This is a genomic window from Massilia sp. Soil_C_3 (genome assembly GCF_057657035.1).
This window is the reverse complement of record NZ_JBDGJG010000001.1, coordinates 572603-629496: the sequence shown is the minus strand read 5'-3', so window position 1 is coordinate 629496 and position 56894 is coordinate 572603. Positions and strand designations below refer to the sequence as shown.

Below are 56894 nucleotides of genomic sequence, written 5' to 3'. Positions count from 1 at the left end.
ACGCTGGCGCAGCTGTATCCCGCCGCGCCGGCCCTGGCCCAGAATGCCCTCGTCTCGCACGCCGAACAGCCGCCGCGCCTGATCCGCAAGACCACCGTCTACCAGGCGCCGGCCGGCGTGCGCCTGCAGCCCGGCGACATCGTCGAATCGAACGCCGGCACGGTCCAGATCGAATGGTCCAACGGCGCCCGCTTCGCGCTCGGCCCGGCCAGCAGCGTGCTCGTGCTTGACGCCGGCGCGGCGCCCGCGGCCAGCCTGCTGCGCGGCTGGGGCAAGTTCGCCGGCGGCGCCCCGCCGGGCGGACGCCTGGCGCTCGATGCCGGCCTGCTCTCGCTGCCGGCCACCGGCGCCAGCGGCATCCTGCGCCTGGCGCCCGAGGGGACGGAACTGTTCGTCGAGAGCGGCGCTGTGGCCGTCACCGATAATGGCGCCGGCGGTCCCGTCGGCGCGCGCGCTGTCGCGGTCGGCCGCGAGCAGTATGCGGCGCGACTGTCCACGCGACCGCTCGCGATCGCCCCGCGCGCGCCGCGCCTGTTCGTGCAGCAGCTGCCGCGCGCCTTCCTCGACCCGCTGGTCGGGGTCGCGGCGCGCGTACGCGCCGCCGAACCGAAGGCGCAGCGCGAGATCGCCGCCTTTGATATCGCCGCCTGGCGCGACGCCGGCCAGCCAATGCGCCGCCGCCTGGCTGCGCAGTTCGCCCCGCGTCTCGAGGACGCCGTGTTCCGCAACGAAGTCGAAGACCTGCTTGCCGACCAGCCGGAGTGGCGCGACGCGCTGCGCCGCCAGCGCGCGGTTGGCATCCGTGCCAACAATCGTGCCAATACCCCGCAAAACCACCTGTTCTGACCATGAAGATCCGTTCGCTCGCCGCCAAGTTCAACCTGGTCTTCCTGGCCGTGTCCGTGTTCGGCTTCTGCGCCGCCGGCGTCGTCACCGATGCGATGCTGGCCGAGAATGCCCGCGAAGAGACGCTGCAGCACGCGCGCCTGCTGATGCAGGCCTCGGACGCGGCCACCAAATACACCAGCGCCCACGTCACGCCGCTGCTGGAAAACCGCCTCAAGTTCGAGTTCCTGCCCGAGGCGGTGCCGACCTTCGCCGCCATCGAGCACCTGAACCAGCTGCTCAAGGCCTATCCCAACTACGGCTACAAGCAGGCCACGCTCAACCCGACCAATCCGCGCAACCGCGCCGACGAATTCGAAAAGCCGCTGGTCGAGCGCCTGCTCGCCGAGCCGCAGACCGCCGAACTGGTGGGCCAGCACGTCGCCGCCGCCGGGCCGGCGCTGTATGTCGCGCGGCCGATCCGCATCCGCGACGCGGCCTGCCTGGCCTGCCACGGCAAGCCCGAAGACGCGCCGTCCACCATGCGCGACATCTATGGCAGCGAGCGCGGCTTCGGCTGGAAGCTGGGCGAAACCGTCGGCGCCCACGTGGTGTCGGTGCCGATGGAGGTGCCGCTGGCGCGGGCGCGCACGCTGCTGCAGACCTATATGCTGTCGCTGCTCGGGATCTTCGGCTTCCTGTTCGTCGCGCTCAACGTGATGGTGCACCTGTTCGTCACGCGCCGTATCGGCCAGCTGTCGCGCGTCGCCGACGACGTCAGCCTGGGGCGCGCCGACGCCGCCGCCATCGATACCCGGGGCGGGGACGAGCTGGCCGGCCTGGCGCGCTCCTTCGACCGCATGCGCACCAGCTTGAACAGCGCGATGAAAATGCTCGATGAGTGAAGTCCATGAGTTCCCGCGCCAGATCGGCAAGTACCGCCTCGACGCCGTCCTCGGCCGCGGCGCGATGGGCGTGGTCTACCGCGCCTTCGATCCGCTGATCGAACGCACGCTCGCGCTCAAGACCGTCCAGCACCGCCTGGGTGACGCCGACGGGGCGGAGGAACTGCTGCGGCGCTTTCGCACCGAAGCCCAGGCCGCCGGCCGCCTGATGCATCCGAACATCGTGGCCGTGCACGAATACGGCGAAGCGAACGACCTGGCCTGGATCGCGATGGAATTCGTCGACGGCCGCCCGCTGTCGGAAATATGCGGCGTGGACGCGTGCGCCCTGCCCCAGGTCCTGGCCTGGATGCGCGACCTGCTGGCGGCGCTCGCCTATTCGCACGCCCACGGCGTGGTCCATCGCGACATCAAGCCCGCCAACCTGCTGGTCACGCGCGACGGCCGCATCAAGGTCGGCGACTTCGGCATCGCCCGCATCGAGTCGTCCACGCTGACCCAGACCGGCGCCATGCTCGGCACGCCCAGCTATATGTCGCCCGAGCAGTTCCGCGGCGAAGCCATCGACAGCCGCAGCGACCTGTTCTCGGCCGGCGTGGTGGTGTACCAGCTGCTGACCGGCCAGCGCCCGTTTTCCGGGTCCACCGCGGCCGTGATGCAGCAGGTGCTGACCCACAGCCCGGCGCCGCCTTCGCGCCTCAATCCCCTGCTGCCGGCCGCGCTCGATGCCGTGGTCATGCGCGCGCTAGCCAAGACGGCACAGGCTCGCTTCGCCGATGCCGCCGCCTTCCTGCAGGCGCTGGAGACGGCCGGCGCGGCAGCCGCGCCGGATGCCGATGCCACCGTGCTGCTGTCCGCGCCCCCGGTGCTACCCGCGACCGCGAACGCCGCCGAGCCGTCACGGCATGGCCTGACGGCCGACCTCACGGCCTGGAAACTGGCCGTACTGCCGCAACTGGAAGCCTTGCTGACGGCGCAGATCGGTCCCGTCGCGCGGCTCCTGCTGCGCCGGATCGCGGCCGACGCGCCGGATTTTTCCACCCTGGGCGAGCGGCTGCTGGAGCAGATCCCCTCGCCCGCCGCGCGCGCCGATTTCGCCACCAGCCTGGCGGCGCTCGAGCGGGAGCTGGAGAACACGCCGGAGTCCGGTGCGGACGGTCCGGTACAGACGCCTGCGGAAACGGGGAATGTGACGCCTCCCACGCTGGATCCCGCGTTCGGCAGCGCGCTGGCGCACCTGCTGGCGCTGGAAATCGGTCCGATCGCCGCCATCGTCGTCAAGCGCGCGCTGCCCCGGGCCGCCGATCGCACGGCGCTGGTCGACCTGGTGGCCGGGCAGATCGAGGCGCCCGCCGCGCGCGCACGTTTCGTCGATGCGGCGCGCGCGCTGGCCGACGCGCCCTGAGTCAGTCGCACGCCTACGCGAGCATCGCGCCCAGGGTCGCCGCATCAGGCAAGGCCTGGTGCAGCATCAGCAGCGGCTCCATCCCAGGCTCGCCCTCGGTCCAGAACACGGCCCGGCACGCACGGGCTTCGGGAAACGCCGATGCCGCCCCGGACGTCTGGCGTGGCGGTCCACCCAGGCGCGCCAGGGCCGGCTCGAGTTCTTCCAGCGCCAGGTCGCCCCACATCGCGCACACGGCCAGGTCGGCCAGCCGGTCGAACCAATCCATGCCTGTCGTTGCCAGGTCGAGCAGGCAGGCCGCCGCGTGGCCGTGCGGCGCCGCCAGGGTCAGCGGAAAATGGCGCCCGACCCGGTCGAGGCTCGGCAGCAGCACGCCGGCCATCGCGGCTTGCCCGCACACGCCGGGGGCCAGCACGAAGCGCCACTGCGGCGCGTGCAGGTAACGCTCGGGCCAGGCCGCGCCGAGGCGCAGGCGGCCTTCGCGTATCCCCTGCTGCAGCCAGGTATCCCAGGCGGCGACGAAGTCCGGCGGCAGGCGGCGCTGGACGAAGTCGCCATGGCTGGCCAGCTTGCCGAACAGGCCTGGCGCGGCCAGCTCGTGGATCACAGCGCAGCCGGGCAGGCGAAGCCGGTGACCTCGCGCCGGAACGGGTTGATCACGCTGCCCGCGGTCAGCTCCCAGCTCGCCTTGCGGCCGTCCAGGCTCAGGCCGAGGCGGTAGCGCTCAGGCTGCAGTGGCTCGAGCACGCCGCGGTCGACCGTGCGCAGCCAGGCCCAGGGACCGTCGCTGCGCAGGTCGGCCTGGGTTCCCGGCGCCGACAGCCGCACCTGACCATTGCCTTTGCCGCTGGGGAGCAGCAGGGATGCCGCCTGGCCGCCGGCGGCCACTTCCTGGCCGTCGATCTCGAGCCTGGCGCCAGCCAGGCCGGCGTCGGCCCCCAGTGGACGCAGCGTAAAGCGCAAGGTGGGCTGGCGCGCCCCGCCGGCGAAGAACATGTCGCGCAGGCGCGCGCCGCGCTGGAAGGCGTCGAGCGCTCCCTGCGAGGCGCCGGCCAGGCCACCGGCCGCGCGCCAGCGCCAGCGTGCGCCACCCATGTCGACGAAGGTGGCCAGGTGGCGCGTGAAAAAATCGTCCATCAGGCCACCGGGCGCGAAGAACTTGCCGAAATCGTCGGCGGTGGCGTCGCGTGCGCTGGCGCGGTCGAGCGGATAGCGCCCGGCGATGGCGTCGCGGCAGAACTGCGCCAGTCCGGCATTCCACAGCGCGTTCAGGCGCGCGCGCTCGCCGCCCTGGGCCAGGCCGGCGCCGGCGTCGTGGATGCCCTTGAACATGGCCGGCAGCGGCGCCGACTGCCCTTCCCCGGCGCGCTTGAGGCGCACCAGGGCGTCCTGCGCCGGCGCCGGCGCGCCGCTGCGGCGCGCGCCCTCGGCGGCATCGAAGTACAGCGCGGCGTCCCTGACCAGGGCCAGCATCTGCTCGAGCTGGGTCGGCGCCGGGCCCTTGACCAACCGGTGCAGCGGCGCGAAGTGGCTGTCGACCGGATGCTGTTGCTGCTGCGGCGGCGTCGCCGCCGGCTGGGCGCCGAACACCGCCTCCAGCTGGCGCCGCGCGCGGCCGAATTTGTCCTGCACCAGCTTGCCGACGCCGGGCGGCAAGCCGTCGGCCTTGACCGCGGCCAGCGCCGTCTCGCGCGCGGCGCCGGCCAACAGCACGCGCAAGGCCGAATCGGCGCCACCCAGCGCATTGCTGACCCGCGCCGCGTCGTCGAGACTGGCCAGCGGCGCCAGCCGCAGGTCGCCCAGGAAGGCATCCCAGGCGCGGATGTAGTCGGCGAAGTACAGCTGCAGCACCGTCTCGCGCGCCGCCGCCACGTCGAGTGGGGCGCCATTGGCTTCGCGCCGCGCCAGCACCCAGTCGTCGCGCGCGATGTCGGCCACCGCCAGCCAGCTCAGTTGGGCGAAGCGGCGGTAGCCGGCCACGCTGTACAAACCGTTCACGCCGCGTCCCAGCGGCTCGCCGCTGGCGCGCGCCAGCACGCCCGAGGCGTCGCGCCCGAGCGCGCGGCTGACGCTGAACTCGGGCAGCGCCTCCTGCGCCAACTGGCGCTGCGTCACGCCATAAATGCGCTCGGACAGCGACATGCCGGCCAGCGCCTGGCGCGCCTGCGCCACCAGCGCCGCGTCCAGCTGCACCGGTTCGGGCGTGTCGCCCTGTTCGAGCAGCGCCTCCAGGTGCGCCGCCAGTTGCGCGCGCTCGGCTGCGCCGGCCCCGGCCAGGCTGCGCTCCCAGTCGAATTCGACCCAGGCCTGGACCGCGGCGGGATCGAAGTGCTGGCGCTGGCCCAGCATCAGGTAGACCCGCAGGGTTTCGTACAGCAGGTCCTGGCCGCCGGCGTCGCCCCGGCGCAGCACGTTTTCCATGCGCGCCACGATGCGCGTCTCGAGGGTCGTGCGCAGCAGGCGCCGGTAGGCGGCCAATGCGCCGTCACCCAGCTTCTCGCCCTGGTACAGGCCCATGCGCTCGAGGGGCGCCACGTCGCGCTCGCGCTGGGCATACCCGGCGGGCAGCGCACGCGCCGCCTCCAGCAGCGGCAATACGCCCAGCTCGTCGCCATCGGCCGCGGCATCGAATGCGGCGGCCTTGCGCGCCAGCGCGGCGACCGCCACATCCGACTCCTCGACCAGGCGCGTGTTGCGCACGTAGCTGATGGAGAGGGCCGTGGCCAGGAGCAGCGCCAGCGCCGCGCCGCCGGCCAGCACGCCCCATTGCAGCAGGCGGCGCCGGCGCTCGGCGCGCGGATTGAGGCCGGCCAGCCCCGCCTCGCGGAAGATCACGTCGCGCATCAGGCGCGTCAGGAAGTAGCTCCGACCGCTCTCCGGCCGGGGCGGCAGCGCGCGGTCACGCAGGCCGAACGACGCCGCCAGCGACGACATCACGCGGTCGATCGGACTACCTTCTTGCGTGCCGCTGGTGAAGTAGACGCCGCGCAGCAGCGCGGGCTGCTCGAACCGGTTGGCCGAGAACACCGCCTGCAGGAAGTTCTCCAGCGCGTCTTCCAGCGCCGCGAACTGGCGCGGAAAGCCATGGATCAGGGCGCGCCGCCCGAGGTCGCGTTCCTGCTGCATGCGTTCCAGCATGCGCAGCTGCAGCTGGGTTTCGAGCGCGCGGAATTCGGCTGGGAAGGCCGCCAGCGCCTGGGCCGGGGCCGGGGCATCGCTGTCGGCCAGCGAGAAGGTCATGCCCCAGACCTGGGCCCGCTCCTCGCGTCCGAGCGGCTCGAAGAATTCGGTGAAGCCGCCCAGCAGGTCGCTCTTGGTGACGATGACGTACACCGGGAACGCCAGGCCCAGGCGCTCCTGCAGTTCCTGGATGCGGGCGCGCACCGCGCGTGCCTGCGCTTCGCGCGCGGCGCGCGGCTGCAGCAGCAGGTCGGCCACGCTGATGGTGACGATGACGCCGTTGATCGGGCGCCGCGGACGGTGCTTGCGCAACAGGCCCAGAAAGCCGCTCCACGCCGCGCGGTCGACCTCGAGCTGGCTGTCCTGGGTGGTGTAGCGTCCGGCAGTGTCGAGCAGCACCGCTTCGTCGGTGAACCACCAGTCGCAGTGGCGGGTGCCGCCGATGCCGCCGATGGCTTCCGGCCCCAGGGCCTCGGCCAGCGGAAACTCGAGTCCGGAGCGGGTCAGCGCCGTAGTCTTGCCGCTGCCCGGCGCGCCGACGAATACATACCAGGGCAGCTCGTACAGGTAGCGGCCGCGCATGCGCCAGCCGGGGTTCGCGGTGCGCAGCACGGCCAGCGCGGCGCGCATGCGCTGGCCGAGCGCGGCCAGGTCGGCCGCCGCCGGGTCGGGCGGCATGTCCGCAGCCGCCGCCGACGACGGGGGGGCCATGCCGTCCATCAGCGCGCGGTGACGGCGCCACGCCAGCCACAGGCGCGCGGCGAACCACGCCGCCGCCAGCAACACCAGCAGCGCGATCAGCATCCAGCGCAGGCCGGGGCCGGCTTCGAGCAGCGGCGCCCAGAACCAGATCAGGAGGGCCAGCAAGGCCAGTGCAATCAAGGTAGGTATCCACGGCTTGCGCAGCCAGTGGGGGATGAAACGGTTCATGGATCTCTCAATCAAGGCCGGCCGGCTGGCGCGGTGAAGTGGATGCCGTCGGCGCCATCAGGACGATGTCGACGCGCCGGTTGCGCGCACGGTTGGCGGGGCTGTCGTTGGGCGCCACCGGCTCGGTGTCGGCGCGGCCTTCGCTGGCGAAGCGCCCGGCGCCGCCGGCGCGTTGCGACAGCAGCGCCGCGACGGTGCGCGCACGCGCCTTCGACAGGTCGAAGTTGGACGGTAGCCGCGCCGACAGCGAGGGCCGGGTGTCGTCGGTATGGCCGATCACCACCACCCTGCCCGGCTGGCTGCGCAGCACGTCGCCGATGCGTTCCAGCACCGGCAGCAGGCGTTTCGATACTTCGTCGCTGCCGGAGGCGAAACCACCGTCGCCGCGCAGGGTCAGCACCGCGCGCTCGGCATTGCCGCTCACGCTGACCTGGCCGGCGGCGATCTCCAGCGCCAGCGCGGTTGCCAGCGGCGTCGGGCCGGGCGCCGGCGCCGGCGCGGCCACCACGCGCGCCGGCGGCGCCGCGCGCAGCGCCGCCATGCGGGCGTAGACCGGATCGGAAGCGCGGTTGAGCAGCGCGCCATAGGTGAGCTGGAGCAGCAGCAGGACCACGCCGGCGCATACCGCCATCACCCACGGCGGCCAGATCAGCATGCGCGGCTGCGCCCGTTCGTGTCCGCGCCAGTGCGGCGACAGGTCATGCTCGCGCTGGCCGCGCTGCTGGTCGATCAGCGCCAGCAGGCGCTCGCGCAGCAAGGCAAGCTGCTCGTGGCCGCGCTCCAGCACCCGGTAGCGTCCCTCCAGGCCCAGCGCCAGGCACAGGTACATCAGTTCCAGCACGTCCAGGTGACGCCGCGGGTCGGCGCTCAGGCGCTGCAGGACCAGGAAGAATTTCTCGCCGCCCCAGGCCTCATTGTGGAACTCCACCAGCAGGCTGCGCCCGCCCCACACCCCGCCGCCCCAGGGCGTGCTGGAGATGGTCTCGTCGACCAGGGTGCACAGCGCATAGCGCGCGGCGGCGATGGTCTCGGCGTCGATGCGGGCGTCGCGGGCATCGCTTTCGAAACGGCGCACGGCCTCGCTCAGCTGCGCGCGAAGCGTTGCCAGGTCGGGCGCGGTGGCGAGCATGCGCAGCGGCACCACGAGTTCCAGCAGCGGCGCGGCGGCGCGCGCCAGCGGGTTCAGGCCGACGCCGGGCGGCGCCGGTGCGGGCGTCCGGCCTGGCGGAGGAACGGGTGCAGAGGCGAAGGTGGATGCAGCGGGTGTGGGCACGGCCGCCGGCTGCGGCGGCCGGCGGACCGGCCGCGGGACCAGCAGGGTACGGTCCGGGTCCTGCCCGGCGTCGTGGGATTCGTGTGGATTCATGTCAGGAAGCCTGGAGACGGATCGCCCAGAACTGCATCTGCAATCCCGGGAAGCTGCCCGCGATATGCATGGCGAAGCCGGCGGAATTGGACAACTGCTGCCAGTAGTCGCTGGCGCGGTCGAGTTCGAAGTAGGTGTAGCCCGCCAGGTAGGGCAGCTGGCGCGGCGCCACCGGCAGCGGGCGCAGCGCGATGCCGGGCAACTGCAGGTTGACCAGGTCGCGGATCGTCTCCACCGAGCCGATCTTGACCTGCGGCGGGAAGCTGCCGCGCACCACGTCAGGCGCCAGCTGCGCCTGCACCGCGAGCACGAAGGTGGCCGCATGCAGCAGCGTGCGGTCGGGCAGCACCGCCACCCGGATGCCGAACTGGCGCTCTTCGAGCGGGATCGGCACCGCATGCGGATCCATCACCGACGACAGCGAGCGGCGCAGGTCGAGCACCAGCGGGGCGAAACTCTCGTCGAGAGCATCGTGGCGGTAGACCGGATACGGGCCTGGCCGCTTGTCCGCGCGAGTGAAGGTGGCCAGTTCGCCGGCCAGGCGCACCAGTTCGCGGTATAGCGTTTCCGGGTGCAGGCCGCTCATGCCGGCCAGGTGTGCCACCAGCGGCTGGCTGCGGTTGAGCAGCTGCAGCAGCAGGAAGTCGGCGATATCGGCGGCGCCGGCGCCGGTCGGCTGGGCCAGGCGCGCGGCCAGGGCTTCGCCGCGCTGGTGCAGCAGGCCAAGCAGCTCATCGAGGAAGCCCTTCAATGCGGGCGCCGCGCGCACGTCGAGCGCCGGCGGGCAATAGGCGGGATCGAGCACGACCCGGTTGTCGGCGCGCCGCTCGATGACGCGCGCCACGCCCAGCGTGACCCAGGCGTCGGCCACCTCGCTCGCCAGCGCCAAGCACAGGCGCAGTTTGCCGACGGTCATGAGCGCGCTGCTGTCCAGGCCATTGCTGTCCCAGGCTTCGTATTCGCGGCTCCCGTGGCGGGCGTAGTTGTCGAGACCGGGACGGTCGTCGACTTCTGGCATGCCATGGCGCCGCACGGGCAGCGCCAGCACCACCGTGACGTCGCGCGCATCGGGCGGGATGTCGATCGGCAGCGGCAACTCGTCCTCGCTCGGCGCACCGATGGGCGTGCCGTCGGGCAGCACGGCGCTGAAGGCCTGCAAGGCCAGCTTGCCCAGCGCCAGCTGCTGCTGGTCGATCTCGAGCCGCGACACGCCCCAGGCATAGGGCCGCAGCGCGCCGACGCGCGCCTCGAGCTGGGTCGCCAGGTAACGGTCATGCTGCTGGAGATGCTGGGGCTGCAGCAGCATCCCCTCGGACCAGACTACTTTGCTTTGCCACGCCATGGGGTTTCTCAGGAATCGGTGATGGGTGAAGTTTGGCCGGCGCGCAGGCTTTCGACCTGCTGCGCGTAGGCACTGGAGAATTTTTCGCCGAACAGGCGCTGCAGGTCTTCATCGGCGTCGCGCGCCAGCTCGCCGTACAGCTCGACCAGGCGGTCCCACATGCGCGCCTTGCGGCCGGCCGGCAACAGGCGGTCGAAGCGTCCCAGCTCGCTCAGGCGCTGCTCGACACGCGCCGGGTCGAAGCGCTGCACCACGGCGCCGAGCGCCGCGCGCATGCCGGCGATCACGGCCAGCTCATGCGCCTTGAGGTCATCGAAGGCGCCCTGCACCGCCGCCTGCGGCGCCAGGTAGCCGGGCATCCCGGCGCCCAGCATCTGGCCCAGCGCGCTGCCGGCATCGGGGAAGAATTTCAACGGATTGTTGGCGCGCGGGGCGATCATCGTCATGTCGATATGGCTCTCGCGCTTGGTCAGCGCGCGCGCCACCAGCACGTCCATCGTGCCGGCGGTGAGGCCGCGCAGCAGTTCGCCGGCCAGCCGCGCCAGATCTTCCGGCGCGTGGCTGGTGCGCAGCTGCGGCAGGCCCAGGCCGTCGAGCAGGGCTTGCAGCACGGCGCTCTCGGCGGCCGGCGCTATAGCGGGCGGTGGCTCGATGGCCGTGGGTGGCGGCACGGGCGGCGGCGGCGGCGGCGGCGCGGCCCGCTGCAGGTCCGCCAGCGGATCGTAGTCGGCCGGGATGGCGGCGAACACCGGCGGCGGCGCGAACGCCTGCCGCTCAGGCGGCACATGGTCATGCTCGGCGGCTGGCCTGGCGCCATGCGCGGCCTTCCCTGCCAGGCCGGACAGGCCCAGGCCCAGCGGATCGTCGCCGCCCGCAGCGGCGGCGCCATCGAGGATGCGCGCGCCGGCCAGGCTGTCCGGCGGCCCGGGCTCGAACGGCGCCGAGGGCCACGCCGGCGCAGAAACTGGAATAAAAGCGGGAGTAGTAGCGGCCATCGGTGCAGGCGCCATCATCGTGGCGTCGTTCGCGAGCGCCCCTTCCAGCACCGCCTGCAACACATAGTCGCCGACCACGATACGGTCGCCGTCGTCCAGCGCGACCTCGGAGCCGGCGCCCAGGGGACGGTCGTTGACGATGCTCGGATTGCTGCCCGCATCGGTCAGATAGTAACGGCCGTCACGCAGGGTCACGCTGGCGTGGCTGCGCGACACGTACTTGTCCGGGTCGTCCAGCACCAGCCGGTTACCGGGGGCGCGCCCGACCATGCCGCCCTCGGCGTCGAACTCGGCCTGGAGCGGCTCTGGCGGCGGCTGGTCGCGGTAGCTCAGCACGTGCAGTCGCAGTTTCATGTCATTTCCTTGGATTCTGGGCCGGGTGCAAGAGACTTACGCGAGGAACGCTGTGTTGGACGCAAGTTGCGCCCTCATGTCACCCTGCGCTGCTCAGCTCTTGCCGTCGTCGGCTTCGCGCGGCGCGACCGGCGGCGGCCCTGGCCGGATCGTGGCGGCCAGCACCGCCGCGTTCACCGCGGTGGATGCCGACGGCATCGGCAGCGGCATGGTCGAGCCGACGATCACCGCCGGTCCCACGCTGAGAAAGGCGGCGCCGGCCTTCAGCGTGATGTTGGCGCCGGCCTCGATGACCACGTTCATGCCGGCCTTGATGTGGACGGTCTGGCCGGCATACAGCGCCGATTTCATGCCGCCCTCGACCACCATGTTCAGGGCCGCCTCCTGCGTCGCCGAGCCCCCGGTCTCTTCGCGGCGGTCGCCGCCGATCTTGTAGTGGCGGTCGCCGTCGACCTGCTCGATGCTGTCCTTGCCCACCCTGGTGTGGTGGTCGCCGCCGACCCAGGCCAGGGCGTCGCCCTTGATGCGTTGCTCCAGGTCGCGCGCCGCGTGCATATAAAACTGCTCCGCGCCCTTCTTGTCGTCGAAGCGCAGTTCGTTGAAGTTGCCGCCGCCCTTCGAGCTGTTCGACTTGATGGTCGACCTGGTCTGTTTTGCAGGCAGCGCGTGCGGCGGCATGGCGTCGCCGTTGTAGACGCAGCCCGTCACCAGCGGCCGGTCGGGGTCGCCCTCGAGGAAGCTGACCACGACTTCCATGCCGACGCGCGGCACGAACATCATGCCCCAGCCCTTGCCGGCCCAGCCCTGCTGCACTCGCACCCAGCACGAGCTGGTCTCGTCCGACGCGCCGTCGCGGTCCCAGTGGAACTGCACCTTGATGCGGCCATACTGGTCGGTCCAGATCTCTTCGCCGCTTTTCCCCACCACCATGGCGGTCTGCGGCCCCTGCACTACGGGCTTGCTGGCGAGAGCCGGGGCGCGGTAGCTGTGCTCCTTGCCGATCGCCTCGAACACGGTGCGGAAGTCCATACCCTCGTTCGAGCCGTCGGTGCGGTAGTCGTTGCCGGTAATTTCGGTTTGTGCGCCTGTGATCAGGAAGGCCCGGTTCTGGTCGCTGCGCGGATGCTCGGCCAGCGTGAACAGCGCGCCGGCCGTCAGGCCGCGCGCATTGCCGGCCGCCTCGATGCGCTCGCCCTGGCCGTGCAGGGCCTCGATGCGCGCGCGTGCAAAGCCATTGCCGGTGCCGGCGGCGACGTAGCGGCCGGGATAATCGTAGTGCTCGTAGCGCCGCTGGTCGAACGGCGCCGGAATGGTCGACTTGACCATCAGGGCGCCGCTGGTGCTGGCCGAGGCTTTTTCGAAATCGAAGTCGTTGAGCGTGACGACGCTGGGCTGGATCTCGCCGCCGGGCGCGAAGCGGGTCACGGTCTCCTTGAGCGGATCGCGCCCCTCCTCCTCGTCGCGAAACAGGATGGTTTCATAGCCGCCCACGGTCTGGTGCGCGCCATAGCCGTCGGCCAGCACCAGCGTATGCGCGCCGTCCCGGTGCGTGAAGTAGAAGTAGATGCCTTCTTCTTCCAGCAGGCGGCAGACGAAATTGAAGTCGCTTTCCCGGTACTGCACACAGTAGGTGCGCGGCGCTGGTGTGGATGACAGCAGCCCGTCTTTCAGCGAGACCAGCCCGCCGTACTCGGCCACCACCGCCTTGACGATCTCGAGCGCACTCTTGTCCTGGAAGATACGGCAATTGGTGGCGCGCGTGAGCAGCCATAGGGCGGGATGCACGACCGCCTGGTACGACGGCTTGTCGTCGCGCCAGCCCTGGTAGGAGAATTGGGTGACGATGCCGTGGAAGTGGCGCTGCCCCCCTTCGGCCAGGTCGATGCTGACCGTCAGATCAGTGCCAAGGACGTCGGCAATCCGGATGTCGCCGCGCTCGGAGGCTAATTCGATGCGAAACTCCGACAGGCGGCCCAGCGCTTCGCTGCAGTGCATGCGCTTGAACAGGAGGATGTCGGCGCCGAGGACGGTCTTGACGGAGACTTCGCGTTGGGTTTGGGTGGGCAGGATGGACATGGGTTGCGGCTGGGTGTCGAGACTTTTCGCTTCGTGGTGCGGACAAGTTTGCTGGCTCGCGCAACTCAAGCGCGATCTCGACAAATACGCGGTTCGGCACGGGATGGATGCACCGAACCCTGGACAAATCCTGCACCGCGCGAGGACGGCGCAACCGCGTTAGCTGGCCGGCTTTGTATAGACGGCTTCCTCGCAGAACAGGCGATAGTTGTCGGCATTCTTCGTCGCCAGCGTCGGCTCCACCTGACCGAGCGTCGCACAGGCCAGGGTGCCGTACCCGACCTTGCGTTCTTTCTCCTTTGTCGGCAGCGCCTTCCCCGAATGCTGGTAGACGGTATCGGGAAGCTTGACGTCGAGCGTTTTTCCAAGACGGTGCGACAACTCATGAACGACTGCGCCACCGCGCGTGACGTCCATCCTGCTCACCGACGCATCATGCACACGCACCATGCACTTGCGCGTATTCTCATTGAAGAACATGGCGCCGAAGCCGATCGACTGGTGCGTAGCTCCCTGTGGAGCCGACCACCCCCATTCCGCCGACGTACGGACTTCGCTGGCCATCTGGTCGCCTGCGAACTCACGAAGGCGGGTTGTCCAGGCGCCGGCAGCACCAGCGCCGATTCCCTCGTAACAGATGCCAACGAGGGTAGAATTGGCGTTGGTCAGTATCGTACGCAAGCGCTCCGCCACGATACTGGCCTGGCCGACCCCGAACCACCGCTCGACGAGCGTGCGCGACGCCCCCGCGCGCTGCTGCGCGATCATCGCCGTACGCAGCCCGCAACGCATGGCTTCCATGGCTTCGCGCCAGGCCGCCATGGTCCATGCGCGCTCGTTCGAGGATGCGAAAGCCCAGAAGCTTGGCCGGAGGAAGACCCCTCTTGACGGTTGTGCGGGTGCATTGAACGTCATGACGAATTGCCGGCACGCCTGCTCATCGAAGCTCGCGCTCGCATTTGCCCCGCTCAGTCTTTGCAACAACTCGACCGCGCGGCGCCAGTCTGCGATCTCGGGTCGCTGGGCGCCTCCGCCATGCGTCTCCACCTTGCGCATGCTGAACGCCAACAGCCCATAGTCGAGACGCAGATTGAGCGCGAAGATCTCCGGCTCGCGCATGACGGTGAGCCGGCACGCAGCCCAGTCTGCCTTTTCGCACGAGAGACGACTGATCGTCGCCAAGGCCCGGCCTATGTATTGATATCCCAATCCAAAACTCCTTGTATTCGCCATCGGCGCGTGCCGATGCTGTGCCTGAGGCACGATCTGGGTGCCCGCATCTCAGAATCGGGGAAAGGACTTGGGCACGCTACGCATGCCGCGCGCCAGTTCGTAGCGCCGCCAGGCTTCCTGGTTCGAGACGACTGGCTCTCCCCTGTAGTCATTCATGCGCCAGTCGCCGTCCCAGGGTGCGGTGACTCGCCGGCCATTGACGTAAAACTTGACGACGTTTGAAAGGGGGAACTCCGTACTTTTCCAATAGCGGTGACAAAACACCAGCTCCGATGTCGTGATCGCGAGGAACTCGCTGTCGTCGGCGAGCGGTTGCTTCATCGCCACCCTCCCAAGATCCCCGAGGCGATCCAGCACAAAATGGACCTTGGCATTGACTGCCGTATATCCAGACAAAGACGCCACCATGGCGATGCCACCCTTGCACGCCCGGCGCACGCTCTTGACCATGCGCGCATGCGCCCATAGATGCCGTTCGATACGCCTGTCCCTCGGATTCTCTATCTCGTTCATTCGCTGGACCCGGTCCGCCGATACCTGCCTGTCCTTCCTTAGTCTTGCCGTGTCCATCTCGAGCGCGGTCACAGGATTCAGTCGCGATGCCATCAAGCTCGTGACATGCGCCTGTCGGGTGCCCTGAAGGATCGGCGGGCGGTGGGGCGCGAGCACACCGGGATTGGCGATGCTGTCCTCGATGACTGTCTCCGCCCGCGCCGTGGTCGTTCCCAGGGCACCTCTGCCGTTCCACTGCCGGCCAAACGCCACGCCATTACCGATCTTCGCGGTGTTATTGAGATCGTCGCAGATGCGTGCGCCCTGCCCGACGTAAGGCGCCCCTCCGCGCGCGAGGGCGACGCCATAAAGCAGATCCATGAAATCGCCAGGCAGCATTTGCGCATACTCCTGTGCGAACGTAGTACCGAAGTCAGCCGCCGGATCGAGCACCGCCTCGATATCGCCGCCCGGTATGAGGTCCGGATAGTGGAAGGCAATATAGTCGATCACTTTCCGGTACTTCTGGCGCTTTTCGGGCGAGATGCGCGCGATCGACTGGATCACCTCGTGCGGCCGCACCGCAGTGCCGGCCACCACGTCGCGCAAGGGCTGCAGCTCGCTGGTGAAGACGCGATTACCGAATACCGCGCCCGCATCGCGCGCCAAGCGATCGAACTCGTCCATGGAAAAACGGAGCTCTGCGCCCCTGATACTCAAGCGTGCCATCGTGTGAGTTCCTGTTAATGAATTGGACGCAGCGGCCTGCGCATCGACGATCGATCGGCCAGCCTCATGACCCCATCACGGCCGGCCAATGCGGCACGCCGGGGGCCGTCAGCTTGGGCGGACTCGTCATCAGGACCGGGGTGGCATCGCCTGGCTCCTTGCCGTGCGCATGGTAAATGGCCGACGCCCGGAAATATTTCTGATTGGCCCTGATATCCGCAGCCGCGAGCGCGTTGTTCAGCACCACGCCTTGATATTCCAGGAAGCTGAGCACACGATAGAACTCGTTTCTTCCACTCTTGTAATGCCCGGTCTTGCTGGTGATGTAGCGCAGCCTCCCAGCAATGCAACACAGTTCGCCACCGCATTGCACGGGGCCTCCGGCGAAGAAGCTGGAATGATGAAACATGTTCACGATATGGGAATTGGCATACAGGCGATTGTCGAAACCGAGCACAAAGATCGCCCACCCGTGTCCGGAAAAAGCCGTCTCGCGACTGCTGGTGTCGAACAGATTGCCGCTGGCGTCATGGATCCGACCGTTCCGGATCGTCAGGGCATACGATTCCCGTTGCGTTTCATCGCAATACGTCACGCCATGCCTCAACGCATCGACATTCGCACTGTTGCCGCCGCCAAGATACATCCCGGTCGGGTCATCTTCCATATTGATCAGGAAAACACGGTCCACGAAAGCGCCGATGCTGAGCAATCCGCCGTGGGCACGGTAGACCTGGTACCGTAGCTCCGCCGTCCCGGCAATCGTCGGCCCCCAATGCCTGGCCTGCATTTCGCGCGCATAGTGGCTATCGAGGCTGTTGCCGACCCTGGGTACGTCGCGTGCGCCGGCGCCATGGCGTTGCAGTAGTTCTCGTCCAAACGCCAACTGCGGCACAGGAATAGTCGCGACTGCGTCGCCAGAAGACGATTGCTCGTTCCTGAACAAGTCATTGGTAATCTGGACGAACACCGGCTTCGTGCTATCGAGAACAGAGAGGATCGTCGCCTGACTGGCACGTTCCCGGCGAGCATTCGCGGTCAACCAGGAAATGCATCCGCGTCTCAGGCGTCTTACTGCGTCGAGCTTTGCAGGCAGGTTATGCGCTGCATTCTGGACTGTCCGAAGTGCACCCTTGATTTCTTGAAAATCCGACTTTGTCTTGAAGATGCGCCCGACTCCACTTCGTCCGGTCAGCGAATCGAATTGCGCGACGGTAGGTATATTCATGTTTTACTCAACGATTGAGGCCGCCGGGCCATCGTTCGACGCTTGCGGCTGATTCACTGCAAGCCGGGGACGCGCACCGCCATCGACGACATACGAGAACTCGCCGTTGCAGACATCGATGCGCACACCGCCGATCGCGCAGTCCTGGATCATCGACGAGAGAAATACACTCGACATATCTGGCAACATCGTATTGGTCAGGATCGCATCGATCATGCGTCCACCGGACTCGCTCTCGGTACAGCGCGACACCACCAGCTCGACCACATCGTCGCCATATGCGAACGGAATCCTGTAGCGGGCCTCGACCCGCCCCTTGATACGCTCCAGTTGCAGCCGCACGATCTGCCCCAGCATCGCATCCGTCAGCGGGTAATACGGAATCGTCACCAGCCGCCCCAGCAGCGCCGGCGGAAACACTTCCAGCAGCGGCTTGCGCAGGGCGCCGGCCATGCTGTCGGGATCCGGCACCTGCTCCGGCTTGCTGCACAGGCGCGAGATCAGTTCGGTGCCGGCATTGGTGGTCAGGATGATGAGCGTGTTCTTGAAGTCGATGAACCGCCCTTCCCCATCTTCCATATAACCCTTGTCGAACACCTGGAAGAACATCTCGTGCACGTCGGGATGGGCTTTCTCCACTTCGTCGAGCAGCACCACCGAATAGGGACGGCGCCGCACCGCCTCGGTCAGCACCCCGCCTTCGCCGTAGCCGACGTAGCCCGGCGGCGCGCCTTTCAAGGTCGACACCGTGTGCGCTTCCTGGAATTCGCTCATATTGATGGTGATGAGGTTCTGCTCGCCGCCGTACAGCGCTTCGGCCAGCGCCAGCGCGGTCTCAGTCTTGCCCACGCCCGAGGTGCCGGCCAGCAGGAACACGCCCACCGGCTTGTTCGGGTTGTCCAGGCCCGCGCGCGAGGTCTGGATGCGCCTGGCGATCATCTCCATCGCATGGTCCTGGCCGATCACGCGCCGGGTCAGGATGGGGCCAATGTTCAGGATCGTCTCCATCTCGTTGCGCGCCATGCGGCCCACCGGGATGCCGGTCCAGTCGCCGACCACCGCGGCCACTGCCTGGTAATCGACCGTCGGCAGGAGCAGGGGCGTTTCGCCCTGCAGTTCGGCCAACTGCGCCTGTACCACCCTCAGCCGCTCTTTCAACAGGCTGCGCCGCTCCTCGTCCTGCGCCACGACGTTGCCGTCGACCGGCAAGGCGCCATCGCGCAGCCGGGCGCGCAGCGCCAGCAGCTCGTCGACCAGCTCGCGCTCCCCGGCCCAGCGCCGCTCGAGCGCAGCCAATCGCTCGTGCTCCTGGCCCAGCGCGACCTCGGCCTCGCGGGCACGCGCGCCGACCTCGATGCCGATCGCGCCTTCGCGCCGGATGATGCCCATCTCGACCTCCAGCGCCTCGATGCGCTTGCGGCTGTCGTCCACCTCGGCCGGGGTGGCGTGCAGGCTCACGGCCACGCGCGCGCAGGCGGTGTCGAGCAGGCTGACCGATTTGTCGGGCAGCTGGCGCGCCGGGATGTAGCGGTGCGACAGCTTCACCGCCGCCGCCAAAGCCTCGTCCAGGATCTGCACCCGGTGGTGCTGTTCCATGGTCGAGGCCACGCCGCGCATCATGCGGATCGCCCGTTCCTCGCTCGGCTCGTCGACCTGGATGCTCTGGAAGCGGCGAGTCAGCGCCGGGTCTTTCTCGATGTGCTTCTTGTACTCGGCGAAGGTGGTGGCGCCGATGGTGCGCAGGGTGCCGCGCGCCAGCGCCGGCTTGAGCAGGTTGGCGGCGTCGCCGGTGCCGGCCGCGCCGCCGGCGCCGACCAGGGTATGGGTCTCGTCGATGAACAGGATCACCGGCTTCTCGCTGGCCTGGACGTCGTCGATCACCGACCGCAGGCGCTGCTCGAATTCGCCCTTCATGCTGGCGCCGGCCTGCAGCAGGCCGACGTCCAGCGCCAGCAGGCGCACCTCCTTCAGGCTCGGCGGCACGTCGCCGCGCGCGATGCGCTGGGCGAAGCCCTCGACCACCGCGGTCTTGCCGACGCCGGCCTCGCCGATCATGATCGGGTTGTTCTGGCGGCGCCGCATCAGGATGTCGACCATCTGCCGGATCTCGTCGTCGCGGCCGACGATCGGGTCCATCTTGCCGCTCCTGGCCTGCTCGGTCAGGTCGAGGGTGAATCGCTTCAGGGCTTCCTGCCTGCCCATCTGGGCCGGGGCGAGCGCGCCCGATGCTTCGCCCGGTGCGCCGGATGCCTCGAAGCCGTCGCTGGCGCCCAGATTCGCTTCGGGCGACTCCTTCAACAGCGACGCGAAGCGCTCGGACAGATCGTCGGCCTTGATGCGCTCGAACTGGCGGCTGACCGCATACAGCGCATTGCGCAGGTTCGCGGTCTTGAGCATGCCGAACAGCAGGTGGCCGCTGCGCACCTGCGACTCGCCGAACATCAGGGTGGCGTACACCCAGGCCCGCTCGACGGTGTCTTCCAGTTGCGACGACAGGTCGGTGACCGACGTGGCGCCGCGTGGCAGCCGGTCCAGCGCGGCCGTCAGGTCGCGCGCCAGCACGGCGGCGTCGAGTTCATAGTGGCGCACCAGGCGGTGCACGTCGGAATCCTGCAACTGCAGGATCTGGTGCAGCCAGTGCACCATCTCGACATAGGGATTGGCGCGCAGTTTGCAGAACACCGTGCTGCCTTCGATCGCGCGGTAGCACAGGGCATTGAGTTTTCCAAACAGCGCGACACGGCTGATTTCGGCCATATTCGTTTCTTTCGCAAGGTCAGCCCGCGTGGGCCGGATTGATCAATAGCTGGCGGGCGTCGCGCGCGGCCGGGCCGCTGGCGAGCCAGGTGCTCCAGCCGAGCTGCCTGCCGCCCAGCGCAAGCCGCGGTACTTCTTCGCGCCTGAGCACCAGGCGCAGGTCCCAGTCGAGCGCCAGGCCGGCATAGCTGTGTACCCAGTCGACCAGGCGGCGCAGGCTGGCGCCGCCCGGCAGCATGCGCTGGTAGCCGGCGTAATCGAGCGGCCCGATCACCAGGCGGAACTTGTGCTGGCGGTCCCAGACCCGGGTGCCGAGCACCGTGGACGCGCCGAGGCGGTTGCCGCGCTCGCGCGCCCCCATGCGGCTCTGGACCTCGGGCGGGATCGGCATCCAGTGGCCGACGAACTGCTCGAGTTCGACCGGCGCCCTGAAGTAGGCCCGCAGGATTGCCACCAGCCCCGAGGCCGGACGGCGCCCGTTGGCCATCAGGCCGGCGAAGTGCAGCTTGGCGAAGTCGCCGATGTCGTCGCGCCCGCGCAGCGCCGGCGTGCCGATGCCGAACAGGCTGCCGACGTAGTCGCCGAAACGGTCTCCGTCTGGCCGGTCCAGGCTGATTGCCGGATCGGCGCTGGCGCGGGCGCGGTAGAACAGCGACACCATCCGGTGGTGGAACACGTCCAGGAACGCGACCAGGGTGGGGTCGCCGTGGTTGCGCATGCGCTCGCGGGCGTATTCCGTGATATGCAGCGGCAGCGGTCCGTTGGCGCCGAGCAGGCCCGTGAAGTTCACCGTCAGGCGCGGGCGCGTGCCGGCATTGCGCCCTTCCCCGGCCGGCGTCACGCCGGCCAGCGCGCCTGGCTCGAAGCCGAGCGACGGATCCTGGCCGAAGCGCACGGCGTCGTCACGTGGCCGCAGCGAAGCGCCGATGCGCGGCTGGTCCGGGTAGGCGTTCTCCAGCAGGCGCAGGGCCTGGTAGAAGTCCATGCCGGCCCCGCGCCGCTCGATACGTCGTTGTGTCTCTACAGGATCGCGCATGCGCCTCCCCGCGCCGGCCAGCGCATGATTTCACCTCGCCCATGGGTGCGCACCACGGTCTCGGTGAAGGCATTGATCGACACGTACTGGGCAAAGAAATGGCTCAGCACCGCACCCAGCACGAAGGCGCCCGCGCCCTCGAACGCGGCGTCGTCCATGGTGACCGTGATCTCCAGGCCGCGGCCAAACGCGATCGGTCCGGATCCGGGCAAGCGCCGGGTCACCCTGCGCGCCGCCACCGAGCGCACGCCCTCGACCTGGCGCAGGCTGCCCAGGTCGAGTGGATGGCAGTACAGGGCCAACAGCTCACGCAGCGCGCGCGCGCCCTGTTCCGGGTCGGTGTCGACCAGCGACAGGTAGTTGAGCGACAGCTGGTTGATCAGACGCCAGGCCGCACCGCCTTCCGCGAACGAGGGAAACGGCTGGCTCGGCCCGCCCAGCACCCGCACCGCCCGCACCGGACCGCCCTGCTCCAGGATGAAGTCGGTCTTGCCCACGCCCAGCGGCATCGACAGCGGCAGGTCGCGATTGGTGCACCACAGGGTCAGGCCGAGCTGGCGCAGGTCGTGGCGGTACGGCGCTTCACGCGCGTCGACCAGGGAAATATAGGTCTCGCTGCCGACGTAGGACGAGCGCGGCCCGCGCCGGCGCTGGCCCAGCGACAGCACGCGCGGTTCCCGTCGGACCTGAAAATAGGCTTGGCCCGCGCCGCCCGCCCCATGTGCGCTGAGGTCATGCGCGCTATACAGCGGCCGGAACTCCTGCTCGGCCTGCGCGCCGCTGCCATGGCCCGTCACGCGCTCGACCTGGTGCACCTCGAAGTCGAGCGGGCGGGTGCGATCGGGCAGCACATGGTATTCAGCGCGTTCCTGCGTCAGGTCGATGCGGTCGGCGCGGCGCTGGAACAGGTTCACGACCGGGGTGCAGTTCAACGCGATATGGCTGGCGTCGAGCACCTGCTCCAGGCGCGTGTCGCCGTGCGCGAGCAGCACGACAATCTCGAGTTCCGCTTCGGCGCAGGCCGCGATGGCCGGAGCCAGGCCGGACAGCTCGACGAACAGGAAGCGCTGGGCGAACGCGAAATACTCCTGCAGCAGCCGGTAGCCCTGGAAGTTGCGCTGGCCGCTGGGCAGCAGCGCATCGCCTTCGTCGAAGCCGCGCGGCTGCAACGCCGTCTTCGGCAGCCGCAGGTGGCCGCCCCGGCGGCTGCCCGGCATCACCAGCACACCCTCGGCCGCGCCCAGCAGCTTTTCATAGATCCGGCCCGGCAGGTCGTCGCCGCCGCGCAGGTGCAGCGCCAGGCGATCCAGGCCGAGCGCGCTGAACGGGGCGTCGTTGGTGGTGCGCAGGCGCAGGCGCAAGGCGGCCCGCACAGTCGGCGGCAAGCGCGCCTCGATGCCTTCGAGGGCGCCGGCAAGGGGAAACAGGCGCGCCTCGACCAGCTCGATCGGCCACAGCGCGACCGGATGCGCGCTGCGGTATTCGCAGGCGGTGGCGTCGTCCTTTCCCAGCACGCTGCGCATGGCCGCGCCGCGCGGCAGGTGAAAGCCGGCATCGAGCGCCGGGTCGCCCAGGTCGGGCTGCAACTGCACGATCGCCATCGACGGCGTCGGCGCCAGGAAATGCGGGTAGACCAGCTCCGACAGGTGCTGGGTAAAGCGCGGGTACTCGGCGTCGATCTTCATCTGCACCCGCGCCGCCATGAAGGCAAAGCCTTCGAGCAGGCGCTCGACGTAGGGATCGGCGCACTCGAAGCCCTCCAGGCCCAGGCGACCGGCGATTTTCGGATACTGGGCAGCGAACTCGCCGCCCATCTCGCGCAGGTGCTGCAGTTCCTGGCTGTAGTAGCGCAGCAGGCGTGGATTGCTCATGGTCGCAGCGCACCACGGTCGAGCAGGGTGAGCTGGCGCAGGTCCAGATCGAGCTCGGTCTTGAGGTACAGGTGCTCCGGATACGGCTGGGCCCACAGATCGGCTTCGATCTCGAACATGATCTTGCTGATCGCCTCCGGCGCGGCCACGGCCTTGACCGACACCGAAGCGCGAATCAGGCGCGGCTCGAAGTCCCAGATGGCCTGGCGGATCGCGCGCTCCAGGTCGGCCGTGCTCATGCCCGCCTGCGACACGCCGGCGATGTCCGGCAAGCCGTAGTTGAGCACCGAGCCGGCCAGGTGCGGCAGGCGCGGCAAGGCGCCGCCCGCCTCCAGGTTGGTGGTGTTGAGCAGCCAGGCCAGGTCGCGCAGGACGCCCGCACGCAGGCCGCGCTCGGACAGCACGCGGCGTTCGCGCGCCTCCACCGCCTGGTCCGGCTCGTGGTCGGTCAGGCGGTCCAGCAGCGACGGTTGCAGCCGCTCGCGCGGCGCCAGTTCGGCCATGGCGGATCAGCCTTCGGCTTTATTGCCCGCGATGTTGTAGGTGAAGGTCTTGTCGCCGGCCACCGTGCCCTTGTCATCCTGCGGGGTGTAGGCGACTTCGACCTTGGCGAAGTTGAGCGTGACGTTCTCGGTCAGGCGGTCCTCGCCGCCGCTGCCGCCGGTGGAGATCGAGGTCACCAGCACCTGTGTCATCGTAATGGTCAGATAGGTCTGCTGGCCCTTGCCGGCCTTGCGCACCGTCAGTACGGCTTTGGGGATATGCTCGCCCGTGGCCAGCGTTTTCATGAGCGCATTGGTGGCGCTGTCGATGTACTTGGTGAACGACAGGTCCTGGAAACTGGCCTTGCCGCCGCCGCCGCCGCCGCCCATGTGGGTGGTGCCCGACTGGGTCATGCCCCAGCTCCAGGCCAGCACGTCCATATCGCCTTTCGCTTTGCGCTCATCGTCGATCGTTTCGCCCTTGATCGGGTCCAAATTCATGAACATATCTACAGCCATGTCGCTTCTCCTGTAATGCCGGGGCGCCCGGCCCTGGCGGGTTTGTATTGCCTGGATAGGCGCGGACTGTCGGTCCGCGCATTTGAATCAACGAAATCAGTCAAGACAATCAGCCGACGGACGACGGCAGCTTGGAGACCAGGCGCAGCGACACGGTCAGGCCTTCGAGCTGGTAATGCGGGCGCAGGAAGAACTGGGCGTTGTAGTAGCCCGGGTTGCCCTCGACTTCCTGCAGCATCACCTCGGCCGCGGCCAGCGGTTTCTTGGCCTTGGTCGTCTCGCTCGAGCTGGCCGGATCACCGTCCACGTACTGCATGATCCAGCGCGTCAGCCAGCGCTCCATGTCGTCGCGCTCCTTGAACGAGCCGATCTTGTCGCGCACGATGCACTTGAGGTAGTGGGCGAAGCGGCAAGTCGCGAACAGGTAAGGCAGGCGCGCGGCGAGGTTGGCGTTGGCGGTGGCGTCCGGATCGTCGTACTCGGCCGGCTTGTGCATCGACTGCGCGCCGATGAAGGCGGCCAGGTCGCTGTTCTTCTTGTGCACCAGCGGCATGAAGCCGTTCTTGGCCAGCTCGGCCTCGCGCCGGTCGCTGATCGCGATCTCGGTCGGGCAAGTCATGTCGACCCCGCCGTCGTCGGTCGGGAAGGTGTATACCGGCAGGTTCTCGACCGCGCCGCCCGATTCGATGCCGCGGATCCGCGAGCACCAGCCGTAGTGCTTGAACGAACGGTTGATGTTCACCGCCATCGCATAGGCCGCGTTGGCCCAGGTGAAGTCACGCGCACCCGGCGCATCGGTGGTCTCTTCGAAATCGAATTCCTCGACCGGGTTGGTCTTGGCGCCATACGGCGCGCGCGCCAGGAAGCGCGGCATCGCCAGGCCGACGTAGCGCGAATCCTCGGATTCGCGGAACGAGCGCCAGGCGGCGTGCTCCGGGGTCTGGAACAGTTTGGTGAGATCGCGCGGATTGGCCAGCTCCTGCCACGAGTCCATCAGCATCACGCCCGGATCGGCGGCGCTGATCAGCGGCGCATGGGCGGCGGCCGACACCTGCGCCATCTGCGTGAGCAGCTCGACGTCGGGCGCGCTGTTACCGAAGTAGTAGTCGGCCACGAAGGCGCCATACGGCTCGCCGCCGAACTGGCCATATTCTTCCTCGTACAGCTTCTTGAACACCGGGCTCTGGTCCCAGGCCACGCCCTTGTACTTGCGCAGCGTCTTGTGCAACTCAGTCTTGGAGACGTTCATGACGCGGATCTTGAGCATCTCGTCGGTCTCGGTATTGCTGACCAGGTGGTGCAGGCCGCGCCAGGCGCTTTCCACCGCCTGGAATTTACTGTCGTGCAGGATGTGGTTGATCTGTTCGGTAAGCTTCCTGTCGATGCTGGCGATCAGCGCTTCGATCGTGGCCAGCACGTCGCCGCCGACGACCGTGGCGTCCTGCAAGGCCTGCTGGGCCAGGGTGCGCACGGCATTCTCGACCGCATCGCGCGCCTTGTCGGTGCGCGGCTTGAATTCCTGCTGCAGCAGTGTCGCGAAATCGCTTGCCGCAAGCGTGCCCTCCAGCGCGGGCTGATTCACGGGCTGATTCAATTCTTGGGTTGCATTGGCCATCGTTTATCCTTGTGGCTGTTGGTCGGCGTCGACGGCCTGCGCGGCGGCGTCTTCCGGCTTTGGTGCGGCGGCCAGCGCCTGCATCAGGGCCGGATCGCCCATCAGTTGCGCCATCAGTTCTTCGGCGCCGGTCTTGCCGTCCATATAGGTCATCAGGTTGACCAGCTGGCTGCGCGCTTCCAGCATGGTGCGCAGCGAATCGACCTTGCGCGCGATCGCGCCGGGCGTGAAATCGTCCAGGCTCTCGAAGGTCATCTCGATCGCGATATTGCCCTCGCCAGTGAGCGTGTTGGGCACCGTCGTCACCACGCGCGGCTTCATCGACTTGAGGCGGTCATCGAAGTTGTCGATGTCGATCTCCAGGAATTTGCGCTCGGCCACCGGCGGCAACGCTTCAGCCGGCGTGCCCGACAGGTCGGAGAACACGCCCATCACGAAGGGCAGCTGCACCTTCTTTTCGGCGCCATAGACTTCGACGTCGTACTCGATCTGCACCCGCGGCGCACGGTTGCGTGCGATGAACTTCTGACTGCTCTCTTTAGCCACGATAAGACTCCATTTTCAAAGGTGGGATATTCCCGGCGGCGCCGCAGCGCCGGTTGATCGGGATGGCCGCATCGCCTGGATGCGGCCCCGTTGTTCTATGAATCGCGCCGGACGCCGCTGATCTGCGTCAGCTGGTTGAGTCCATCCGGGGCGAGCTCCTCCAGCAACTCGACAAAATTCATGTCGACCAGTCCCCTGGCCCGCTGCAGCAGCAAGGGCACGGGGCTCGACGGTTCGGCGCGCGCATACCAGGCGCACAGGCGGTCCAGCAGCCGAACCACGTCGGCGCGGTCCGCGATCTCGCCTTCGCGCTGCGCCGGCATACCCCCCCCATCGACCGCCTCGGCCTGACCCTGCAGGTCGGCCATGACGGTGGTGACAATCAGGTGCGGACGCACCTGCCCGGCCGCGCGCGACAGCAGAGCCGCGAGAGGTGTCAGGTCGATGCCTGCGCCCGCCCCCAGGTGCTGCGCCAGCGTCGCTTCGATGGCTTGCACACTGGCGTACGCCGTGTCGAGCGCCGCGCAGGTGGCGGCGAGTTGGTCTTGCGGCGCCGCGCCGAAGGCGGCCAGGATCGTTGCCGGGGCCACCCCGGGGGCGCCGCCCGCGCCATCGTGCTCGCCGGCCTCGATATCGCGCAGGCTGAAGGCGCCGATGGCGCGCACCTCGACCAGCGGCATGTCGCGCAGCTGGCGCAGCATGCCGCCCGCCTCCACCAGCGCCGCCAATGTGTTCAGACGCAGGGTCGGGTCGTTGTCGTCGTCCGCGTCGAGCTGCGGATGCAGGTGTTCCCAGTGCACGGACAGCAGCGCCGCCAGCAGCGACAATCCTGCGGCGAGCCCGGGCGCGCCCTCCTGCCCGAGCAGCGCGCGCGTCAGAATGACGGCCACGCGCAGGTCGCGCGTGCGCCCCATCAGCTCGAGCGCCAGCGCACCCGCCGTCTTCCAGTCCGGGCCCGTGGCCGGCGTAATCGTGCTGCCGTACTGCACTTCGGGCTTGCCGTTCAGCGCCGCTTCGAGCGCCAGGAATTGCGGGTCGTACTCCAGGTTCTCGCCACAGGGCAGCAGCGCGTCGAGTGGCGCGGCCAGGTCCGCGAGAGAGGTCGATAGCAGGTCGTTCATGGCGCTTCCATTCATTGAAACGAGGCGGGAGCTGTCATCACGCTCCCGCGCTCGTCGTTCAGGAAGACTTACGCAAGGCCGGATCGACTGGACGCATGCGAATCGATATTTTTCGCGTCGTGCGCGCCGGTCGCGTCGAAGCGCGCCAAGAGCACCGTGACGTTGTCGCGGCTGGCGTGGCGCCGGCTCAGGCCGAGCAGGCCAGCGCAGGCCGCGTCCAGCGCATGCGGCGACTCATCGCGGCGCAGCAGCGCCGCGATCTCGGCATGCGGCACCCAGCCATGCAGGCCGTCGCTGCACAGCAGCAGCAGGTCGCCGGCGCGCACCTCGTGGTAATCGAAGTCGGGCGCGACGGCGGGCGCAGGGCCGATGGCCTGCAGCAGCAGGTTACGTGGCGGCAGCTCGCCGGGCGCGCCCGATTCCAGCGCCAGCTGGTAGGCGGTCTGGTCGCGCGTCAGCTGGACCAGCGCGCCGTCGCGATAGCGGTACAGGCGGCTGTCGCCCACATGGAACGAGAGCACGGCGCCCAGCGCCGGCAGGAACTGCAGGCCGGTCAGGGTGCTGCCCATGCCGTCGCCATCGGCATGGCCGCGCGCGCGGTTTTCTTCGTACAGCAGCGCATTGGCGCAATCGACAGCGCGCCGCAGGCGCACGGTGCCGTTCCAGCGCAGGTCGAGGTCGGTGGCGTCGGGATCGCCCTCCTCTCCCGTCGTCGCCGAACGCTCGTGGCCATCGGCGAGGCTGGCGGCCAGCGCCGCCAGTGCGCCGCTGCTGGCGACCTCGCCCGCCATGTGGCCACCCATGCCGTCGGCCACGGCGACCAGGCCGAGGGCGTCGTCGACCACGAAGCGGTCTTCGTTACGCGTGCGCACCTCGCCGGCCTCGCTCATGCCGCAGGCATGCATTGCCAGGCGCGCGCTCACCAGAACCTGACGCATGGGCCGCTCAATACATAAGGGCCGGTGGGCTGCGCTGCCGCGGGGTCTTCCTCGAAGCTCACCGCCAGCCGCGCTATGCCGGCAAACACGTCCTCGGCCGGCCCGCCGAGCGGAATCGGCGCGCTGGCCGCGATGGCGACGTTCGCGATCGGCACCGGCGCGCCGTGTGCGGGCAGCGCCCACAGGCGCGCCACCCGCCCCGGCGGGATCGCCAGCGGCGCCAGCAGCCTGATGGTCATCGTCTCGCCGTGCCGGTGCGAACCCACGGTCAGGCGGCTCTTGCCGCCCTCGTCCTGCAGGATGCCGACGTAGCTGGCGGGCAGCGCCGCCGACATATGGTGCATGCCGAACATGTGCGCATTGTGCGAGACGAAGGCGGTGGCCACCACGGTGCCGAGGGCGAAGCCGAGCGCCGGCTTGAACCACTTGCGCAGCCGGTCCAGGATCCGCGGCGCCGGTTGCGCATCGCCGCCGGGCTGGATGCGCCCCGAGATCCGCGTCCACACCGCCGGCGGCGGCGCCACGGCCGGGATGGCGCCGTACAGCGGCGCCAGGCGGTTGTGCCAGTCGGCCACCGCGCGCTGCACCTCGCTGGAACCCGCATGCAGGCGCGCGAACCGGCGCCGCGCGCCCGCGCCCATCGTCCCCAGTACATAGGCGCCGGCCAGCTTGTCCAGCAATTCGGGCCGTTCGTAGTTCACGACGCCCTCCCGGTCGCGGGCTGCTGCTGCGCTTCGATGCATTTCCTGAGCCGCTCGAGTCCGCGCCGCACCCAGGCCTTGGCCGTCCCCAGCGGCACCCGCAGGTGCTCGGCCAGTTCGGAATGCGACAGGCCGTCGTAGAAGGCCAGCGCCAGCGACTGGCGCTGCGGCGCGTCCAGCAGCGCCACGCAGCGCTTCAGGACCATCGCCTCGGTGGCGGCGCTGAACAGCTCGTGCGGATCGGCGTGTTCGGCGATTGCCTCGACCTGCCCTTCCGCGCCCGCATCGACAGAGTCGGTACTCTCCGTCTCGCGCTTGAACTTGCGCAGGTGGTCCAGCGCCTTGTTGCGCACCACGCTGATCAGCCAGGTCATGGGAGAAGACAGGGTGGCCGCGTAGGTGCCGGCCTGCTGCCAGACGTTGATATAGGCTTCCTGCAGGATTTCCTCGGCGGTGGCCGCGGTGCGCAGATAGCGCAGGGCGACCCCGTACAGATGAGAGCTGGTCAGGTCATAGAGTTCCTTGAACGCCTGCTGGTCGCGCAGCGCGACGCGTGCGAGCAGGTTGACCAGGCGCTGGTTTTCCGGTGTGTGGTTGAACATGTGCGTACTTGGATAAGGGATCGGTTGGCGGTCGCCTCCAGCGCGCCGGGCCATCGGCCCGGCGGTTTGACGTCGGCATGCGTCTAGCTACGTTGGAATCGCGCGCCTGGATGCGCAGTTCGCCCCGTCCCCGCCCCGCCGCTCGCCGGGCAATTTGTATTGACGAATTGTAACGACACTTGTGCTTTTATTAGCCTATCCCTATCGAATAACTAAACACGATAGCTTGGCATAAGGAGATACGATTGGCCGTGACTTTTGGTTTCGTTCACGATCCTGTCCATGAACCTTGCACACGATCGACAAAGTCACCTGGCGGGCCTGATCACCGCCGCGGCAACCGGAGACCACGCGGCCTTCGGGGAATTGCACGCCCTGACCCACGACTACCTGTATCACACGGCCCTGCGCCTGTTAAGGCTGCCAAGCCTGGCGGAAGACGTGCTGCAGGACGCCTATCTCAGCATCTGGCTGCATGCGAAATCCTTCCGTCCCGGCCAGGCCAGCCCGATGACCTGGCTGATCGCGATCGTCAGGAACCGCGCCTTCAGCATCCTGCGCAGCAACCGCAACGGCATCGCCTCGCTGATGTCGGAAGAAGATCCGGCGCTGCTGGCCGAAGTGGAGCAAAGGGATGGCCTCGACCTCGACCCCGGGGCCCAGGTCTTTGACGCGGTGGCGCGCATGCGCCTGGAACAGGCGATGGCGCGGCTGGAGCCGGCCCAGCGCCAGAGCATCGCGCTGGCCTTCGGCCAGGAATTGACGCATGCCGAGATCGCATGCCATCTTGGGGTGCCGCTGGGAACGGCGAAAAGCTGGTTGCGGCGCGGCCTGGAACGGCTGCGCGTATGCATGGAGGAAACCGGGGACGTCCAGCCGAACGTACAGACGGCGACGCGCCGGCGCACGATGGTCGATCTGCGGTCGGACCTGCGTCCGGCGCCGCGCCGGCGTGGCGTCAAGGCGCCGCCGGTCAAGGGGCGGCCTGGGGTGGACCTCAGGCGCCCCGCTGGTCCCACGCTCGCGGGCTGCCTTCCATGACTTCCTGCATCTGGGTGCGCAGCCACAGCAAGCCCGGATCGCCGTCGCTGCTGGGATGCCACGCCATGCACAGCGTATAGGTCAGGAAGGGAAACGCCAGGTCGACCACGTCGACGCAGGAATCGTGATAGGGCGCGATGAAGGCCGGCACGGTGCACACCAGGTCGCTCTGGCCGACGATCGCCGCGACGGCGCTGAAGTCGCGCACTGCCATCATCGTATGGCGCGAGTGGCCCAGCCGGTATAGCTGTTCGTCCATGAAGCCGTGCAGATTGCTGTCGCGCGCCACGTTCACGTGGTCCAGCTTGCAGTATTCGCCCAGGGGCACCGGGACCTTGCCGCGCGGATGTCCCTTGCGCTGCACCATCACATAGGGCGTTGTCATCAGCTCGCGGCTCAGGAGGCCCGACGGCAGCAGGCAGGCCGTGCTGAAGCACAGGTCGACGTCCCCTTTTTCGAGCTTGCTCGCCAGGTCGCTCTCGGCCGGCGCGGCCAGGGTCAGGCGCAAGCCCTTGTTGCCGACCGCCTGCATGCGTTGCGCCAGGCCCGGCAGGATCACCGCGGCGCCCGTGTTGTTGGCAACGATATTGAAGGTGCGCGCCGCGGTCTCGGGATCGAATTCGTCGGTGTCGAAGCGCACCGCCGCGTTCAGTCCCGCCAGCGCGGGCTGCAGCCGGCGGTGCAGCTTGAGCGCGAACGGCGACGGCGCCAGGCCGCGCCCGCTCTCGGCCGGCACCAGCAACGGATCGTTGAACAGCTGGCGCAGGCGCGACAGCTGCGCCGACAGCGCCGGCTGGCTCACGTGCAGGCGCGCCGCGGCGCGGGTGACGTTGCACTCCTCGAGCAGCACGTTCAGCGAGAGCAGCAGGGGCAGGTCGGCGCCGCGCAAGGACGGCGCGACGCGCGAAAGGAATAGTGGCTTGTTCATGGCGTTGATCTTTCAGGAAGTCCGCAGGAGGCCCTCGCGCCTCCTGCAAACGTTTTCATTAGGTTGACGTCATAGGCTCATGACGTCATACGGTGGGAATGGTGCCGCCGTCGATGACGAATTCGGCGCCGTGGACCGAGGCAGCCAGCGGCGACAACAAAAAGGCGACCAGCTCGGCGACTTCCTCGGGCTTGCCGGGGCGTCCGATCGGGATGCCGCCGAGCGAGTCCATCAATCGTTCGCGGGCGGCCTCGATGCCGCCGCCGCCGTGCTCGGCCATGCGCTCGAGCAGTGCGTGGGCGGCGGTAGTCTCGATGAAGCCGGGCGCGACGGCGTTGACGCGGATCCCGTGCGGCCCGAATTCATTGGCCAGCGATTTGCTGTAGCTGGCCAGGGCGGCCTTCGCCGCGGCATAGGCGACGGTCGATTCATACAGCGGCAGGCGGCGCTGGATCGAGGTGATGTGCACGATGGCGCCCGCGCCCCGCTCCACCATCGCCGGCAGGAAGGCGCGGTCGACCCGCACCGCGCTCATCAGGTTGAGCTGGAGCGCCTCGTCCCACATGGCATCGGTCAGGGCCAGCGCGCCCCCGCCCGGCGCCGACGATCCGCCGACGTTATTGACCAAGAAGTCAAGGTGGCCGAACTCGCCCTGGACGGTGTCCACCAGGCGGCGCACGCCGTCGACGCTGGCCAGGTCGGCTTCCACGTAGCGCACCGACGCCACCGGATCCTCTGGCTGCTTGCGCGCCGGGGCGATCACGGTCGCTCCGCGCGCGGCCAGCGCACGCACGATGGCTTCGCCCATGCCCTTGGTGCCGCCGGTGACGAGCGCCCGTTTGCCTTCGAAAGCGTAGTTGTTCATGGCGTGATTCATGGCTTGATCTCCAGCGAAGCGATGCTGCTGGACTGCAGGGCGAAGTGGAAGGCGAGCGTGATCGGGCTGCCGGGGAAGTTGCCGCTCACTTCGGCGCGCAGGGCGTAGCCTTCATCCTTGCCGTCGATGCAGTCGAGGCCGAGGGGGACCATGGTGGAGCCGTACCGGCGCGCGGTGTCCTCGGCCCAGGCGGCGATGTCCGCGCGGCCGCGGCGCAGGTGGCCTTCGTCATGCACGGTGGCGTCAGGCAGGAAGGCGGCTGCCACGCGCTGGGCATCCTGCGCGTTGGTGGCCTCGACATACGTCGAAATGGCGGAAGGCAGATTGATCATTTGGTTTCTCCTTGAAAGTAGGTACTTCCAGTGTAGAGTCCACCACTATGGTGAAAAAGACCCAAAAAAGATATGCTCAATAAACCTGAAGTTCATAACGAAAGTCGAAAATACGGCCTATGAGCACCCCATGAGTTCTCTCGAACTGATCCGCCTCTTCCTTGCCGTCGCCGAACACCGCAGCTTCACGCTGGCCGCCAGGCGCCTCAACGTCAGCCCCACGGCGGTCAGCAAGGGCGTACGCGCGCTGGAAGCCAAGCACGGGGTGCCGCTGTTTACCCGCACCACCCGCAGCGTGTCCCTCACCGACGCCGGCGCCAGCCTGCTTGCCGTGCTGAAACCGGCGGTGGCCCAGATCGAGGACGCCTTCTCGGAACTGGAACAATTCCAGCGCCGCCCCGCCGGCCGCCTGCGCATGACCGCCCCGCGCGCCCTCGGACGCCTGGTGGCGGGGGTGCTGGTGCCGCGCATGCGCGCCAGCCATCCCGACATCAGCTTCGACCTGTCGCTCGACGACGGCCTGGTCGACCTGGTGGCCGCCGGCTTCGATGCCGGCATCCGCCTCGGCCAGGCGATCGCCCAGGACATGGTGGCCATCCGCCTCAGCCGCCCGCTGTCCTGGTCGATCGTCGCCTCGCCCGCCTACTTCGACCGGCATGGCGTGCCCTTTCACCCGCGCGAACTGCTGCAGCACCGCACCATCCGCTACCGCTTCACGACCTCCGGCGTCCTGCCACCCTGGACTTTCCGTGACCACGAGGGGGATGCCGACTACCAGCTCGATACCGAGGCGGCGCTGTGCGCCAACGACACCGGCATGATCGCCGAGCTGGCGCGCCAGGGCCTGGGCATCGCCCGCCTGCCCGACATCGAGATCGCCGATGACCTGCGCCATGGCCGCCTGGTGCGGGTGCTCGCTCCCTACGTACCGGCGACATCCGGCCTCTACCTCTACTTCCCGATGCGCAGCCAGCACCAGTCCAAGATGCGGGCCCTGGTCGACGAGGCGTCGCGGGTGGCCGGCGAAGGCCTGCTCGACGTCTCGTTCGGCTAGCGGTCCGCCCTCCGTCCGCGTTCAGTTGGCGCCGGTCGCGGCCACCGCATCCAGGATCACCTTGGCGACATCGGCCGGACGCGACTGCTGCGGCACATGGCTGGCCGGCAGGTCGGTGACCTTGGCGCCGATCTTCTTGGCCATCGCGCGCTGCAGGCCGGGATCGATCATGCGGTCGCGGGCGCTGACGATGAACCACGACGGCTTGCCGCTCCAGGCCGCGTTGGTGACCTTGTCGCTGAAGGCCTTGGCCTGGATCGGGCCCTGGGTCGCGGTCATCACGGCGGCCTGCGCGGCCGGCACGTCCTGGGCGAAGTCTTCGCGCATCGCGGCTTCAGGCAGGCTCAGGAAACCTTCTTTATCGGCCACGAAACGCTTGCTGCCGGGGGCGGCCGGGTAACCCTCGCCGGTTTCGGCGGTCGATTTGCCGGCGTCCGGCGCGAATGCCGCCACGTACACCAGGCTGCCCACCTTGTCGTGCTGGCCGGCCTCGGTGATCACGGTGCCGCCCCAGGAGTGGCCAACCAGCACCACCTTGCCCGGCTGGGTCTCGATCGCGCGCTTGGCGGCGGCGACGTCGTCGGCCAGCGAGGTCAGCGGGTTCTGGACCGCGGTGACCTTCACGCCCTTGGCTTGCAGCAACGGGATGACCTTGGCCCAGTCCGAACCGTCGGCGAAGGCGCCGTGCACGATCACGACGGAGGGCTTGGCGCTCGCCTTGGCGTCGGCGGCGTGGACGTTAGCGCCGAAGGCGGTAGTGAAGGCGGCGGCGATGGCCAGGGTGCGCAGGTGGCGTTTGACGGTCATGATGTTCTCCTAAAGGTGTTGTTGGGTAAGTGAAGCCAGTATAGGGATGGACAAATCGTCACGGTATCGGTCGATTGACCGAGGCGACCGATGTCCCAGGAAGTCATCCCGCACTGCCCATTGCGCATCCATTTCGGCGCCTCAATTTTCAACATACGGCGCCAGCGCCGAACTGGATGCACCAACAAACACTTTTTCTACTCAGAACACCGGCGTCTCCACGCCCAGCAATTTGTGGATCTTCGGTGACGTCGTCGTATACAACATATGCACTTTCTTGTCGGGGAAGATGTAGGCTGCGGCGCCGAAGGCCGCCAGCGCCGCCTCGTGAAAGCCCGACAGGATCAGTTTTTTCTTGCCGGGATAGGTATTGATGTCGCCAACGGCGAAGATGCCCGGCTCGCCCGTCTCGAACGTCGCGACGTCGCGCACCCGCAACTGGCGCATCTCCATATCCAGGCCCCAGTCCACGATCGGCCCCAGCATCGGCAGCAGGCCGAAGAACACCATCAGGACGTCGACCGGCACGCGCCGGGTCACGCCGTCGGCGCCCGCCACCTTCACTTCGGACAGCCGGCCGCCCTGGACGTCGAAACCCGTGAGCTGGCCCGGGATGAACTGCATCGCGTGCGCTTCGCACAGCGCCTTCATCTTCGCGATCGAGGCCGGCGCGGCTCGGAAGCTGTCGCTGCGGTGCACCAGCACGACCGATTCGGCCTTGCCCACGAAGTCGAGCGCCCAGTCCAGCGCCGAGTCCCCGCCGCCGCAGATCACCAGTTGGCGGCCCTGGAAGCGCTCCGGGTGCTTGACCCGGTAGAACAGCTGGCTGCCCTCGAAGCGGTCGATGCCGGCCACTTTCAGCTTGCGCGGCTGGAAGGCGCCGACGCCGGCCGCGATGATGACGGTCTTTGCGATAAAGCGCGTGCCGAGCGAGGTTTCCAGGTCGAAGCGGCGGTCGGCGCGCCGCTGCACCAGCGTGACTTCCTGGCCCAGGTGGAACGTCGGCGCGAAAGGCGCGATCTGGCGCAGCAGATTGTCGGTCAGTTCGCGGCCGGTGAGGACCGGCGCCGCAGGGATGTCGTAGATCGGCTTGTCCGGGTACAGTTCCATGCACTGTCCGCCCACCGCGGGCAGCGAATCGATCACGTGGGCCCGGATGTCGAGCAGGCCCAGTTCGAACACCTGGAACAGGCCGACCGGGCCGGCGCCGACGATCACGGCGTCGGCCTCGATGGCGCCGTGCCCGGCGTCGAATGCGGGCCGGGCGAGACCCGGCAGATCAGATGGTTTGTTCATGTGAGTCTTCCTTGGAGGGAGCCGCGCAGCGGCGATAGGCAGTTTATAAATCCTCAAGCTAACTTGAGGTCAAGTGCCGATACCGGAAGAGGGAGCGATAGCGCGTGTGATTTTCCCCAACGGAATTGTGCCGAATGGAAATATTTTGCTCTGGAGGTATATGGCAGCCAACGTTCAGACGTTACAATCGTCAGGCGCCTACCCATGATGACCCCGGCCTGTGCCCCAGCATGTAGCTGTAGTGCCAGGCCGGCCCCGCACGACGATCGACACGCCATGAACAAACCCATCTTCTCCAGCCCCGCCCAGGAAATCGAGCAGCGCCGACGCGCGGTGCGCGCCAGCCCACGCAATGCCCAGGCCCAGGCCCTGCTCGGCATGGCGCTGCAAAAGCACGGCCACTACCCCGAAGCGGTGCAGGTCCAGAAGCGCGCGCTGGCGCTCGATCCCAAGCTGTTCGCCCTGCATGGCGTGATGGCGGCGGCCCAGTTCGAACTGGGCGACTACCAGGGCGCCGCCGACAGCTACCGGCGCGCGCTGGCGAAGCAGCCGGGCGACGCCGAATTGCAGCGCGGCCTGAGCGAGGCGCTGCGCCTGTCCGGCCAGCTCGCCAACGCGGTCGACAGCGCCCAGCGTGCAGTCGAGCTGGCGCCGCATGACGTCGAATCCTTGCTGGCCCTGGCCCAGGCGCGCCACGTGGCGTCCGACTTCACGGCAGCCGCCGAGGCTTTCCGCCAGGTCACCGAATTGGCGCCCGACCACGTCGGCGCCTGGATCGACCGCGGCCAGGCCGAGCACCGCGCGTTCCGCCACGAGGACGCCTTGCGCAGCTTCGGGCGCGCGCTCGAACTCGATCCCGACAACGTCCAGGCGCTGTCGCGCCAGGGCCAGAGCCTGCGCGCCCTCAGGCGCAATGCCGCCGCCGAGGCCATCCAGCGCCGCGTGCTCGACCTCGATCCCGACAATGCCGAGCACTGGTGCGAAGTTGGCGTCACCCTGCAGCAGATGAGCCGGGCCTCGGAGGCGCGCCCCTTCTTCGAGCGCAGCCTCGAACTCGACCCCGACCGCATCGCCACGCTGTTCTCGTTGACCCACCATTACTTCGAGGCTGGACGCTGGGACGATGCGCTGCGCCTGGTGCGGCGCACGATGGTGCTGTCGCCCTCGGCCACCGCCCACAGCACCCTGCTGTTCATTCTCAGCCACGCCACCTTCGACCCCGAGGAACTGCGACGCGAGCACTTCGCCTTCGGCGAGAAGTGGGAGACCCCGCTGCGCGCCCGTTGGCAGCCGCACCCGAACGACCCCGACCCGGCGCGCAAGCTGCGGGTCGGCTTCGTCTCGGCCGACTTGCGCCACCACGCGGTGACCCGCTTCGTCGAACCGGTCGTCGGCATGCTGCGCCACAGCGACCAGCTCGAGCTCTACGTCTACAGCAACAGCCAGGAAGAAGACGCCGTGACCGAGCGCCTGCGCACCTACATGCCGAAATGGCGCTCGATCGCAGGCGTGAGCGACGAGGACGCCGAAGCAATGGTGCGCGCCGATGCGATCGACATCCTGATCGACCTGTCCGGCCACTCGGCATCGAACCGCCTGCCGCTGTTTGCGTGCAAGCCGGCTCCGATCCAGTGCAGCTGGATCGGCTACGCCGGCACCACCGGCCTGCCGGCCGTGGATTACTACCTCAGCGACCAATACCACCTGCCCGAAGGCCGCTACGACGACCAGTTCACCGAACAGATCGTGCGCCTGCCGCTGGGCGCGCCGTTCCTGCCGCCGAACGCGGCGCCGGACGTCAATCCGCTGCCGGCGCTCACCAATGGCTACATCACTTTCGGCAGCTTCCACCGCGCCAGCAAGATCAGCCGTCAGACGGTGGCGCTGTGGGCCAGCCTGCTGCGTGGCGTACCGGACTCGAAACTGCTGCTGGGCGGCCAGTCCGGCGGCAGCGAAGTCAGCCTGCTGGCCTGGTTCGCCGAAGAAGGCATCGAGCGCGAACGCATCCTGGTGCGCCCACGCGTGGCGACTTATGAATACATGGCCCAGCACCACGAAGTGGACGTGTGCCTGAGCCCCTTCCCGTATTCGGGTTCGACCACCATTTGCTACGCGCTGTGGATGGGCATTCCGACCCTAGTCACGGTCGGGCCGACCAATCCGAGCTACGCGGCGGTCTGCTTCCTGGCCCACCTCGGCCTGTCGTCCTTCCTGGCCAACGACGACGTCAGCTTCGTCGCGCTGGGTAACTTCTTGCGCGAAAATACCGCCACCCTGTCGGCCCTGCGCGGCGGCATGCGCGAGCGCTTCACCAATTCAGTGGTCGGCTATCCGGGAGTGGCTGCGGCCGGCGTCGAGTACGCATTGCGTCGGATCTGGCAGCGCTGGTGCGATGGCGAGGCGCCGAGCCCGCTGCGGGTGCGGCTGTCCGACCTGGCCGACGACGGGAAATTCGCCGCGCAGGGCAGTACCTGACAGCGCCAAGTCATTGATTCACTTGAGAAAAGGGGCGCCATTGCGCCCCTTGTCACAGGCTGCAACGAAAATCGTTGAAGAAAATAAAAAAAATTTCCACACGGCACTTAATGCCCGCTCCAGGACGGTCGCCTTGTACTGATGAGATCGAGTAGAACGCTCGATTGACCCAGTCACCCACACCAGGAGTTTTAAAAAATGCTGAGCCTGCATACCAACGTCGCCGCCCTGTCGGCACAGAATTCGATCTCGAAAACCCAACAAAACCTGTCGACCTCGCAGACCCGCCTGTCGACCGGCTACCGCATCAACTCGGCAATGGACGACGCTGCCGGCCTGCAGATCGCTTCGCGCCTGAAAGCCCAGACCTCGGGCATGACCGTTGCAATGCGCAACACCTCGAACTCGACCTCGATGCTGCAGACCGCCGAAGGCGCGCTGGACGAAGTCTCGAACATGCTGATCCGCATGAAAGACCTGGCAACCCAGGCCGCTGACGCATCGTCGACCGACGACGACAAGACCGCCATGCAGTCGGAATACGACGCACTGGGCCTGGAACTGGCCAACGTCCTGAAGAACACCACCTTCGGCGGCTCGACCCTGCTGGTCGACGGCACCGTCGACGGCGCGATGAAATTCCAGATCGGCGCATCGTCGAGCGAAACCATGGACATCGACCTGTCGGGCGACATGAGCACCCTGGCATCGGACGTGTCGGCCGTCAGCGCCAACTACAGCGCCGCTACCACCGGCACCGAGCTGACCTCGTCGGCCAACGCCACCATCGGTTCGCTGGAAGACGCACTGGCGTCGGTCAACAAAGTCCGTTCGGGCCTGGGCGCTGCCGCCAACCGTCTGGAACACGTGTACAACAACTTGGCCAACATCAGCACCAACACCAAGGCTGCAACCGGCCAGATCATGGACGTCGACTTCGCCAGCGAAAGCGCCAACATGACCTCGAACCAGATGCTGCTGCAAGCCTCGACCGCCATGCTGAAGCAAGCCAACAGCCAGTCGTCGATGGTCATGTCGCTGCTGCAATAATGGCCTGATACCCGGACCTCACTCCGGGTTAAGCTACAAAGGCCAGCCCTGCGGTTGGCCTTTTTTCATTCCTGACCGGGATCGACGATGTCCAGCACTATCTTTACTCCGCTTCCCCCGCCGCTGGCGACACCGCTGCAGGTCGGCGCAGTGGCGCCCGCTGCGGCTGCCGCCCTGCTGGCCGGCGGCGACCACGCGCCGGCGCTGCCCTTTTCCCAGCCGCTGGCAAGCGCTGCCGGCGCCGCGCCGCAAGCCGCGCCGGAGGGTGGCGCCGATGGCGCGGCCATGCGTCCCGACCAGGTCCTGATGGCGCGCCAGATGGCCTATCCGCAGCAGGACGCGGCCGCCCTGGCGCGCGCCTGGCGCGCCCAGGTGCGCAACCACGGCAGTCAGCTGACCAGCCGCGCGCTGGCCTCCAGCGCCGGCCAGCTGTCCCCGGCCCTGCTCGCCGCGGCCCAGCAGGGCCAGGTGGCACGGGCGCCCGAGCAGCAGCTGCCCCACCCGGACGCCTGGCGCTTCACGGTGCACGCCGGCGGCCAGGCCGCCCAGCACCTGACGGTGCTGGCCGAGGAGGCCGACAAGCCCCCTGGACGCCGCCGCCGTCCGCGCGCAGTCCTGCGCCTGGAGCTGGAACTGGCCGACGGCAGCCCGGTCGTGGTCCAGGTCGAACCGCTGCCCCAGGGGGTGGCAATCGAATTGTGCGCGCCGGACACGCGCGCGCTGACGCGGCTGCGCTGGCTGCAACCGGAGCTCGAGAAAGCATTGGCACGCGCCGGCGTGAAGGTCGTGCGCTGGCAGTTGCGCGACCACTTGCCGGCCGGGCGCGCCCACGCCATGATCGAGAACGCCGAGGCCGCGGCCCAGGCCTTGAGCCCGGCCGTGTTCAGGACCGTGGCCGAGCTGGCGCTGGTGCTGCCGGTCATCGGGGACACAGGCCAAACGGCTTGAATCGCAGCAGCGCTCGGTACGAGAGCAATCAGGTGGTGATCGCGAAGAACTCCGCATCGGCAAATGCCGATTTCACCTTGATGCCGATGACTTTCTGGACGGCGGAATACGTCGATCCACACACCACCAGGTTGTGCTGGCCTTGGGTCGACGCCGCATCGAAGGCCGGCGCTTTCTGAACCGGGATGCCGAGAAACTCCGCGTGCGGATAGCGCGTATCGAAAATGCCGGCAACGCGCGCGCGTTCCTCTCCAAGATCGTTCAGGGCCTGCGCCATGAATGCGGAGAGTCCCCAGACCCAGACCTGCGCACGGGGAGCGGCGCTGGCGATCTTGTGCCTGAACTGTTCCGCGATGTCGGCATAGAGTGCCCGATGGTCATCCACCGCGTTATGACGTCGTGCCGGTGCGCACAGCGCGCGCAGTGCAGGCATGCGCGGCGCCGATTGCTTTTCGAAAGCAAGAATGTCAAAGCCCGCCTGCTGCAGCAGCTTGAGGAATGATTCGCCGGTAAAGTAATGGAGATGATCGAGGCAATTGAGCGCGAACTGCAGCGTGGATTTGTCATGCTCGGCGCTGAAGTCAGGCACCTCCACGTACGCCACACTGTTCGGAAACTTGGCGAGCTCACGCAGGAGCAATGACGGATCAAAAAGATGTTCGATAACATGCGACAGCAGGAACAGGTTCTTCTTGTTCGCCGTCTCCTCGAATAACGATGGAATCCGCGCGGTCTCCGAATTGAAGTCGAGGGCAACGAAGTCGAGCCGGTCGGACGCGACGCGATTGACGAAGTCGACCACCGTCGCGCGCTGGCTTCCGACGGCATGCATTGCCTGCTCGGCCAGTTCGCCAGGGCCGCCGCCGAACTCGATCACCGTCCCGGTGATCGAGCTCGGATCCAGATGGCTGGCGACGAAGGCGAACCGGATGTCGCTGTCGACGTATTCGGTCGGCAGCGCAACCGATGAGTTGTACAGCAAGTCCAAGGGTACGTCATGATGGAGCCGTCCATGCCGGCAAGCGGTGCAGATGGACTGTTCGACCTGGGCGTCTGGATACAAGAGCTGAGCCTGCATTTCGCAGAATGGGTTGGACACCCTTTCCATCAAAGCGTCGCACATCTGGCAATTGGCATTAATCGAAGACATATTCCGTTCTCAAACTGGTGGATCGCAGGTCGATGCTCGTCAGGATCGATAAGGTATCGGCGCGAATGGTGGTGTTGGTAATCACTTCGTTTTTTGCCCAGGCTGGCTGGACCGCAACTATCGTTGCGATGCGGCGTCGCTGACCCGGTAGCGCAGAGATAGTTTTCTCAATCGCTTTCTGCCAGCCAGCTGCGGCAGGACTGGCGAAAATGTTCGATTTTCTCTTCGGTATCCGAGGCGTAGCGCAGCGGCGCCGGACTCCAGCTCGACTTCGGCACCAGGCGACAGACCTCATGGTCTTCTTCGAACACTTTCCGGTTGATCGCGGCGGTCGAGGCGAACAGCGGCGCCAGGAGCTGGGCGGCGCGCGCACTGGCCACCGGCGCGCCCAGCAGCCGGCTGCTGAAGTGGGTGCGCCCGGCGCCTCCGGCGGCCGGCAAGAAATGCTGCAGCGAGTAAGAATAGCCGAAAGTCGACGAGATCATCGTGAACGGATACAGATAGATGCTCATATAGCCGTCGTAAGCGAAGTCGATGGCGAAATGGCGCTTCAGGGAAGCCAGCTGCCGCACGACCCTGGCATTGCCCAGTGGCGTGGTCCACACCGAGTTACGTCCATGGTAGACGTTGGTGCCGGCCTCCAGTTCGAGGGCCCCGAGGGTGTCTGGATGTACCATCCCGATATGGTAAGGCTCCAGCGCATTCTCGACCGCCACCGCCCAGTAGCAGTCGAAGTCGTAGTTGTTCAGGTCGAGCCGGCCCGCGATGTTGAAGGAAATATTTTCGAGCAGGCCAGCGACCCCGTCCAGCTGCCGATACAGCGGAACCCGCGGCGCCTGCGCGACGAACAGGAAGTCGCCGCACCAGTCTGTCTGCAGGGTGTTCAGGCGCGCCGTCGTCAGGTCGCAGCCGGTGAACGAAGCGGCCTCGGGCACCGTCACGCGCCCATTGTGGAAGCTCCATCCATGGTATCTGCAGGTCGGCGCCTGGTTGCCGGCGGCGCCGGTGTAGATGCGCGCGCCGCGATGGGGGCACAGATTATCGAAGGCGACCAGCTCGCCAGCATCGTTGAACACCACCAGTTCGCCCAGCGGCGTGTCCAGACGCAGGTAGTCGCCCACCTGGGGGAGTTCATTGCGGTGGCACAGCAGATGCCAGTGCTCACGGAACAGTCGGGCGTCGAAATCCATGTCAGAGCTTCTTCGCCGGCAGCGCGTACATCACCGCGTTCTCGGGCACATTGCGCATCACCACCGCGCCGGCGCCGATGCGGGCCCCGGCGCCGACCGTTACCTTGGGCAGCACGCGCGCGCCGCTGCCGAAGAAGCAGCCCTCTCCCACCTTCACCCAGCCGGTCAGGTCGACCTGGCAGCTGAGGGTCGAGCAGGCGCCCAGCACCACGTCGTGGCCGACGCCGCTGAGCGCATTGATGGCGACGAAGTCGCCGATATTGGCGTGGCTCGAGACCAGCGCCTGCGGGCAGATCACCACGCCCTCGCCCAGTACGGCGCTGCGCGCCACGGTGGCGCGCGGGTGCACCAGGCGCGCGAAGCGCGCGCCGCGCGACTTGAGCAGCGCCGCCAGGCGCGCCTTGGCGGCCGGGTCGCCGATCGCCATCACCAGGCGGTCGCCTTCGCGCGGGACGAAGTCGTCGATCGCGCCGAGATAATCGAGCCGATGGCCGAAGCCGTCCAGCGCTGCGGCGCTGCTGTCGAGGAAGGCATCGAAGGCGCGACCGTCTTCCAGCGCCCCGTCCAACGACCAGTCGATGAGCTCACGGGCGAAGGCGCCCGCCCCCACCAGGATCGTGCGTCCTTGATTCAGCGGCATAGATAGCCTCCGTCGACCACCATCGTGGTGCCGGTGATCCAGCGGCTGCCGGGTCCGAGCAGGAAGGCTGCGGCCTGCGCCACATCGCCTGGCTCCCCGAAGCCCAGCAGGTGCTGGCCTTCATAGGCCTGCATCGAGGCTTCGGTGCCGGCGCGCGCCAGGCGCTCGTGCATTGGGGTGAGCACCGCCCCGGCGGCAATGGCATTGACCCGGATCCTGCGCGGCGCGAACTCGCACGCCAGCGAGCGCACCATGCCGTCGATCCCGGCCTTGGCCGCGGAATAGGCGGCCATCCCGGCCTGGCCGGAGGAACCGGCGACCGAGGACATGAAGACCAGCGAGGCGCCGTCCGGCATGGCGCCGCGTCCGGCCAGGCCACGCGCGATGCCGAGCGCCGCGAACAGCGAGCCGCCCATCACCTCGTTCACCTGCTGCTGGCGCAGCAGGCGCACCGGCCGGATGGCTTCGATGCCGGCGCCATGGAACACGCCCTGCAGGGGGCCGTGGGCCTCGACCAGCGACTTGACCCAGTCGGCGGCGCCGTCGGCGTCCTGCAGCGCGGCGCCGGCGGCCACGTGGCCGGCGCCGGTCAGGGCGGCGACCGTGGCGTCGAGGCGGGCGGCGTCGCGCCCGGCCGCGATCACGCGCGCGCCGTGGCGCGCGAGCAGTTCGGCCGTGGCGCGGCCAATGCCGGACGACGCGCCGGTCACGAGATAGGTGCCGCCAGCCAGGCTGTTATCGGAATTAATCGTCATGTTTCGACCGTTTCGCATATCAGGAGCGGGCCCACGTTCAAGGAAGCGGAAGCCCACGAATAGCCGACCCCGAAGCCGAACATGGCCAGCCTTTGCGAGCCGGCGCGCAGCACCCCGGCCAGGTCGGTCGTCATCAGGAGCGGAATCGAAGCCGAACTGGTATTGCCGTAGTGCTCGATATTAAACGGAACTTTTTCGGCCGGCAGCTTCGATTTCTTGGCCAGGTGCTTCAGCATGAACAGATTGGCCTGATGAAACAGGAAGGCATCGTGGCCGTCGACGCCGACACCGGACAGCTCGAGGGTGCGCGCCACCAGCGGCGGCACCGAACGCAAGGTGAAGTTGAAGATCTCGCCGCCGTCCATGTACAGGCTGGCCGGGTCGCGCCCGTCCAGGCGCGGATCGGCGCCCGCCACGTGCTCGCGGAAACCGCCCTGAGGCACGATCAGGTTGGCCGCGCCGCGGCCGTCACTGCCGAGGATGAAATATGCCTCGCCTGCCGGATCGGCCTCGATCGCGGTGACCGTGCCGGCGTCCCCGAACAGCATGGCGGTGGCGCGGTCTTGCGGATCGACGATGCGGCTGACGGTGTCGCCCACTGCCAGCAGGACGCGCCGGGCGGCGCCGCCGGCGACCATGCCCTGGGCCAGCCACAGGCCATAAGGATAGCCGGAGCAGCCGAGGTTGACGTCGAAGGCGATGCAGCCTGGCGGCAGGCCCAGGTCGGCCTGCAGCCCGCAGGCGGTTGCCGGCAGCCGGTAGTCCGGGGTCTGCGAGACGAAGATCACGGCGTCGACCGAGTCCAGGGACCAGTCCAGGCCGGCGAGCAGGCGCGCCCCGGCGGCGCGGCACAGGTCGCGCGTCGTGGCGCCGGGCGCCACGCGGCGGCGCGACTGCACGCCGATCATCTTGACGACCTCGTCGACCGCGGCCTGGCCGAAGCGCTCGGCGAAGCCGGCGTTGTCCACCCGTTCACGCGGGAGGCAGGACACCAGGCCGGCGATGCGCGCGCCGGTGACCTTCGCTTCACGTCCCCCGCTCATGGTCAGCCTTTCGCGGCCTGGGCGATGAGCGCTTCGATATCGGCGATCGTTGCGCACGCGGCCAGCGCGCTGCCGTCGAGCATGACGTTGTAGCAATCGTCGACTAGTGCGATGGTCGACACCAGCGCCAGCGAGTCCCACTGCGCCTCGGCACTGTTCAATTCAAATCCAGGGGTGATGCGGGACGGGTCGACCTCGAAGATCTCGGCCATGCCTTCGTAAAATTTGCTCATTTTTTTTATTCCAGTTCTAAGGTTAACAGGCAGCCAGCCCAGGAAAATCCTACGCCAAAACCAAGCAGCATCAAAGTCTTCGGGGTCTCGAAACAGCCCTGCTCCCGCATCGCTTCGAGCGTCAGCGGAATCGTCGACGATACCGTATTGCCGCACTCCTCGACATGAATCGGGAAGCGCTCCGGGTCGACACCCATCTTCTTGCGCAGCGATTCGAGCATGAAGCGGTTGGCCTGGTGCAGCACGAAGTAGTCGACCGCCTCGCGCGCGACCTGCGCCTTGTCCAGCAGCGCAGTGGCCGCGCGCGGCACTTCGCGCAACGAAAACGCCATGATATCGGCGCCGGCCATATACAGGTGCTCCTGCGAGCGGACATTGCCCGATTCGTCGCTGGTTTCGCGTGCCGTGTCCTTGCCGCGCGGGGTGCGAAATCCCCCGGCCTGGACGATCAGCTTGTCGGCCCCGCGGCCGTCGGTGCCGAACACGAAGGGCCCGATCGCGCATTCCCGTGTCGCGGCGAACTCCCGCGCCACCACGGCGGTGGCGGCGGCGCCATCGCCGAACAGCGTCCGCACGCTCTTGTCGAGCGGGTGGATGTACTTCGAATAGGTGTCCGCCGTAAGCACCAGCACGCAGCGCGCGGCGCCGCTGTCGACCAGGCCACGGGCCAGCGACAGGCAATACACGAAGCCGGAGCAGCCCAGGTTGACGTCAAGCGCGCCGACGCTCGTGGCCAGGCCGAGCCGGTCCTGCAGGATGCAGGCGGTGGTCGGCAGCACATGATCGGGCGCCTGGGTGCACAGGATCACGAAGTCGACCTGTTCGCGCCGGACCCGGCCGCGGGCGAACAGCCTTTCGGCGGCATGGTAGGCCAGGTCGCCCGCCGTCTCGTGCGGCGCGGCGATGCGGCGGCTGCGTATGCCGGTCTTCTCGAAGATCTTGTCGGCGCCCCAGCCCGGATACAGGCGGCCCAGTTCCTCGTTGTCGAGCCGTGCTTCTGGCAGATAGCCGGCCAGGTCGGCGATGGCGGCATGCATTTTCATGCGGCCTCCCGTATCAGGTCGATGATGCGGCGCTGGTCGCTGTCGACCAGGGCCGGATAGATCGGCAGACACAGCACCTGCTCGGCGGCGCACGCCGCGACCGGCAGCCGGCCCGGGGCCGCAGAGGGCAGGTCGCGGTACATCGGGAAGCTTGAGATCAGCGGATAGAAGTAGCGCCGCGCGATGATGTCGTGCTCCTTCAGCCGCGCATGCAATGCGTCGCGGCTGAGCGGGTAGTCGGGACCGATGAGGATCGGGAAGTACGAAAAGTTGTTGGCATGTCCGGCGTCGCCGACGGCTGCGGCCCACGGCCGCACGCAGCGGATGCCGGCCACCCCGGCCAGGGCCTCGGTATAGCTACGCGCCAGCCGGCCGCGCGCCGCGATCGCGGCATCCACGCCCTTGAGCTGCAGCAGGCCAAAGGCGGCGTTGATCTCGCTCATCTTGCCGTTGATGCCCGGCGCCACCACCGTGGTCTCGTCGACGATGCCGAAATTCTTGAGGCGATCGATGCGCTGCTTGGTGCGCGCATCGCCGCACACGATGGCGCCGCCCTCGAAGGTGTTGAACACCTTGGTCGCATGGAAGCTCAGCACCGACAGGTCGCCGCTGCTCAATACGCTCGCCCCCTCGTGCTGCACGCCGAAGGCATGGGCCGCGTCGTAGATCACTTTCAGATTGTAGTTATCGGCGATTGCTCCGATGGCGCGGGTGTCGCACGGCTGTCCATAGCAATGCACCGGCATGATGGCGGTGGTCTGGGGCGTGATCGCGGCCTCGATCCGGCGCGGGTCGAGGTTGAGCGTATCGGGATCGACGTCGACGAATACCGGTTTGATGCCGTTCCACAGCAGCGAGTGCGAGGTCGCCACGAACGAGTATGGCGTGGTGATGACTTCACCCGTGACGCGCAAGGCCTGCAGCGCCGTCAGCAGCGCCAGGGTACCGTTGGCAAACAGGCAGATGTGCTCGACGCCCAGGTGGCGGCACAGCGCCTCCTCCAGTTGCTGGTGGAAGGGACCACCGTTGGTCAAGATCTTGTTGTCCCATATCTGCTCAAGATAAGCATGGAACTGTTCCAGCGGCGGCATTTCCGGCTGGGTCACATAGATCGGCTTGCGCTGGTTCATGTCTTCTCCCATGATATCTGCTCCCTCCCTTACCCCACCGTTCCCACGATCGACACATCCCGGTTCTCGGGAATCTCGTTATACGACAGCACGTGCAGGCCCGGCGCGAACAGGCGCGCATAGCGCGCCAGCAGCGGGCGCACCTGCGGCAGCACCAGCAACAGCGGCGGCGTGTGCTGCTGCTTCATCTGCTCGCGCGCCACCGGCATATTAATCTGCAGTTGAGACAGCAGCTGGGGATCGATCGGGTAATTATCCAGCACCACCTTGCCGCCGCCGGCCTGGCGCGCCTGGTTCAGCGAACCGAGCAGCATGTTTTCCAGCTCGGCCGACAGGTTAAACGCCGGCATGTCCTTCTTCTTGCCAAACAGGGTCGAGACGATCTGGCGCCGCAGCGCGCAGCGCACCTCGGCCGCCAGCAGGATCGGATCCTTGGTCGTCTCCGAGCTGTCGAGCAGGGTCGTCGCGATCACCACGATGTCCTTCAGCGACACGCCCTCGGCCAGCAGCACGCGGAACACGCGCAGCAGCTGCGTATGGGTCAGCGCCTTGTCCAGCGCCGCCGCCAGCTTGGGCGAGAGCGCGGTCAGGCGTTCCAGGATCGCCGGCACGTCCTCGTGGCGGAACAGCTCGTGCAGATATTCGCGCACCACCTTCGAGACGTGGGTCGCGATCGCGCTCGGCACCTCGACCACCTGGTAGCCCAGGCCCAGCGCATGCGCTTTCTGGTCGGGCGCGATCCAGGTGATCGCCATGCCGTAGGCCGGCTCGATGCCGGGCACGCCATCGAGCTCGCCGTACACGTTCGGCGACGGGATCGCCAGCAGATGGTCGGGCATCACCTCGGCCTCGGCCACCACCGTGCCCGACAGGCTGATCGCATACTGGGTGGGGCGCAGCGCCAGGTCGTCGCGCACCCCGATCGCCGGCAGCAGCATGCCCATCTGCTCCGACAGGCTCTGGCGTACGCCCTTGACGCGCTTGTTGAGCGGCTCGCCCTGGGCGCGGTCGAGCATGCCGACCAGCTTGTAGCCCACCGCCACCGTCACCGGCGCCACCACCGGCAAGGCCTGCCAGTCGAGGTCGACCACGCGTTCTTCGAGCAGCGCGGCCTCGATCTTGGCCACCCCGGCATTGTCGGGCGCCAGCACCCGCTGGCCGACCTTCCAGCCGGCGAAGGCCAGCACCATCGCCGCCACCGCGAAGAACAGCCAAGGCATGCCCGGCACCACCGCCATCAGCAGCATGACGCCGGCCGCCGAATACAGCACGCCCGGCTGGGCCAGCACCTGGTTGCCGACCTGCTGTTCGAGGTCGCCCGATTCGCCGATGCGGGTGACCAGGATCGCGGCCGCGGCAGACAGCATCAGCGCCGGGATCTGGGCCACCAGGCCGTCACCGATGGTCAAGAGCGCATACACGCGGAAGGCGTCGCCCAGGGCCAGGTCGTACATCAGCGCGCCGATCGCGACGCCGCCCACCAGGTTGATGATCAGGATCAGGATCGACGCGATCGCATCGCCGCGCACGAACTTCGAGGCGCCGTCCATCGCGCCGTAGAAGTCGGCTTCGGCGGCGACGTCCTTGCGCCGTGTGGTGGCCTGCTCCTGGTTGATCAGGCCCGCGTTCAGGTCGGCGTCGATCGCCATCTGCTTGCCCGGCAACGCATCGAGCGTGAAGCGCGCCGAGACTTCCGAGATCCGCTCCGCGCCCTTGGTCACGACGATGAAGTTCACGATCATCAGGATGATGAAGATCACCAGGCCGACCACGAAGTTGCCGCCGATGACGACGTTACCGAAGGCTTCGATCACCTGGCCGGCGGCATGCGTGCCTTCGTGGCCATGCAGCAGCACGACGCGCGTGGAAGCGACGTTCAGCGCCAGGCGCATCAGGGTGGCGCCCAGGATCACGGTCGGGAACACCGAGAAGTCGAGCGGCCGCCTGGCCGTCACCGCGACCAGGATCACGATCAGCGACAGCACGATATTGAAGGTGAACAGCACGTCCAGCAGCACCGGCGGCAGCGGCAGCATGATCATGCCCAGGAGCGCGATCAGGAACACCGGGGCCGCGAACTTGTGGTTGCGCAGCTCGCTGACGAAGGCGTTGAAGGTATTCGTAAAGTTCATGCTCTTGCCTCGCTCAGGTGAGGTGGAACGTCCACCTCGTTGGGGAACCGCGGGGGCGCCTGGCGCCGGCCCGTACGGAACGCATTCAGTTGCAGGACGTAGTTCAGCACCTGCGACACCGCCTGGTACAGCTGTGCCGGAATCTGCTGCTGCACCTGGCTGGTGTTATAGATGGCGCGCGCCAGCGGCGGCAGGGTGAGGGTCTCGACGTTGTTCTCCCTGGCCACCTGGCGGATGTAGAGCGCCATCTCGTCGACGCCCTTGGCCACCACGAACGGCGCCTCGGCGCGCCCGGTATCGTACTTCAGCGCCACCGCATAGTGCTCGGGGTTGACGATCACCACGTCGGCGGTCGGCACCGTGCTGCGCACGCTGCGCCGCGCCAGTTGCTGCTGCAGCTGGCGGATGCGCTGCTTGACCTCGGGCCGGCCCTCGTTGCTCTTGTGTTCATCCTTGATGTCCTGCTTGCTCATGCGCTGGTTGCGCATGAACAGGTAGTGCTGCACCGGCACGTCGATCACCGCGAACACCACGAACACCGCCACCAGCGCCATCAGGGCGTCGAAGGCCAGGCCGGCGCCGGTGGCCAGGGCGTCGGCCAGCGGCATGCGCTGCAGCTCGACGTAGGCCTTCATGCTGGCGCGCGAGACCATCCACAGCACCACGCCCAACATGATGGCCTTGGCGAACGAGGTGATGAAACCGACCCAGTGCTTCTGGCTGAACAGGTTGCCCAGGTTGGTGATGGGGCTGAAGCGGCTGAACTTCGGCTGCAGGTTCTTGCCGCTGGCGATGAGGCCGCCCGGCACCGCGCCGGCCAGGATGATTGCGAACGGCACTGCCAGCAGCGGCAGCACCATCTGCACCAGCAGCATCACCGCGGCGCCGAACACGGTCGACAGGGCATTCTCCATGGCGCCCTCGGCGCCCAGCGGCACGAACACCAGCTGGAACAGGTGGCGCATGTCTTCCAGGTAGGTCGGCGCCATCAGCGCGAACAGCTTGAGGCTGACCAGGATGCCGACCGCGGTCGCCAGGTCGCGCGAGCGCACCACCTGCCCTTCCTGGCGCGCCTTCTTGAGCTTCTGGGCTGAGGGCTTTTCGGTCTTGTCGCCGCTGGTGTTATCCGCCACGGGCCATCCTCATCTGCTCGGTGATCATCTCGAGCACCTGGTTGGTCATCGCGACATAGTGCTCGGGGATGAAGCGCACCAGCTGCACCAGCATCAGCAGGCCAAAGATCGTCACCAGGGCGAAGCCCAGCGAGAACAGGTTCAGGCTGGGCGCGACCCGGTTCAGGAAGCCGAAGCCCATCTGCACCACGATGGTGGAAAACACGATCGGCAGCGCCAGCAGTATCGCGGCCGAGAACACCCAGCCGACGTTCAGCGCCACCGCCTCGAGCAGCATCGGTTGGAAGCCCGAGCCGACCGGCCAGGCATGGAAGCTCTGGCCCAGCACCGCCACCAGCACCAGGTGGCCGTCGATGGCGAAGAACACCAGCATCGCCACCAGCGACATCAGGCCCGAGATCACGTCCGAGACCTGGCCGTTTACGGGATCGTTCATCTGGGCCATCGAAAAGCCGATCTGGCTCGAGGCCAAAAAGCCCAGCATGGTCACCGCCGCCATCGCGAACTGCAGGGCCAGGCCCAGCACGCCGCCGATCACGGCCTGCTCGAACATCGCGACCACGCCGGCCAGCGAGAACGGATCGGGCATGGCGCCGCCCACGCGGGTGGTCAGGGGCAGCATCAGGAACGACAGCACCAGCGCCAGCAGCGCGCGCACCGGCATCGGGACCGCGCCGTCGCCCAGCACCGGGGCGGTGACCATCATTGCCATGATGCGGCAGAACGGCCACCACAGGGCGCCGATCAGCGGCAGCAGGAAACCGAACAGCTCGATGCCCATTCAACCCACCAGGGTCGCGGCGCGCTGGAACACCGACACGCAGTAATCCATCAGCTTGGAGGTCATCCAGTGGCCGGCCAGGATCACCGCCAGCAAGGTCACCAGCAGGCGCGGCAGGAAGCTCAGGGTCTGCTCGTTGATCTGGGTCGCGGCCTGGAACAGCGCCACCACCAGGCCCATCAGCAGGCCCGGGATGACCAGCACCATCACCAGCAGCATCACGATCTGCAGGGCCTCGACCACCAGGTCGACGGCGATATCGGGACTCATGTCTTGTTTCTCCCGGATTCGCTAATAGCCGTGGATACTGCCGACCAGGGTGCTGACGGTGAGCGTCCAGCCGTCGACCAGCACGAACAGCAGCAGCTTGAAGGGCAGCGAAATCACCAGCGGCGACAGCATCATCATGCCCATCGCCATCAGCACCGATGCCACCACCAGGTCGATGATCAGGAACGGGATGAACAGCATGGCCCCGATCTGGAACGCGGTCTTCAGTTCGGACAGCACGAAGGCCGCCAGCTTGACCGGGAAGCTGTGCGCCTGCGGCTGGGCGTGCAGCGGCTCGCCCGCCAGGCGCGCGACCTGGGTCAGCGAGGCCTTGCTGGTCTGGGCCAGCATGAAGCGCGAGATCGGACCTTCGGCGATGCGCAGCGCCTGTTCCAGGCCGATCCGGTCCTGGTCGTAGGGAAGGAAAGCGTCTTTCCAGACCTGCTCGCCGACCGGACGCATCACCAGGACGGTCAGGATCAGGGCGATGCCGGTGATGATCCGGGTCGGCAGGCCCTGCTGCAGGCCGAGGGCCTGGCGCAGCAGCGACAGCACGATCACGAAGCGGGTGAAGCAGGTCATCATCATGATCATCACGGGCAGCAGCCCGAGCAGGGTCATGATGACCAGGATCTGCGACTTGACGCTCATCCCGGAACTGGCGGCGTCGGCGCCAGGAATCACCCCGGCCAGCAGGTCCTGGTTCTGGGCCAGCGCCGGCGCCGAGGCCAGCAGGCCATACAGCAGCAGCGCGCCAGCGGCTGCGCGCGCGCCGCGCGTCATGGCGCGAGCATGTCCAGGTTCAGGCCGTCCAGGTCGATCACCTTCAGGCCGTACTGCTCGCCCGCGACCACCACCTCGGCGCGCCCGATCGGGGTGCCGTTGACCTTGATCACCAGCGGCTCGCCGGCCAGCGAATCGAGCGGCAGCACCGACGACGGCTGGATCTCCATCAGTTCCTGCAGCGAGACCCGGGCCGACCCGACCTCGAGGGTCAGGGTCACCGGGATGCGCCGCATCATCTGCGGCAGCTGGCGTGCGCCAGTGCGGCCGGCCGTGGAGGTCGCCTGCTCGGCGGCGTCCAGATCATCGATGATCACGTCGCCAGCCAGTTGCTCGTTGAGGTTCATGTCCATTATTCGGCGTCTTCAAATGAGGTTAAACACAGCTTGCCCTTGTGCTCGGCCACCGCGGCCGTGAACAGGCGGGAATCGTCAAGCAAGACATCGGCGCGGCCGACCGAGACCGGGATCACGTCGCCGACCTTCAGGCCGAACAGCGTGGCCAGGGTCACTTCCTTGCTCACCAGGCGGCCTTCCAGCTTCACCTGCAGGTGTGTGGCCAGCGGCTCGCGCGCCATGCGCACGGCGCCGCGCATGCCAGTGCGGTCGGCCATCAGGCCCTGCAGCACGTGGGCCATCAGGCCATGGTCGGGACTGATCCACAGCTGCCCTTCCGGCGCCGCCACGCTGGGGTCGTCGGTATCGCGCCGGCCATACTGGGCGCGCAGCACGACGCGGATCACCCAGCCGGCCTTGCCAGGGGCGCCCGCCGGCACGATCGAGGTCCCGGCTTTCGCCAGCTGTGGCGCGGCCGCGACAGCGGCGCCCGCCGCCAGCAGCCCTTCGGCCACCTTCTCGTCGAGCAGCGCCGCCACTTGCTGGGCCAGGGTCGCGCCCAGGCGCTCCTCGGTCGCGGTTACGCGCTCGAGGCCGGGGTCGCGCTGCAGTGCAGCGTTCGGGCCCTGGGTGCGGCGCGCATAACGGCCTTCAAGCAGGCCCAGCAGCAAACCGCGCTCGAATGCGACCGCGGCCAGACCATAAGGACCGTTCACGCCCAGCCAGCGCAGGCTGCGGTCGTCGGGAGCGCGCTCGAATGCGAGGCTCTCGAGGCGGAATGCGCCCCAGTAGCGGCGACCTCCGGGCGAGGCCATCGCCCCCCCCAGCGCTTCGGCCAGGCGTGCCGCGAAGGACGGCAACAGGTGTACCGGACGTCCCAGCAGGCAGGGATCAAGCACCTGGAAATCGCGTGCACGATCTGGTTGATTAATCGACATGTTTGTTGACTGAAAATTACGTTTCGATGACAGCTTTTCATTCCCCACAGCAACAATTATACAGGGAACTGACCGGGCGAGACTTTGACATTCTTCTTTGATTTCCAACTTGCCCTACGGTAATATCATACTGTCGCACCGCAACAACTGACCCCGCTTCCTCTGGGGGGAACGGCAAAAACAGTAGTGTGACGGAAGCCAGACGGCAAAAACAAACGTTCGTTCGTTGATCGGTTTTCAAGTTTTACTTACTAAGAACCGTTGTAAAAAGACGAAAAACGGGAACTATATGTCGCTCTCAAACAACAATGTTTTAAATGGGAACCACGATGGCAACTGAACTTGCCGGCCTGATCCGGGCCGACCTGGCGCAACTGACCAACGACGCGAACCGCCTGGCGATCGCCCCCGGCGCCAATTCCTTCGCCGAACTGGGAGCCCACGGGACCCAGGCCGACGCCGGCTTCTCGTTCACCCAGGTCATGAAGCAGGCCCTGGACAACGTCAACGCCCAGGACCAGGCCGCCGGCGCCCAAGTGGCCGCGGTCGAAGCCGGCAAAAGCGACGATCTGGTCGGCGCCATGCTGGCGAGCCAGCAAGCAAGCCTGTCGTTTTCGATGCTGATGCAGGTTCGCAACAAGGTCATGACGGCGGTCGACGAACTGATCAAGCTCCCGGTCTGACCCATTCGAAAAGCGACATCCCGTGATCTCCTCCCTCAAGTCCGCCATCGGCGGCAAGCTGGCCCTGCCCTCGCTGCCGCCGGCCCTGCGCAACAACCTGCCGCTGATGCTCGGCCTGGCGGTGGCGCTCACCGCCGCCATCATGATGTACCTGTGGCAGGACCAGTCCAGCTACAAGCCGGTGTTCGGCGCGCGCGAGAAAGTCGTCGCCGCCGACATGATGACGGTGCTCGAAGCCGAGCAGATTCCCTATCGCGTCCATCCGGAAAGCGGCCAGGTGATGGTGCCCGCCGAGGCGCTGGGCAAGGTGCGCATGCTGCTGGCCGCCAAGGGCGTGACCGCCCAACTGCCGGCCGGCCTGGAACTGATGGACCGCTCCGACCCGCTGGGCGTGTCGCAATTCGTGCAGGACGTGCGCTTCCGGCGCGGCCTGGAAGGCGAGCTGGCGCAAAGCATCCTGACCATGGACGCCATCGCTTCCGCCCGGGTTCACCTGGCGATCGCCAAGACCAGCTCCTTCGTCACCGCCAATACCGACGGCAACTCGGCCTCGGTGATGGTCACCGTCAAGCCGGGCCGTGCGCTGTCGAACGAGCAGGTGGCCGCCGTCGTCAACCTGGTCTCGGGCAGCGTGCCGGGCCTGAAGCCGCAACGTGTGTCGCTGGTCGACCAGGCCGGCAACCTGCTGTCGGCGCGGGTCGACCTGGCCGACGGCTTCGAGGGCGCGACCCAGGGCGACGCCGCCTCCAAGCGCTACACCGACGAAGTGCGCGCCAACGTCAACGACCTGCTGGCGCCGATCCTCGGCGTGGACAACTACAAGCTCAGCGTCACCGCCGCGGTCGACAACGACCGCATCGAGGAGACCCAGGAAAAATACGGCGAAGCGCCGAAGGTCACCAGCGAAGCGATGCGCGAGGAGATGGAAAAGAACCGCATGGCGCTGGGCGTGCCGGGCACGCTGTCGAACCGTCCGCCAGTGCCGGCCACCCCGGGCGCCGAGGGCGACGCGCCGCAAGAGAACAACGACGACGGCAGCGCGCGCAAGAACGCCACCACCCGCCAGTACGCCTATGACCGCGCGATCACCCAGATCAAGCGCGAGCGCGGCCGCCTGAAGAAGCTGTCGGTGGCGGTGGTGCTGAATAACGCCAGCGCCGCCAACGGCCAGGCCTGGACCCCGGCCGAGCTGGCCAATATCGAGAAGATCCTGGCCGGCGGCCTGGGCATCGACGCCGCGCGCGGCGACGTGCTGGCCGTGTCGAGCCTGAAATTCCCGGCCGCGCCGGTGGCCCAGGAATGGTGGCAAGAACGCGACAACGTGGTCGACATGACCACCTACGCCCTGTGGGCGCTGGGCGCGCTGCTGGCCTACTTCCTGCTGGCCCGCCCGCTGCTGCGCGCCGTCACCACGCGCCTGGCGCCGCAGCAACCGCCGCTGGCGCCGGCCACCCCGGCCCTGCCGGGCGGGGCATCGGCGGCAGCCGATGCGGCCGAGGCCCTGCCGGCCGGCGTGGCCGCCCTCGGCGCGCCGGACGGCGTAGCCGCGGCCGCCCGCCCCGGCGCCGTGGTGCCGCTGCTGGAAAACTACGACCTGCCGCCGAGCGGTTCGGCGGTCGACGTCATGGTCGATCACTTGAAAGTCCTGGCCGGCAAGGAGCCTGAGCGCGTTGCCGAAGTCGTCAAACAATGGGTACAGAAAAAACATGGCCGACCAGAATAATTTTGAGGACGACGACGACGTCGCCCTGACCTCGGTCGAACAGGCCGCCATCGTGCTGCTGTCGATCGGCGAGGAGCAGGCGGCCGCCGTGCTGCGCTGCCTCGAGCGCGACGAACTGATGGAACTGACCCAGGTGATGTCGCGCATGAGCGGCATCAAGGTCGACGCCGTCCGGTCAGCGCTCCAGTCCTTCTTCGACGACTACCGCCAGCAAAGCGGCCTGCACGGCGCCTCGCGCAGCTACCTCAAGCGCTCGCTCGACCTGGCGCTGGGCAGCGACATCGCCAACAGCGTGCTCAACACGATCTATGGCGACGCGATCCGCCCGATGATGGCGCGCCTGCAGTACGCTTCGCCGCGCTGGCTGGCCGAATTCGTCTCTTCCGAGCACGTGCAGATGCAGGCCGTGTTCCTGGCCTTCCTGCCGCCGGCGCTGGCGTCCCAGATCCTGGAGGCGCTGCCGGTCGAGGGTCGGGAATTGGTCTTGCTGAACATGGCCCGCCTCGACGAGATCGACCGCGACGTGCTGCACGAACTCGAAGAACTGGTCAACCGCTGCCTGGCCGCGCTCGATACGCAAAGCGCCAGCGTCGAGGGCGTACGCCAGGTCGCCGACATCCTCAACCGCCTGCAGGACAACCGCGCCGGCATGGTCGAACTGCTGCGCGCCCACGATCCCGAGGTGGTGTCGCAGATCGAGATGTCGATGTACGACTTCTTCATCCTGTCGCGCCAGACCGAACAGGTCATCACCCGCCTGCTCGACGACGTGCCGCTGGAACAGTGGGCGATCGCGCTCAAGGGCGCCGAAGCGCCGCTGCGCGACGCCATCCTGGCCGCCATGCCGCGCCGCCAGGCCCAGAGCTTCGAAGACCT

General features: G+C 67.7%; 51 protein-coding genes (2 of these 51 running past the window's edge). 11 read left to right on the top strand and 40 right to left on the bottom strand.

Annotated elements, in window-relative coordinates:
* The 3 genes in view from AC3A6F_RS02770 to AC3A6F_RS02760 are tightly spaced (at most 2 nt apart) and all read left to right on the top strand, a layout consistent with a single transcriptional unit that may run on beyond the window.
* Positions 1 to 846 carry the 3' portion of a FecR family protein gene (locus AC3A6F_RS02770; RefSeq protein WP_487678432.1) on the top strand. 78 nt of this gene lie to the left of the window's left edge, so only the last 846 of its 924 coding nucleotides appear in the window; its start codon lies off the left edge, out of view; its stop codon occupies positions 844 to 846.
* Between the two features lie 2 nt (positions 847 to 848).
* The gene (locus AC3A6F_RS02765) at positions 849 to 1730 is read left to right on the top strand and encodes a Tll0287-like domain-containing protein (protein WP_487678431.1); all 882 of its coding nucleotides are present in this window, start codon (positions 849 to 851) and stop codon (positions 1728 to 1730) included.
* Entirely contained in the window at positions 1723 to 3135 is a 1413-nt protein-coding gene (locus AC3A6F_RS02760; protein WP_487678429.1) for a serine/threonine-protein kinase, read from the top strand. The genes AC3A6F_RS02765 and AC3A6F_RS02760 overlap by 8 nt, the downstream gene beginning before the upstream one ends.
* Before the next feature lie 13 nt (positions 3136 to 3148).
* Here the strand turns inward: AC3A6F_RS02760 and tagF are convergent, their stop codons facing one another.
* The 20 genes from tagF to AC3A6F_RS02660 form a co-directional block, all read right to left on the bottom strand.
* A complete protein-coding gene (gene tagF, locus AC3A6F_RS02755; RefSeq protein ID WP_487678428.1) occupies positions 3149 to 3742 on the bottom strand; it encodes a type VI secretion system-associated protein TagF in 594 nt (197 codons plus the stop codon).
* Positions 3739 to 7245, bottom strand: a complete 3507-nt coding sequence (gene tssM / locus AC3A6F_RS02750; protein ID WP_487678427.1) for a type VI secretion system membrane subunit TssM — start codon at positions 7243 to 7245, stop codon at positions 3739 to 3741. The genes tagF and tssM overlap by 4 nt, the downstream gene beginning before the upstream one ends.
* A gap of 7 nt (positions 7246 to 7252) precedes the next feature.
* Positions 7253 to 8611 carry a type IVB secretion system protein IcmH/DotU gene (gene icmH, locus AC3A6F_RS02745; protein WP_487678426.1) on the bottom strand — a complete coding sequence of 453 codons (1359 nt, stop codon included), beginning with the start codon at positions 8609 to 8611 and terminating at the stop codon, positions 7253 to 7255.
* Position 8612: 1 nt separating this feature from the next.
* Positions 8613 to 9953, bottom strand: a complete 1341-nt coding sequence (gene tssK / locus AC3A6F_RS02740) for a type VI secretion system baseplate subunit TssK (protein ID WP_487678425.1) — start codon at positions 9951 to 9953, stop codon at positions 8613 to 8615.
* An 8-nt stretch (positions 9954 to 9961) separates the two neighbouring features.
* A complete protein-coding gene (tagH, locus tag AC3A6F_RS02735) occupies positions 9962 to 11302 on the bottom strand; it encodes a type VI secretion system-associated FHA domain protein TagH (RefSeq protein WP_487678424.1) in 1341 nt (446 codons plus the stop codon).
* Positions 11303 to 11395: 93 nt separating this feature from the next.
* Positions 11396 to 13378 (bottom strand): type VI secretion system Vgr family protein, encoded by a 1983-nt coding sequence (locus AC3A6F_RS02730; protein WP_487678422.1) that lies wholly within the window; start codon positions 13376 to 13378, stop codon positions 11396 to 11398.
* A 159-nt stretch (positions 13379 to 13537) separates the two neighbouring features.
* The gene (locus AC3A6F_RS02725) at positions 13538 to 14560 is read right to left on the bottom strand and encodes a hypothetical protein (RefSeq protein WP_487678421.1); all 1023 of its coding nucleotides are present in this window, start codon (positions 14558 to 14560) and stop codon (positions 13538 to 13540) included.
* A 99-nt stretch (positions 14561 to 14659) separates the two neighbouring features.
* Positions 14660 to 15790, bottom strand: a complete 1131-nt coding sequence (locus tag AC3A6F_RS02720) for a hypothetical protein (RefSeq protein ID WP_487678419.1) — start codon at positions 15788 to 15790, stop codon at positions 14660 to 14662.
* Positions 15791 to 15896: 106 nt separating this feature from the next.
* A complete protein-coding gene (locus tag AC3A6F_RS02715) occupies positions 15897 to 17060 on the bottom strand; it encodes a hypothetical protein (protein ID WP_487678418.1) in 1164 nt (387 codons plus the stop codon).
* A gap of 3 nt (positions 17061 to 17063) precedes the next feature.
* Entirely contained in the window at positions 17064 to 19817 is a 2754-nt protein-coding gene (gene tssH / locus AC3A6F_RS02710) for a type VI secretion system ATPase TssH (protein WP_487678417.1), read from the bottom strand.
* 19 nt (positions 19818 to 19836) lie between these two features.
* Positions 19837 to 20853: a type VI secretion system baseplate subunit TssG gene (gene tssG, locus AC3A6F_RS02705; RefSeq protein ID WP_487678416.1), complete on the bottom strand. Its 1017-nt coding sequence runs from the start codon at positions 20851 to 20853 to the stop codon at positions 19837 to 19839.
* Positions 20838 to 22724: a type VI secretion system baseplate subunit TssF gene (gene tssF / locus AC3A6F_RS02700; RefSeq protein ID WP_487678415.1), complete on the bottom strand. Its 1887-nt coding sequence runs from the start codon at positions 22722 to 22724 to the stop codon at positions 20838 to 20840. Before tssF ends, tssG begins: the two co-directional genes overlap by 16 nt.
* Positions 22721 to 23227 (bottom strand): type VI secretion system baseplate subunit TssE, encoded by a 507-nt coding sequence (tssE, locus tag AC3A6F_RS02695; protein WP_487678414.1) that lies wholly within the window; start codon positions 23225 to 23227, stop codon positions 22721 to 22723. The genes tssF and tssE overlap by 4 nt, the downstream gene beginning before the upstream one ends.
* A gap of 6 nt (positions 23228 to 23233) precedes the next feature.
* On the bottom strand, positions 23234 to 23725 hold the full coding sequence (locus AC3A6F_RS02690) for an Hcp family type VI secretion system effector (RefSeq protein ID WP_109344719.1): 492 nt from the start codon (positions 23723 to 23725) through the stop codon (positions 23234 to 23236).
* 109 nt (positions 23726 to 23834) lie between these two features.
* Complete coding sequence (tssC, locus tag AC3A6F_RS02685) at positions 23835 to 25340, bottom strand: type VI secretion system contractile sheath large subunit (protein WP_487678413.1); 1506 nt, start codon at positions 25338 to 25340, stop codon at positions 23835 to 23837.
* A 3-nt stretch (positions 25341 to 25343) separates the two neighbouring features.
* Complete coding sequence (gene tssB / locus AC3A6F_RS02680) at positions 25344 to 25886, bottom strand: type VI secretion system contractile sheath small subunit (protein ID WP_487678412.1); 543 nt, start codon at positions 25884 to 25886, stop codon at positions 25344 to 25346.
* A 95-nt stretch (positions 25887 to 25981) separates the two neighbouring features.
* A complete protein-coding gene (tssA, locus tag AC3A6F_RS02675; RefSeq protein WP_487678411.1) occupies positions 25982 to 27007 on the bottom strand; it encodes a type VI secretion system protein TssA in 1026 nt (341 codons plus the stop codon).
* 68 nt (positions 27008 to 27075) lie between these two features.
* The gene (locus AC3A6F_RS02670; RefSeq protein ID WP_487678410.1) at positions 27076 to 27945 is read right to left on the bottom strand and encodes a PP2C family protein-serine/threonine phosphatase; all 870 of its coding nucleotides are present in this window, start codon (positions 27943 to 27945) and stop codon (positions 27076 to 27078) included.
* Entirely contained in the window at positions 27927 to 28646 is a 720-nt protein-coding gene (locus AC3A6F_RS02665; protein WP_487678409.1) for an anti-sigma factor, read from the bottom strand. Before AC3A6F_RS02665 ends, AC3A6F_RS02670 begins: the two co-directional genes overlap by 19 nt.
* Complete coding sequence (locus tag AC3A6F_RS02660; RefSeq protein WP_487678408.1) at positions 28643 to 29248, bottom strand: RNA polymerase sigma factor; 606 nt, start codon at positions 29246 to 29248, stop codon at positions 28643 to 28645. The genes AC3A6F_RS02665 and AC3A6F_RS02660 overlap by 4 nt, the downstream gene beginning before the upstream one ends.
* A 282-nt stretch (positions 29249 to 29530) precedes the next feature.
* Between AC3A6F_RS02660 and AC3A6F_RS02655 the strand changes: the two genes are divergently transcribed.
* On the top strand, positions 29531 to 30289 hold the full coding sequence (locus AC3A6F_RS02655; protein ID WP_487678407.1) for an RNA polymerase sigma factor: 759 nt from the start codon (positions 29531 to 29533) through the stop codon (positions 30287 to 30289).
* Here the strand turns inward: AC3A6F_RS02655 and AC3A6F_RS02650 are convergent.
* The 3 genes from AC3A6F_RS02650 to AC3A6F_RS02640 all read right to left on the bottom strand — a co-directional run bounded on the left by AC3A6F_RS02650 (position 30246) and on the right by AC3A6F_RS02640 (position 32426).
* Positions 30246 to 31217: a LysR family transcriptional regulator gene (locus tag AC3A6F_RS02650; RefSeq protein ID WP_487678406.1), complete on the bottom strand. Its 972-nt coding sequence runs from the start codon at positions 31215 to 31217 to the stop codon at positions 30246 to 30248. The genes AC3A6F_RS02655 and AC3A6F_RS02650 overlap by 44 nt on opposite strands.
* An 85-nt stretch (positions 31218 to 31302) precedes the next feature.
* Positions 31303 to 32094, bottom strand: coding sequence for an SDR family oxidoreductase (locus tag AC3A6F_RS02645; RefSeq protein ID WP_487678405.1), 792 nt, complete (start codon positions 32092 to 32094; stop codon positions 31303 to 31305).
* Positions 32091 to 32426 carry a nuclear transport factor 2 family protein gene (locus tag AC3A6F_RS02640; protein WP_487678404.1) on the bottom strand — a complete coding sequence of 112 codons (336 nt, stop codon included), beginning with the start codon at positions 32424 to 32426 and terminating at the stop codon, positions 32091 to 32093. Before AC3A6F_RS02640 ends, AC3A6F_RS02645 begins: the two co-directional genes overlap by 4 nt.
* 130 nt (positions 32427 to 32556) lie before the next feature.
* Here AC3A6F_RS02640 and AC3A6F_RS02635 point away from each other — a divergent pair, with 130 nt between their 5' ends.
* Positions 32557 to 33480 carry a LysR family transcriptional regulator gene (locus tag AC3A6F_RS02635; protein ID WP_487678403.1) on the top strand — a complete coding sequence of 308 codons (924 nt, stop codon included), beginning with the start codon at positions 32557 to 32559 and terminating at the stop codon, positions 33478 to 33480.
* A gap of 21 nt (positions 33481 to 33501) precedes the next feature.
* On the opposite strand, the gene AC3A6F_RS02630 is transcribed toward AC3A6F_RS02635, so the two are convergent.
* Both AC3A6F_RS02630 and AC3A6F_RS02625 read right to left on the bottom strand, forming a co-directional pair.
* On the bottom strand, positions 33502 to 34287 hold the full coding sequence (locus AC3A6F_RS02630; RefSeq protein ID WP_487678402.1) for an alpha/beta fold hydrolase: 786 nt from the start codon (positions 34285 to 34287) through the stop codon (positions 33502 to 33504).
* Between the two features lie 201 nt (positions 34288 to 34488).
* Positions 34489 to 35583 (bottom strand): NAD(P)/FAD-dependent oxidoreductase, encoded by a 1095-nt coding sequence (locus AC3A6F_RS02625; RefSeq protein WP_487678401.1) that lies wholly within the window; start codon positions 35581 to 35583, stop codon positions 34489 to 34491.
* Positions 35584 to 35859: 276 nt separating this feature from the next.
* Here AC3A6F_RS02625 and AC3A6F_RS02620 point away from each other — a divergent pair, with 276 nt between their 5' ends.
* The 3 genes from AC3A6F_RS02620 to AC3A6F_RS02610 all read left to right on the top strand — a co-directional run bounded on the left by AC3A6F_RS02620 (position 35860) and on the right by AC3A6F_RS02610 (position 40056).
* The gene (locus AC3A6F_RS02620; protein WP_487678400.1) at positions 35860 to 38058 is read left to right on the top strand and encodes an O-linked N-acetylglucosamine transferase, SPINDLY family protein; all 2199 of its coding nucleotides are present in this window, start codon (positions 35860 to 35862) and stop codon (positions 38056 to 38058) included.
* A 198-nt stretch (positions 38059 to 38256) separates the two neighbouring features.
* Positions 38257 to 39108 carry a flagellin N-terminal helical domain-containing protein gene (locus tag AC3A6F_RS02615; protein WP_487678399.1) on the top strand — a complete coding sequence of 284 codons (852 nt, stop codon included), beginning with the start codon at positions 38257 to 38259 and terminating at the stop codon, positions 39106 to 39108.
* Positions 39109 to 39195: 87 nt separating this feature from the next.
* A complete protein-coding gene (locus tag AC3A6F_RS02610; RefSeq protein ID WP_487678398.1) occupies positions 39196 to 40056 on the top strand; it encodes a hypothetical protein in 861 nt (286 codons plus the stop codon).
* Between the two features lie 28 nt (positions 40057 to 40084).
* Here the strand turns inward: AC3A6F_RS02610 and AC3A6F_RS02605 are convergent, their stop codons facing one another.
* The 15 genes from AC3A6F_RS02605 to AC3A6F_RS02535 form a co-directional block, all read right to left on the bottom strand.
* A complete protein-coding gene (locus AC3A6F_RS02605) occupies positions 40085 to 41206 on the bottom strand; it encodes a class I SAM-dependent methyltransferase (protein ID WP_487678396.1) in 1122 nt (373 codons plus the stop codon).
* A gap of 167 nt (positions 41207 to 41373) precedes the next feature.
* A complete protein-coding gene (locus AC3A6F_RS02600) occupies positions 41374 to 42396 on the bottom strand; it encodes an aromatic ring-hydroxylating oxygenase subunit alpha (RefSeq protein WP_487678395.1) in 1023 nt (340 codons plus the stop codon).
* Between the two features lies 1 nt (position 42397).
* Positions 42398 to 43036, bottom strand: coding sequence for a NeuD/PglB/VioB family sugar acetyltransferase (locus tag AC3A6F_RS02595; protein ID WP_487678394.1), 639 nt, complete (start codon positions 43034 to 43036; stop codon positions 42398 to 42400).
* The gene (locus AC3A6F_RS02590; RefSeq protein ID WP_487678481.1) at positions 43027 to 43785 is read right to left on the bottom strand and encodes an SDR family NAD(P)-dependent oxidoreductase; all 759 of its coding nucleotides are present in this window, start codon (positions 43783 to 43785) and stop codon (positions 43027 to 43029) included. The genes AC3A6F_RS02595 and AC3A6F_RS02590 overlap by 10 nt, the downstream gene beginning before the upstream one ends.
* A gap of 2 nt (positions 43786 to 43787) precedes the next feature.
* Positions 43788 to 44834, bottom strand: a complete 1047-nt coding sequence (locus AC3A6F_RS02585) for a ketoacyl-ACP synthase III (RefSeq protein WP_487678393.1) — start codon at positions 44832 to 44834, stop codon at positions 43788 to 43790.
* A gap of 2 nt (positions 44835 to 44836) precedes the next feature.
* A complete protein-coding gene (locus tag AC3A6F_RS02580; RefSeq protein WP_487678392.1) occupies positions 44837 to 45067 on the bottom strand; it encodes an acyl carrier protein in 231 nt (76 codons plus the stop codon).
* Between the two features lie 5 nt (positions 45068 to 45072).
* Entirely contained in the window at positions 45073 to 46110 is a 1038-nt protein-coding gene (locus AC3A6F_RS02575; protein WP_487678391.1) for a ketoacyl-ACP synthase III, read from the bottom strand.
* Positions 46107 to 47252, bottom strand: a complete 1146-nt coding sequence (locus AC3A6F_RS02570) for a DegT/DnrJ/EryC1/StrS family aminotransferase (protein ID WP_487678389.1) — start codon at positions 47250 to 47252, stop codon at positions 46107 to 46109. Before AC3A6F_RS02570 ends, AC3A6F_RS02575 begins: the two co-directional genes overlap by 4 nt.
* Before the next feature lie 17 nt (positions 47253 to 47269).
* The gene (locus AC3A6F_RS02565) at positions 47270 to 49372 is read right to left on the bottom strand and encodes a flagellar biosynthesis protein FlhA (RefSeq protein WP_487678388.1); all 2103 of its coding nucleotides are present in this window, start codon (positions 49370 to 49372) and stop codon (positions 47270 to 47272) included.
* Positions 49369 to 50505, bottom strand: coding sequence for a flagellar type III secretion system protein FlhB (flhB, locus tag AC3A6F_RS02560; protein WP_487678387.1), 1137 nt, complete (start codon positions 50503 to 50505; stop codon positions 49369 to 49371). The genes AC3A6F_RS02565 and flhB overlap by 4 nt, the downstream gene beginning before the upstream one ends.
* On the bottom strand, positions 50495 to 51286 hold the full coding sequence (fliR, locus tag AC3A6F_RS02555) for a flagellar biosynthetic protein FliR (RefSeq protein ID WP_487678386.1): 792 nt from the start codon (positions 51284 to 51286) through the stop codon (positions 50495 to 50497). Before fliR ends, flhB begins: the two co-directional genes overlap by 11 nt.
* Positions 51287 to 51556 (bottom strand): flagellar biosynthesis protein FliQ, encoded by a 270-nt coding sequence (fliQ, locus tag AC3A6F_RS02550; RefSeq protein WP_320473437.1) that lies wholly within the window; start codon positions 51554 to 51556, stop codon positions 51287 to 51289.
* A 21-nt stretch (positions 51557 to 51577) separates the two neighbouring features.
* On the bottom strand, positions 51578 to 52339 hold the full coding sequence (gene fliP, locus AC3A6F_RS02545; RefSeq protein ID WP_487678385.1) for a flagellar type III secretion system pore protein FliP: 762 nt from the start codon (positions 52337 to 52339) through the stop codon (positions 51578 to 51580).
* Positions 52336 to 52686: a FliM/FliN family flagellar motor switch protein gene (locus tag AC3A6F_RS02540; RefSeq protein ID WP_123069102.1), complete on the bottom strand. Its 351-nt coding sequence runs from the start codon at positions 52684 to 52686 to the stop codon at positions 52336 to 52338. Before AC3A6F_RS02540 ends, fliP begins: the two co-directional genes overlap by 4 nt.
* A 5-nt stretch (positions 52687 to 52691) precedes the next feature.
* The gene (locus AC3A6F_RS02535; protein ID WP_487678384.1) at positions 52692 to 53612 is read right to left on the bottom strand and encodes a FliM/FliN family flagellar motor switch protein; all 921 of its coding nucleotides are present in this window, start codon (positions 53610 to 53612) and stop codon (positions 52692 to 52694) included.
* A gap of 329 nt (positions 53613 to 53941) precedes the next feature.
* On the opposite strand from AC3A6F_RS02535, the gene fliE reads away from it, so the two are divergent.
* The 3 genes in view from fliE to AC3A6F_RS02520 are tightly spaced (at most 22 nt apart) and all read left to right on the top strand, a layout consistent with a single transcriptional unit that may run on beyond the window.
* Positions 53942 to 54295, top strand: coding sequence for a flagellar hook-basal body complex protein FliE (gene fliE / locus AC3A6F_RS02530; protein ID WP_487678383.1), 354 nt, complete (start codon positions 53942 to 53944; stop codon positions 54293 to 54295).
* 22 nt (positions 54296 to 54317) lie between these two features.
* Positions 54318 to 56018 (top strand): flagellar basal-body MS-ring/collar protein FliF, encoded by a 1701-nt coding sequence (gene fliF, locus AC3A6F_RS02525; protein ID WP_487678382.1) that lies wholly within the window; start codon positions 54318 to 54320, stop codon positions 56016 to 56018.
* Positions 56002 to 56894, top strand: partial view of a FliG C-terminal domain-containing protein gene (locus AC3A6F_RS02520; protein WP_487678380.1) — the 5' portion only. The gene runs 133 nt beyond the window's last position; only the first 893 of its 1026 coding nucleotides appear in the window; the start codon lies at positions 56002 to 56004; the stop codon falls past the right edge of the window. The genes fliF and AC3A6F_RS02520 overlap by 17 nt, the downstream gene beginning before the upstream one ends.

Excerpts from the sequence above, each read along its gene's own strand:
- tssM (WP_487678427.1), bottom strand. The coding sequence starts at position 7,245 with ATGAACCGTTTCATCCCCCACTGGCTGCGCAAGCCGTGGATACCTACC.
- AC3A6F_RS02730 (WP_487678422.1), bottom strand. The coding sequence starts at position 13,378 with ATGTCCATCCTGCCCACCCAAACCCAACGCGAAGTCTCCGTCAAGACC.
- fliQ (WP_320473437.1), bottom strand. The coding sequence starts at position 51,556 with ATGAGTCCCGATATCGCCGTCGACCTGGTGGTCGAGGCCCTGCAGATC.
- AC3A6F_RS02645 (WP_487678405.1), bottom strand. The coding sequence starts at position 32,094 with ATGAATCACGCCATGAACAACTACGCTTTCGAAGGCAAACGGGCGCTC.
- AC3A6F_RS02620 (WP_487678400.1), top strand. The coding sequence starts at position 35,860 with ATGAACAAACCCATCTTCTCCAGCCCCGCCCAGGAAATCGAGCAGCGC.
- AC3A6F_RS02660 (WP_487678408.1), bottom strand. The coding sequence starts at position 29,248 with ATGTTCAACCACACACCGGAAAACCAGCGCCTGGTCAACCTGCTCGCA.
- AC3A6F_RS02535 (WP_487678384.1), bottom strand. The coding sequence starts at position 53,612 with ATGTCGATTAATCAACCAGATCGTGCACGCGATTTCCAGGTGCTTGAT.
- AC3A6F_RS02625 (WP_487678401.1), bottom strand. The coding sequence starts at position 35,583 with ATGAACAAACCATCTGATCTGCCGGGTCTCGCCCGGCCCGCATTCGAC.
- fliP (WP_487678385.1), bottom strand. The coding sequence starts at position 52,339 with ATGACGCGCGGCGCGCGCGCAGCCGCTGGCGCGCTGCTGCTGTATGGC.
- AC3A6F_RS02655 (WP_487678407.1), top strand. The coding sequence starts at position 29,531 with ATGAACCTTGCACACGATCGACAAAGTCACCTGGCGGGCCTGATCACC.
- AC3A6F_RS02595 (WP_487678394.1), bottom strand. The coding sequence starts at position 43,036 with ATGCCGCTGAATCAAGGACGCACGATCCTGGTGGGGGCGGGCGCCTTC.
- AC3A6F_RS02565 (WP_487678388.1), bottom strand. The coding sequence starts at position 49,372 with ATGAACTTTACGAATACCTTCAACGCCTTCGTCAGCGAGCTGCGCAAC.
- tssC (WP_487678413.1), bottom strand. The coding sequence starts at position 25,340 with ATGGCCAATGCAACCCAAGAATTGAATCAGCCCGTGAATCAGCCCGCG.
- AC3A6F_RS02765 (WP_487678431.1), top strand. The coding sequence starts at position 849 with ATGAAGATCCGTTCGCTCGCCGCCAAGTTCAACCTGGTCTTCCTGGCC.
- AC3A6F_RS02670 (WP_487678410.1), bottom strand. The coding sequence starts at position 27,945 with ATGCGTCAGGTTCTGGTGAGCGCGCGCCTGGCAATGCATGCCTGCGGC.
- AC3A6F_RS02585 (WP_487678393.1), bottom strand. The coding sequence starts at position 44,834 with ATGAGCGGGGGACGTGAAGCGAAGGTCACCGGCGCGCGCATCGCCGGC.
- AC3A6F_RS02635 (WP_487678403.1), top strand. The coding sequence starts at position 32,557 with ATGAGTTCTCTCGAACTGATCCGCCTCTTCCTTGCCGTCGCCGAACAC.
- tssG (WP_487678416.1), bottom strand. The coding sequence starts at position 20,853 with ATGCGCGATCCTGTAGAGACACAACGACGTATCGAGCGGCGCGGGGCC.
- AC3A6F_RS02605 (WP_487678396.1), bottom strand. The coding sequence starts at position 41,206 with ATGTCTTCGATTAATGCCAATTGCCAGATGTGCGACGCTTTGATGGAA.
- AC3A6F_RS02715 (WP_487678418.1), bottom strand. The coding sequence starts at position 17,060 with ATGAATATACCTACCGTCGCGCAATTCGATTCGCTGACCGGACGAAGT.
- AC3A6F_RS02760 (WP_487678429.1), top strand. The coding sequence starts at position 1,723 with ATGAGTGAAGTCCATGAGTTCCCGCGCCAGATCGGCAAGTACCGCCTC.
- AC3A6F_RS02540 (WP_123069102.1), bottom strand. The coding sequence starts at position 52,686 with ATGAACCTCAACGAGCAACTGGCTGGCGACGTGATCATCGATGATCTG.
- tagH (WP_487678424.1), bottom strand. The coding sequence starts at position 11,302 with ATGAAACTGCGACTGCACGTGCTGAGCTACCGCGACCAGCCGCCGCCA.
- tssE (WP_487678414.1), bottom strand. The coding sequence starts at position 23,227 with ATGGCCGAACTGGCGCCGCGCGAGCGGCTGCAACCGTCGCTGCTGGAC.
- fliR (WP_487678386.1), bottom strand. The coding sequence starts at position 51,286 with ATGGGCATCGAGCTGTTCGGTTTCCTGCTGCCGCTGATCGGCGCCCTG.
- tssH (WP_487678417.1), bottom strand. The coding sequence starts at position 19,817 with ATGGCCGAAATCAGCCGTGTCGCGCTGTTTGGAAAACTCAATGCCCTG.
- tssA (WP_487678411.1), bottom strand. The coding sequence starts at position 27,007 with ATGAACGACCTGCTATCGACCTCTCTCGCGGACCTGGCCGCGCCACTC.
- AC3A6F_RS02570 (WP_487678389.1), bottom strand. The coding sequence starts at position 47,252 with ATGGGAGAAGACATGAACCAGCGCAAGCCGATCTATGTGACCCAGCCG.
- AC3A6F_RS02630 (WP_487678402.1), bottom strand. The coding sequence starts at position 34,287 with ATGACCGTCAAACGCCACCTGCGCACCCTGGCCATCGCCGCCGCCTTC.
- AC3A6F_RS02650 (WP_487678406.1), bottom strand. The coding sequence starts at position 31,217 with ATGAACAAGCCACTATTCCTTTCGCGCGTCGCGCCGTCCTTGCGCGGC.
- tssK (WP_487678425.1), bottom strand. The coding sequence starts at position 9,953 with ATGGCGTGGCAAAGCAAAGTAGTCTGGTCCGAGGGGATGCTGCTGCAG.
- AC3A6F_RS02615 (WP_487678399.1), top strand. The coding sequence starts at position 38,257 with ATGCTGAGCCTGCATACCAACGTCGCCGCCCTGTCGGCACAGAATTCG.
- AC3A6F_RS02610 (WP_487678398.1), top strand. The coding sequence starts at position 39,196 with ATGTCCAGCACTATCTTTACTCCGCTTCCCCCGCCGCTGGCGACACCG.
- AC3A6F_RS02640 (WP_487678404.1), bottom strand. The coding sequence starts at position 32,426 with ATGATCAATCTGCCTTCCGCCATTTCGACGTATGTCGAGGCCACCAAC.
- tssF (WP_487678415.1), bottom strand. The coding sequence starts at position 22,724 with ATGAGCAATCCACGCCTGCTGCGCTACTACAGCCAGGAACTGCAGCAC.
- AC3A6F_RS02600 (WP_487678395.1), bottom strand. The coding sequence starts at position 42,396 with ATGGATTTCGACGCCCGACTGTTCCGTGAGCACTGGCATCTGCTGTGC.
- AC3A6F_RS02575 (WP_487678391.1), bottom strand. The coding sequence starts at position 46,110 with ATGAAAATGCATGCCGCCATCGCCGACCTGGCCGGCTATCTGCCAGAA.
- AC3A6F_RS02690 (WP_109344719.1), bottom strand. The coding sequence starts at position 23,725 with ATGGCTGTAGATATGTTCATGAATTTGGACCCGATCAAGGGCGAAACG.
- icmH (WP_487678426.1), bottom strand. The coding sequence starts at position 8,611 with ATGAATCCACACGAATCCCACGACGCCGGGCAGGACCCGGACCGTACC.
- fliE (WP_487678383.1), top strand. The coding sequence starts at position 53,942 with ATGGCAACTGAACTTGCCGGCCTGATCCGGGCCGACCTGGCGCAACTG.
- AC3A6F_RS02720 (WP_487678419.1), bottom strand. The coding sequence starts at position 15,790 with ATGGACGAGTTCGATCGCTTGGCGCGCGATGCGGGCGCGGTATTCGGT.
- AC3A6F_RS02580 (WP_487678392.1), bottom strand. The coding sequence starts at position 45,067 with ATGAGCAAATTTTACGAAGGCATGGCCGAGATCTTCGAGGTCGACCCG.